This is a genomic window from Novipirellula caenicola (genome assembly GCF_039545035.1).
In the GTDB taxonomy this organism is placed as follows: domain Bacteria; phylum Planctomycetota; class Planctomycetia; order Pirellulales; family Pirellulaceae; genus Novipirellula; species Novipirellula caenicola.
In genome coordinates this window covers 403,700-461,370 of the sequence record NZ_BAABRO010000003.1, presented here as the reverse complement: position 1 = coordinate 461,370, position 57,671 = coordinate 403,700, and the positions used below count along the sequence as shown (strand labels likewise).

42 protein-coding genes and 1 pseudogene (2 of these 43 running past the window's edge) are annotated in these 57,671 nt (G+C 56.1%); 35 read left to right on the top strand and 8 right to left on the bottom strand.

Annotated features, from left to right (window positions below; all coding sequences use genetic code 11):
- Window positions 1-198: the 5' end (the start) of a phosphoribosylamine--glycine ligase gene (gene purD, locus ABEA92_RS09085; RefSeq protein WP_345683500.1), read on the bottom strand. The gene continues 1,101 nt to the left of window position 1, outside the view; 198 of the gene's 1,299 nt are visible here — the first part of the coding sequence; its start codon is at window positions 196-198; the stop codon falls past the left edge of the window.
- A 785-nt stretch (window positions 199-983) separates the two neighbouring features.
- On the opposite strand from purD, the gene ABEA92_RS09080 reads away from it, so the two are divergent.
- The 12 genes from ABEA92_RS09080 (at window position 984) to prmC (ending at window position 11,688) form a co-directional block, all read left to right on the top strand.
- A complete protein-coding gene (locus ABEA92_RS09080) occupies window positions 984-1,745 on the top strand; it encodes a methylamine utilization protein (RefSeq protein ID WP_425572417.1) in 762 nt (253 codons plus the stop codon).
- Between the two features lie 190 nt (window positions 1,746-1,935).
- Window positions 1,936-3,168 (top strand): cytochrome c, encoded by a 1,233-nt coding sequence (locus tag ABEA92_RS09075; RefSeq protein WP_345683498.1) that lies wholly within the window; start codon window positions 1,936-1,938, stop codon window positions 3,166-3,168.
- Between the two features lie 122 nt (window positions 3,169-3,290).
- A complete protein-coding gene (locus ABEA92_RS09070) occupies window positions 3,291-3,470 on the top strand; it encodes a hypothetical protein (protein ID WP_345683497.1) in 180 nt (59 codons plus the stop codon).
- A gap of 22 nt (window positions 3,471-3,492) precedes the next feature.
- A complete protein-coding gene (locus ABEA92_RS09065) occupies window positions 3,493-4,554 on the top strand; it encodes a COX15/CtaA family protein (RefSeq protein ID WP_345683496.1) in 1,062 nt (353 codons plus the stop codon).
- A gap of 17 nt (window positions 4,555-4,571) precedes the next feature.
- A complete protein-coding gene (gene cyoE / locus ABEA92_RS09060; protein ID WP_345683495.1) occupies window positions 4,572-5,666 on the top strand; it encodes a heme o synthase in 1,095 nt (364 codons plus the stop codon).
- Between the two features lie 8 nt (window positions 5,667-5,674).
- The gene (locus ABEA92_RS09055) at window positions 5,675-6,661 is read left to right on the top strand and encodes an ABC transporter ATP-binding protein (RefSeq protein WP_345683494.1); all 987 of its coding nucleotides are present in this window, start codon (window positions 5,675-5,677) and stop codon (window positions 6,659-6,661) included.
- A gap of 19 nt (window positions 6,662-6,680) precedes the next feature.
- Window positions 6,681-7,556: an ABC transporter permease gene (locus tag ABEA92_RS09050; RefSeq protein WP_425572409.1), complete on the top strand. Its 876-nt coding sequence runs from the start codon at window positions 6,681-6,683 to the stop codon at window positions 7,554-7,556.
- A gap of 142 nt (window positions 7,557-7,698) precedes the next feature.
- Complete coding sequence (locus ABEA92_RS09045) at window positions 7,699-8,382, top strand: SCO family protein (protein ID WP_345683493.1); 684 nt, start codon at window positions 7,699-7,701, stop codon at window positions 8,380-8,382.
- A gap of 3 nt (window positions 8,383-8,385) precedes the next feature.
- Window positions 8,386-8,850, top strand: a complete 465-nt coding sequence (locus ABEA92_RS09040) for a DUF420 domain-containing protein (RefSeq protein ID WP_345683492.1) — start codon at window positions 8,386-8,388, stop codon at window positions 8,848-8,850.
- Window positions 8,851-9,267: 417 nt separating this feature from the next.
- A complete protein-coding gene (gene rpmE, locus ABEA92_RS09035; protein ID WP_345683491.1) occupies window positions 9,268-9,516 on the top strand; it encodes a 50S ribosomal protein L31 in 249 nt (82 codons plus the stop codon).
- Between the two features lie 139 nt (window positions 9,517-9,655).
- On the top strand, window positions 9,656-10,735 hold the full coding sequence (prfA, locus tag ABEA92_RS09030) for a peptide chain release factor 1 (RefSeq protein ID WP_345683490.1): 1,080 nt from the start codon (window positions 9,656-9,658) through the stop codon (window positions 10,733-10,735).
- Between the two features lie 65 nt (window positions 10,736-10,800).
- Window positions 10,801-11,688, top strand: coding sequence for a peptide chain release factor N(5)-glutamine methyltransferase (gene prmC / locus ABEA92_RS09025; RefSeq protein ID WP_345683489.1), 888 nt, complete (start codon window positions 10,801-10,803; stop codon window positions 11,686-11,688).
- A 205-nt stretch (window positions 11,689-11,893) separates the two neighbouring features.
- Here prmC and ABEA92_RS09020 read toward each other — a convergent pair whose 3' ends face one another.
- From ABEA92_RS09020 to ABEA92_RS09010, 3 genes are read right to left on the bottom strand one after another with little or no spacing between them, the layout of a single operon-like run.
- Window positions 11,894-12,949, bottom strand: coding sequence for a hypothetical protein (locus tag ABEA92_RS09020; protein WP_345683488.1), 1,056 nt, complete (start codon window positions 12,947-12,949; stop codon window positions 11,894-11,896).
- A complete protein-coding gene (locus ABEA92_RS09015) occupies window positions 12,946-15,192 on the bottom strand; it encodes a hypothetical protein (RefSeq protein WP_345683487.1) in 2,247 nt (748 codons plus the stop codon). The genes ABEA92_RS09020 and ABEA92_RS09015 overlap by 4 nt, the downstream gene beginning before the upstream one ends.
- Window positions 15,189-16,703 (bottom strand): MotA/TolQ/ExbB proton channel family protein, encoded by a 1,515-nt coding sequence (locus tag ABEA92_RS09010; protein WP_345683486.1) that lies wholly within the window; start codon window positions 16,701-16,703, stop codon window positions 15,189-15,191. Before ABEA92_RS09010 ends, ABEA92_RS09015 begins: the two co-directional genes overlap by 4 nt.
- Window positions 16,704-17,222: 519 nt before the next feature.
- Here ABEA92_RS09010 and ABEA92_RS09005 point away from each other — a divergent pair.
- From ABEA92_RS09005 to ABEA92_RS08990, 4 genes are all read left to right on the top strand, one after another.
- Window positions 17,223-17,741 (top strand): hypothetical protein, encoded by a 519-nt coding sequence (locus ABEA92_RS09005; protein WP_345683485.1) that lies wholly within the window; start codon window positions 17,223-17,225, stop codon window positions 17,739-17,741.
- Window positions 17,742-17,894: 153 nt separating this feature from the next.
- Complete coding sequence (locus ABEA92_RS09000; protein ID WP_345683484.1) at window positions 17,895-19,706, top strand: helix-turn-helix domain-containing protein; 1,812 nt, start codon at window positions 17,895-17,897, stop codon at window positions 19,704-19,706.
- Between the two features lie 524 nt (window positions 19,707-20,230).
- Window positions 20,231-21,352 carry a hypothetical protein gene (locus ABEA92_RS08995; RefSeq protein ID WP_345683483.1) on the top strand — a complete coding sequence of 374 codons (1,122 nt, stop codon included), beginning with the start codon at window positions 20,231-20,233 and terminating at the stop codon, window positions 21,350-21,352.
- A 100-nt stretch (window positions 21,353-21,452) separates the two neighbouring features.
- A complete protein-coding gene (locus ABEA92_RS08990) occupies window positions 21,453-25,043 on the top strand; it encodes a cytochrome c biogenesis protein (protein ID WP_345683482.1) in 3,591 nt (1,196 codons plus the stop codon).
- Between the two features lie 537 nt (window positions 25,044-25,580).
- Here ABEA92_RS08990 and ABEA92_RS08985 read toward each other — a convergent pair.
- On the bottom strand, window positions 25,581-29,333 hold the full coding sequence (locus tag ABEA92_RS08985; RefSeq protein ID WP_345683481.1) for an HD domain-containing protein: 3,753 nt from the start codon (window positions 29,331-29,333) through the stop codon (window positions 25,581-25,583).
- Between the two features lie 167 nt (window positions 29,334-29,500).
- On the opposite strand from ABEA92_RS08985, the gene ABEA92_RS08980 reads away from it, so the two are divergent.
- On the top strand, window positions 29,501-30,820 hold the full coding sequence (locus ABEA92_RS08980; protein ID WP_345683480.1) for an SHD1 domain-containing protein: 1,320 nt from the start codon (window positions 29,501-29,503) through the stop codon (window positions 30,818-30,820).
- A gap of 232 nt (window positions 30,821-31,052) precedes the next feature.
- Here ABEA92_RS08980 and ABEA92_RS08975 read toward each other — a convergent pair whose 3' ends face one another.
- Window positions 31,053-32,405 (bottom strand): hypothetical protein, encoded by a 1,353-nt coding sequence (locus tag ABEA92_RS08975; RefSeq protein ID WP_345683479.1) that lies wholly within the window; start codon window positions 32,403-32,405, stop codon window positions 31,053-31,055.
- Window positions 32,406-32,608: 203 nt separating this feature from the next.
- Here ABEA92_RS08975 and ABEA92_RS08970 point away from each other — a divergent pair, with 203 nt between their 5' ends.
- The 7 genes from ABEA92_RS08970 to ABEA92_RS08940 all read left to right on the top strand — a co-directional run bounded on the left by ABEA92_RS08970 (window position 32,609) and on the right by ABEA92_RS08940 (window position 40,013).
- A complete protein-coding gene (locus ABEA92_RS08970; protein ID WP_345683478.1) occupies window positions 32,609-33,595 on the top strand; it encodes a bile acid:sodium symporter family protein in 987 nt (328 codons plus the stop codon).
- Window positions 33,595-34,563, top strand: coding sequence for a class I SAM-dependent methyltransferase (locus ABEA92_RS08965; RefSeq protein ID WP_345683477.1), 969 nt, complete (start codon window positions 33,595-33,597; stop codon window positions 34,561-34,563). Before ABEA92_RS08970 ends, ABEA92_RS08965 begins: the two co-directional genes overlap by 1 nt.
- Window positions 34,564-34,840: 277 nt before the next feature.
- Window positions 34,841-35,635 carry a flagellar type III secretion system pore protein FliP gene (gene fliP / locus ABEA92_RS08960; RefSeq protein WP_345683643.1) on the top strand — a complete coding sequence of 265 codons (795 nt, stop codon included), beginning with the start codon at window positions 34,841-34,843 and terminating at the stop codon, window positions 35,633-35,635.
- 14 nt (window positions 35,636-35,649) lie between these two features.
- Window positions 35,650-35,913, top strand: a complete 264-nt coding sequence (locus ABEA92_RS08955; protein WP_425572416.1) for a flagellar biosynthetic protein FliQ — start codon at window positions 35,650-35,652, stop codon at window positions 35,911-35,913.
- Window positions 35,913-36,707, top strand: coding sequence for a flagellar biosynthetic protein FliR (locus ABEA92_RS08950; RefSeq protein WP_345683475.1), 795 nt, complete (start codon window positions 35,913-35,915; stop codon window positions 36,705-36,707). The genes ABEA92_RS08955 and ABEA92_RS08950 overlap by 1 nt, the downstream gene beginning before the upstream one ends.
- A gap of 27 nt (window positions 36,708-36,734) precedes the next feature.
- Window positions 36,735-37,817 carry a flagellar biosynthesis protein FlhB gene (gene flhB, locus ABEA92_RS08945; protein ID WP_345683474.1) on the top strand — a complete coding sequence of 361 codons (1,083 nt, stop codon included), beginning with the start codon at window positions 36,735-36,737 and terminating at the stop codon, window positions 37,815-37,817.
- 624 nt (window positions 37,818-38,441) lie between these two features.
- Window positions 38,442-40,013, top strand: coding sequence for a 2-isopropylmalate synthase (locus ABEA92_RS08940; protein ID WP_345683473.1), 1,572 nt, complete (start codon window positions 38,442-38,444; stop codon window positions 40,011-40,013).
- Window positions 40,014-40,532: 519 nt separating this feature from the next.
- Here ABEA92_RS08940 and ABEA92_RS08935 read toward each other — a convergent pair.
- Complete coding sequence (locus tag ABEA92_RS08935) at window positions 40,533-42,641, bottom strand: glucuronate isomerase (protein ID WP_345683472.1); 2,109 nt, start codon at window positions 42,639-42,641, stop codon at window positions 40,533-40,535.
- A gap of 644 nt (window positions 42,642-43,285) precedes the next feature.
- Here ABEA92_RS08935 and ABEA92_RS08930 point away from each other — a divergent pair.
- From ABEA92_RS08930 to ABEA92_RS08880, 11 genes and pseudogenes are all read left to right on the top strand, one after another.
- Window positions 43,286-44,659 (top strand): S1C family serine protease, encoded by a 1,374-nt coding sequence (locus ABEA92_RS08930; protein ID WP_425572415.1) that lies wholly within the window; start codon window positions 43,286-43,288, stop codon window positions 44,657-44,659.
- A 391-nt stretch (window positions 44,660-45,050) separates the two neighbouring features.
- Window positions 45,051-46,277 carry a formylglycine-generating enzyme family protein gene (locus ABEA92_RS08925; RefSeq protein ID WP_345683470.1) on the top strand — a complete coding sequence of 409 codons (1,227 nt, stop codon included), beginning with the start codon at window positions 45,051-45,053 and terminating at the stop codon, window positions 46,275-46,277.
- A gap of 437 nt (window positions 46,278-46,714) precedes the next feature.
- Window positions 46,715-47,734, top strand: coding sequence for an aspartate-semialdehyde dehydrogenase (locus ABEA92_RS08920; protein WP_345683469.1), 1,020 nt, complete (start codon window positions 46,715-46,717; stop codon window positions 47,732-47,734).
- Window positions 47,734-48,516, top strand: coding sequence for a tRNA pseudouridine(38-40) synthase TruA (gene truA / locus ABEA92_RS08915; RefSeq protein ID WP_345683468.1), 783 nt, complete (start codon window positions 47,734-47,736; stop codon window positions 48,514-48,516). Before ABEA92_RS08920 ends, truA begins: the two co-directional genes overlap by 1 nt.
- A gap of 285 nt (window positions 48,517-48,801) precedes the next feature.
- Entirely contained in the window at window positions 48,802-50,292 is a 1,491-nt protein-coding gene (locus tag ABEA92_RS08910; RefSeq protein WP_345683467.1) for a serine/threonine-protein kinase, read from the top strand.
- 65 nt (window positions 50,293-50,357) lie between these two features.
- Entirely contained in the window at window positions 50,358-51,278 is a 921-nt protein-coding gene (locus tag ABEA92_RS08905) for an FHA domain-containing protein (protein WP_345683466.1), read from the top strand.
- 91 nt (window positions 51,279-51,369) lie between these two features.
- Window positions 51,370-51,927: an NYN domain-containing protein gene (locus ABEA92_RS08900; protein ID WP_345683465.1), complete on the top strand. Its 558-nt coding sequence runs from the start codon at window positions 51,370-51,372 to the stop codon at window positions 51,925-51,927.
- Between the two features lie 9 nt (window positions 51,928-51,936).
- Window positions 51,937-52,156: pseudogene (locus ABEA92_RS08895) on the top strand (hypothetical protein); the annotation flags it as partial.
- Between the two features lie 646 nt (window positions 52,157-52,802).
- Window positions 52,803-54,242, top strand: a complete 1,440-nt coding sequence (locus ABEA92_RS08890) for a hypothetical protein (RefSeq protein WP_345683464.1) — start codon at window positions 52,803-52,805, stop codon at window positions 54,240-54,242.
- A gap of 20 nt (window positions 54,243-54,262) precedes the next feature.
- A complete protein-coding gene (locus ABEA92_RS08885; RefSeq protein WP_345683463.1) occupies window positions 54,263-54,484 on the top strand; it encodes a hypothetical protein in 222 nt (73 codons plus the stop codon).
- Window positions 54,485-54,798: 314 nt separating this feature from the next.
- Window positions 54,799-56,337, top strand: coding sequence for a cytochrome P450 (locus ABEA92_RS08880; RefSeq protein ID WP_345683462.1), 1,539 nt, complete (start codon window positions 54,799-54,801; stop codon window positions 56,335-56,337).
- Window positions 56,338-56,680: 343 nt separating this feature from the next.
- Here the strand turns inward: ABEA92_RS08880 and ABEA92_RS08875 are convergent, their stop codons facing one another.
- Window positions 56,681-57,671, bottom strand: partial view of a proline dehydrogenase family protein gene (locus tag ABEA92_RS08875; RefSeq protein ID WP_345683461.1) — the final stretch only. It continues 2,588 nt past the right edge of the window; only the last 991 of its 3,579 coding nucleotides appear in the window; its start codon lies off the right edge, out of view; the stop codon is at window positions 56,681-56,683.

Here is a 57,671-nt window from a genome sequence, read left to right as displayed (position 1 = left end):
GGTGATGTCGATTGCATTGTCTTTGGCGAATTTGACCAATTTCTCGGTCTCGGTGACCTCGATCGGGACATTGATCGCATCGATTGCGGTCCCGGCGTTGCCCGGAGCCACATAGACGGATTCCACACGCGGGCTTTGAGCAATCTTCCAAGCGAGCGCATGTTCACGTCCGCCGTTACCAACTATTAAAAACTTCATCGCGGAACCACACTGTCGCAGAGATTCAAGAAAGGAAAATTCAAAACCCAACCGGTAAATTAGCAAACCCAACAAAAACCGCCACGGTGGGAAGCCCAATCTCGCTTCGGACGGACAAGATATTTTTGCGGCAATCGACCACCGGATCCACCAAGTGTCGCCGTCTCCCCCCGGCGGTCGCCATCGTGAGAATCACGCAGCTTAAGCAGGCCTAAGCGGTAGACAATTTTCCAATAACAGCTAAAATGGGTAGTGTCCTGCCGAAGAATGAAATTCTGCTGTCCACCTAACCCCCACCCCAAGGACGGCACATTCTTCGCAAAAAACTAGTTTGGTTAGAAGCGGCGACTGAGCGAACGTCCACCGTAGCTCAGTCGCCGCGATAACCTCGCCCGTGTAATGCCCCCGCCCCATCGATCGCGCCGCTAGCGATGTTTGCAATTGGCCACAGAAAATCGCTGAAACTGCGTGTATTCTGCTGACTTGCAACTAGAATTCGCTGTTTGCCGCACGCGTACCCTGTCACGCACGACCATCACCTGCTGATTTTCGGTGCGGACACCGAGCCCACCGCCACTGAAGAGGCTGAACGGACCCCACCGACAAAATTTCTAGCTGCTTCATGGGGCGGCACTAAAATCAAAAATCGTTACGCTTTGATAACTGAAACCACGCTGATGATCCTTCGGCTGAATTGACTGTTTAGGATTTGAACCCTTTAACCCTGCTTGGGAGAATTAACGTTGAAGACTCGACGACAAGCTTTGAAATCTCGATTAACTCACATGATTTGCGGTGTCGCCGCAGCGTCGCTGCTGGCCTCGACTCCTGTCGTTTCCCAGGCTGGCGATCTGAAACTGCGTTTTGAATACGCAGGTGCCGCAGAAGAACCGTCCGCTTTGGTTGTCAACAAAGACGTTGAATTTTGTGGAAAACACCAAATTTTCAATGAACGATTGTTGGTCAACAAAGAAAACAAGGGCATCAAAGATGTCGTTGTCTACGTCTACACCGGCCGCGGTGGATCGAAATTGGATGACGTCCCTGCCAAGAACAACACGCACGAGCTGGAAAACAACGCCTGTCGCTTTGAACCCCACATCGTGATCTGCCAAACCGGCGACACGCTGAAGGTGACCAACCCAGATGCCGTCGGCCACAATGCGAACCTGCCGTTCTTCAAGAACCCTGCCCAAAACTTCTTGATCCCGCCTGGGCAAGAAAAATCAGTCGTTCTCGAAGACACCGAGCCTGCGCCAATTCCGGTTGAGTGCAACATTCACCCTTGGATGCGTGCCTACGTCGTGGTGCTCGAGCACCCGTATGTCGCCAAGAGCGACGAAAACGGCGACCTAGTCATCAAGGACCTGCCCGAAGGCGAGGAATTGACGTTCCGCGTCTTCCACGAAGCAGGCAAAATTGACGATGTCACCATCGACGGCAAGGCAGAAAAATGGTCGCGAAGCCGTTTTGAAGTCACCATCGAACCGGGCGTGAACGACCTCGGAACCGTGGTCGTGCCCGCCGATGCATTGAGCGCCGAGTAAGCCCAATGGCGTCGTGGTTGAACGCGATTCGGATCGCGATCGACCCTCACTTCACAATCGATGGCCGGCACATCTTGGATGTGCCGGCCATTTTTTTTGCCTGTGCGACAATCCGTGGAGTTTACGGCAAACGGGTAAACGCGGTTCAATAGGAACGAATCCTTCCCCAAAACCTTTGACCGTCTTCGTTATGCCCCCTCTCGTCCGCTCTTTCCTGCCGATCGTCTGTTCGCTGCCGCTGGTGCTGCTGTTGACCGGATGTGATGCCAAGATTGATCAATTTTCCCCCAACACGCTGTATTCGCTGACGTTGGCCGAGTCGCAATCGGCGCTGATGGATGCGGCTCAAACCGACACCTCGGCAGTGCTGGAACAGGCATTTGGGACGCCGAATCAGCCCAAATGGCCCGCTAACTTGCTGAGCGGTCGGGACCGCACGCTGTTGGAGGTCGAGCGACTCGAGCGGGCGGCAGGTCCGATTTCAAGCCTGCAAGACGGCAGCCATCTGGGACTGTACCGAGAGCACTGTGTCCATTGTCACGGGTTAGCCGGCGACGGATTCGGGCCAACATCGCTGGCGTTGAATCCTTACCCTCGCGATTTTCGCCGCGGGGTTTTCAAGTGGAAATCGACCCGGCGGAATGCCAAACCGACGCGAGAGGATCTTCGCCGCACGCTGATTCATGGCGAAGCAGGTACGGCGATGCCGTCGTTTTCGGTTTTGCCCGACGACGAACTGGATGCCCTGGTCGATTACGTGATCTATCTGTCGATTCGTGGCGAAGTCGAGCGTGAATTGCTGGCCGCTGCAGTGGAATTGGGCTACGACGAGACGCCTCCCGAAGAAAACCTGCGACTTCGCATGCCGAGCGTCAGCGATGCGGCATCCGCCGGCGACGCTCAAGCCGCAAGCGAAGGCGCCGAAGCGACTCGCGAAATCATCCAGGAAGTGATCCGCAGTTGGGTCAGCGCCGAAGATGCCGTGGTCGAAGTGCCCGCCGCCCCCCCAGCAAATGACACCGACTCGATTGAGCGAGGCCGCGAGCTGTTCCATGGCCAAATTGCAAACTGCGTGGGCTGTCACGGGCCGCAAGGCAACGGCGCCGCGGTGACGCTTGATTACGACGATTGGACCAAAGAGTATTCAACGCGATTGGGATTAACGCCCACCGACCGCGATGCGATGAAACCGTTCCGCAAAGCGGGTGCTCCCAAACCGCGACCGATCATCCCGCGACGATTACAAGGCGGCGTGTTCCGTGGCGGCGGTGATGGCGAGACACTCTATCGCCGGATCACCCAAGGAGTCGCGGGAACCCCGATGCCAAGCTTGGAGGTGACCGAGACCGAGAGCGGCAAAGGATTGACGCCGGATCAAGTCTGGGACTTGGTCCACTATGTTCAATCGCTCGGAAAACCTTAGGCTTGCTAAATGCTCGCTGCTCGATTCGGTTCGCGATGGATGGGAACGTTTCGATCTCGCCCGCTCGTTCCCTATTCGTCCTGTTGCCAAACCCCATTCTTTTTGCTGAAACGAACCTTCCTATGACTCAAGAAACGTATCGATCGATTGGCGCGATCGCCGGGGTGATCACCGGAGTGGTTTCCATGGCGCTGCTCGGCTTTTCAGGATTGATTGCCGGCTTCTGCTTTGGTGCCGGCGGCGCAGTGCTGGGTGGCATCTTGGGGGAACGCGTTCATTCGATGCGACACAAAAATCATTAAGCTGTTGATCAACAAACACACAATGCAATCACCAAGTACCCCCTATCACCGCATCGTTCACCGATTGGCCCTGCTGACCGTCTGTTTGACGTGGCCGCTGATCTGGGTCGGCGGCATGGTCACGACGTATGACGCGGGCATGGCGGTTCCGGATTGGCCGAACACGTACGGTTACAACCTGTTTTTGTATCCCTACAAAACGTGGCTGCTGGGGCCGTTCGATTTGTTTATCGAACACGGACACCGCTTGCTTGGCGCGTTACTCGGCTTCACCGCGATTGGTTTGGTCGTGGCGGCTTGGCGGACCGAGCATCGAGGTTGGGTCAAAGGGTTTACCGCGATGATCTTAGTCGCGGTGATCATCCAAGGGGGGCTCGGTGGCATCCGAGTGGTGCTTGGCGACCGTACGTTTGCGATGATCCATGGCACGACCGCCCCGATCGTGTTTGCCTTGACCGTCACAGGGATGGTGATCACCAGCCGATGGTGGTTCCGATATTCACGTCCCGATGTGATTCAGCCCGCCCCCGCAGCGGCACCCCAATCGGAGCAAACCGATCCCGAATCCGAAAAATCTGTCGCCTTGCCTTCGCTTGCCAAAGGGACGTTTGGAATCGTCACTCTGTTGGTACTGACCTGTTACGTGCAGCTCGTCTTAGGGGCGAGATTACGGCATTTGCAGCCCACTGGGTCCCCCACAGGCTTTTTACACACAACCGCAACACACGTCGTATTGGCGTTCGTGTTGTGGTTGATGGTGGCCGTTGCTTGGGCCCGATTACGCAAGTGCGGCGATTTGACGCTGTCGCGTCCAGGGGTTGCCTTGATAGGATTAGTGGGCATTCAAATTTTGCTGGGTATTGGGACTTGGGTAGTTCACTATGGCTGGCCTGCGTTTCTGGGATGGTTTCCCGGAGCGGAGGGTTATGTCATCGAGTCAAAGAATTACACCAATGCGTTACTTGTCACTTCGCATGTTGCGACCGGATCTTTGATTCTTGCGGTTTCCACGTTTGCATGGGTCCGTATACTGCGTGTTCGCAACCTGAACATGGCTTCCGTCACGAGCGAAACGGCGACTTAACTAGGAACGAATAAAAAGTGTCGACAGAGATATTAATCGCCGACCCACTGACGCCCTCGTCGGCGAGGGTTCGTTACGTGAGCGAAGGAAAACGAGTGGACAGCCAGCGGGAATCCCACCCTCGAAATGCTGCCCACGACGCAGCCAACGCAACCGAGGTTGCCGTCGGGGCAGGGCAGGGCAGGGGCGAAGACACTTCGTCTGCAGCCGCCAACCCCGCTACGGTTGTGGCAACGCGTCCGAGTCTTTTTTCGGACTACATCCAACTGACCAAGCCGCGAATTGTGACGATGATCCTGGTCACCACCGTGGCTTCGGCGATGATTGCCGCAGGCGGATGGATTGCCACGGTTGATATGTTTTGGTTGTTGCTGGGAACCGCGATGGTCGCCGGCAGCGCCGGAGCGGCGAACCAGGTTTGGGAACGACGTATCGATTGCAACATGACGCGAACCGCAACACGTCCATTGCCGGCCGAGCGAATCAAGTTGACCCCGGCGATCCTTTACACCGCAGCGCTCGTCGTCGTGGGCACCGCGATTTTGTATTGGCAATTTGGTTATGCCCCCGCTGCCGCCGGAGTCGCCACTTGGTTGCTTTACGTGCTGATCTACACTCCGATGAAAACACGCACGGCATGGAACACCACCGTCGGCGCTGTGGCCGGAGCCTTGCCCGTATTGATGGGCTATACCGCCGCGGGCGGTGGGATTGGTGATTGGACCGGTTGGTTGTTGGTAGCGGTTTTGGCCGCCTGGCAATATCCCCACTTCATGGCCATTGCTTGGTTGTACCGCCGCCAATACGCGGAAGCCGGATTCTGCATGTCCACCACGGTGGACCCCAGCGGCCGCTCGGCCGCAGCTCAAAGCATTGCCGGTTCGATCGCGATCTTGGGCTGCAGCGTCGCCTTGTGTGTGATCCCCGGCGGGTCGATCGCAGGAATGCTGATCGCATCGGCGGCTGCCATTGTTGCTTGCTATCCAATGCTGCGGGCGTCGATTCGCTTCTCGGCGACCCCCGACGACGCGATGGCTCGCAAACTGTTGCGATCCTCGTTGTTGGTGTTGCCTGCGGTGTTGGCCATTGTGACCGTACGAACGGTGTTGTGAGACAAAGCGTGAATCAATCTACGATCCTGCCGGCGGAAGCACCGTCGGCGCCGAGCGAAGCAAAACCAACGGCAATCTGCGTGGCGACAGGCGTTCGCCATGCCTATGACACCAAATCAGGCGACCGCACCTGGGCGTTGCAAGGCATTGACTTGACCACGCACGCTGGTGAGATTTTTGCGCTGCTGGGCCCCAATGGCAGCGGTAAAACGACGCTGTTTCGTTTGCTGTGCACGCTGTTGCCGATCCAACACGGGACGATCCGAATCGGCGGCATCGACAGCCGCACCAATCCATTAGCGGTTCGCCGTCAAATCGGGATCGTGTTTCAGTCACCAAGCTTGGACAACAAGCTAACGGTTGATGAAAACATCGCTTGCCAAGGCGCGCTGTACGGAATCACCGGACGTGAGTTGAATGTCCGCCGCGACGCGTTGCTCGAACAATTGAATCTGACCGATCGTCGTCGCGATTACTGCGAAACGCTTTCGGGCGGTCTGAAGCGACGCGTCGAACTTGTCAAAGGCATGCTGCACCAACCGAGGCTGCTGCTGTTGGACGAACCGAGTACGGGATTGGACCCCGGTGCCCGGCTTGATCTGTGGAAAGCGATTCGCACGATGAGCGATCAAGGCACATCGGTGTTGATGACGACGCACTTGTTGGAAGAAGCAGACAAAGCCGACCGTGTGGCGATCATGCACGAGGGACAGAAGATTGTCGAAGGAGCGCCTTACCAGCTTCGCCGTGACCTCGGCGACGGCGTGATCACGATCGAAACGAGCAACCCCGACGCGGCCGCGGCTCGGCTGAGCAAGCAACTGCAACTGGACTCGCAATCGATCGGCAATCAACTGCGGTTGCAAAGCGATACTCCTGCACAACTCGTCCCTTTGATCTCCGAACAACTTGGCGACTTGGCCGAATCCATCTCGATTGGCCGTCCTAGCTTGGAAGACGTTTTCATCGCCAAAACCGGTCACCAGTTTCAGTAATCCCCCCTCTTAGACCTTTATGAGTGCCATCACGACATCCCCTTCGTTGAGTTCCGATTCCGTCGGCTCTCCCAACCCAACTTCGGCGCGGGCGGGCATGTCGGCGGCTTGGATGCTGGCTCGACGCGAATGGACGCGTTTCTTTCGTCAACGCAACCGCGTTTCGGCGGCGATCGTCCAACCGCTGCTGTTTTGGATGCTGTTCGGCACCGGACTTCGTGGCGCGTTCACCGTGGCGGGGGACCAGAATTTCATGGAGTTCTTTCTGCCCGGCACGGTCGGGTTGATTGTCTTGTTTACCGCCATCTTTGCCACGATCTCGGTGATCGAAGATCGTCGCGAAGGGTTCATGCAATCGGTGTTGGTTTCACCGGTGGGGCGTTGGCCCGTGTTGATGGGCAAAGTCATCGGCGGCAGCGCGATTGCGTGGGTCCAAGCAATGTTCTTTCTGATGCTGGTCTACCTGTTTGGTACCGCATCGATCAGCAGCAGTATTTTTCTGCTGATGCCGCTGTTGGCGTTGATCGCCATCGGCATGTGCTCGCTGGGTATGATCGTGGCATGGCCGATGGACAGCACGCAAGGTTTCCATGCAATCATGATGCTCGGCTTGATGCCGATGTGGTTACTGAGCGGTTCGTTCTTTCCAATCCCCGCCTGGAACGATTCCACGATCGGCCAAATGATCCTTGGCGGCATGATGCGAATCAATCCACTTAGCTACTCGATGTTGGAAATGCGGCGGTTGATCTACCCCGAAGTCGATTTTAGTAGTGCCGGCTTCGCCCCCTCGAGTGCGACCTGCTGGAGCGTCACGATCATCGCGACGATCGTGGTCACCCTGATCGCATGGCGACTCGTACGCGGCAGCCGCAAAGTGGACGTGATTGTCTAGCCTGCGGATTGCTTGGCCCCACCACCGTTCCTATCACGCCACCGTCCGTATCACGCCACCATCGCCCACCGCGTCATTGCCCACTGCGGGCTCCCACCTAAATTAAAAAGACTCTCCGCGACTCGTTTTTTAGAAATCGATCATGCGAACAACGATCCATATTATCTTGATTCTGCTTATCGGCATTGTCCTCGGACTGGGCATGCGTCAGATCCGCAATTCCGATCACGCCAACGGACCAGGCCCCGGCGAAGAGGTCTTTACCGATGCAGGCGTTGATGTCGACGCGGTCGATCCGAGCAATGTTGAAAACACGACACCTAGCCATCCGCCCGAAGACGAAGCGTGGCTAAGCAAGTTTGAATTGACCGAGCGAAGCGGAGAGACGGTTGCAAGCGAAGACCTAAAAGGGCAACCCTACGTGGTCAGCTTTTTCTTCAGTACCTGTCCAAGTATCTGTGTCACGCAAAATCAAAAACTAAAGGAACTGCAGGACGAATTCGAAGGCCAAGGCGTTCGCTTTGTTGCCATCTCGGTCGATCCCGAAACCGACACCCCCGAGATCCTGCGTGAGTACGCGGCGCGTTTCGGCGCCGACCGTGATCAGTGGTTATTCATGACCGGCGACCTCAGCTACATTCGCCGCGTCGGTGCGGAAGTATTCCGGATGCCGGTGGACAAACAATTTCATACCGAGCGCTTTGTGCTGGTCGATCCCGAGGGTGAAATCGAAGGGTTTTACAATTGGCCCGAGAAAGCTCAGTTCCAGAAACTGAAAGAGAAGATCCAAGAAATGATTTCGTCCTCTGAGAAAAAGGCATCCTGAGCGATGTGGCAATTTTTGGCAGACAACCTGCCTCACGCAACGGCAACGCTGAACGCAACGGCAACTGTTTTGCTAGCACTCGGATTGATCCGCATTCGCCAGGGCAATCCACGGGCTCATAAGAAGATGATGTTGGCGGCACTGTGCGTCAGCGGAGTCTTTCTAGGGTTGTACTTGCTGCACAAAGTCGCCCTCTATCAAACCACGGGTGAACCGAATAAACGATTTCCCACCGATCCCTCGATCGCTTCGGACGCGGCGCGATACACGTTCTTCAGCATCCTGGGGACACACCTGATTTTGGCGATCGCGGTTCCATTTCTGGCGTTACGTGCGGTTTATTTGGCGATGAAAGGCCGGATCGTCGCTCATAAGAAACTGGTCCGGTTCGCTTACCCGATTTGGATGTACGTCTCGGTGACCGGAGTCCTGGTTTACCTGATGCTTTACCAAATTTACGCGGTTTGACCGGTTGCCGTCGTGTTTTCGCTGCACGTCGGCGACTTGAAGTGCCGATCACGTATGGATCCTGCCAACGTTTGCTGGCGGAATCGTTGGCGGATTTCCTAGCGAGTTCGCCATCATAGGATACACCTCTACACTACCGCCCCCCTGACGGAAAAACTTCACCGTGATGGTGAGTTTGGCGAACGGCTGCTTTCGAACGGGTCCTCCATTAAAGCGGGCTCCTTCAAACAGGCCCGTGCAACTCGAATGCCTCCGTGCAACCGGCAATCCTGGATAAAACGAGCATTGCCGGGCGAACCGCGGTTTTCTGGGCCACAAAGGCCCTTGAACAAAGCGGGGCGGATAGCGTAGGATTCCTCGCTCGCGATACTGTACCAAGCCAGTGCGCTCAACCCCACACGACGAGAGAAATCTGCCATGAAAGACGGCATTCACCCTAAATACCAAGAAACAACCGTATCCTGCGGTTGCGGCAACACCTTTACCACCCGCAGCGTGCGACCTGAATTGAAGGTCGACATTTGCAGCGAATGCCATCCTTTCTACACCGGAAAGCTGAAATTCGTTGACACCGCGGGCCGTATCGACAAATTCCAGAAGAAATTTGCGGCGGGAACCTATGGCAGCTTGGCCTCGAAGAAGCCAGCGAAGAAAGCCAAAAAATAGCTTTGCCACGACTGAACACGACATCCAGCCGCACCGTCCTCGATTGGGACGCGTGCGGCTGTTTTTTATGATACGTGTAACAGACCGTTTCTTCCTTTGGTTTTACCCTGCTTTCCGCCTCGTTCCTGAATGACTCCCCATGAGTACGATCCGCGACACCCTCGAAGAAAAGCTTGCTCGATTTAAGCAGCTCGAACTCGATATGTCCGACCCTGAGGTGCTTGCCGATGGCGCCCGCATGAGTGCGGCGGCACGCGAACACGGCGGGCTGGCCAAGGTGGCAGGGAAGTACCGCGAGTTCAAAAAGCTGACCGACGAAATTCACGGCTGCGAAGAGATGGCCGAAGCGGCCGACGATCCGGAAGAGCGTGAAATGGCCGAAGCCGAGATGGAAGGGCTTCGCAAACGTCGCGAGGAATTGTGGGAAGACCTGCTCTCGCTAACGGTCGGGGGCGAGGACTCGCACCGAACTCGATGTGTGATGGAAATTCGCGCGGGCACCGGTGGCGATGAAGCCGCCTTGTTCGCTCGCGACCTGTTCGAAATGTACCGGCACTATGCCGAAACGAAGGGTTGGAAGACCGAGATTTTGGACCATAGCGCCACGGAAATGGGTGGGTTCAAAGACATCACGCTGACGCTCGAAGGCGAGAACGTCTATCGCGACTTGGCGTACGAATCCGGAGGACATCGCGTCCAACGGGTTCCGGAAACCGAGACCCAAGGCCGAATTCACACCTCCGCCGCGACCGTGGCGGTGATGCCGGAACCCGAAGACGTCGAAGTCAACATCAAGCCCGACGATTACCGAGTCGACAAGTTTTGTGCGTCCGGCCCCGGCGGCCAGCACGTTAACAAGACGGAATCGGCGATTCGTTTGACACACCATGAAACCGGCATCGTCGTGCAGTGCCAAGATGAAAAGAGCCAACACAAAAACTTGGCTCGCGCGCTACGAGTGCTCAAGGCACGCGTGTACGAAAAGAAACGCGAAGAGGAAGACGCGAAGTTGGCCGAAAAGCGGAAAGGGCTGATTGGTTCTGGCGACCGCAGCCAGCGCATCCGCACCTACAATTTTCCTCAGAACCGTTTGACCGACCACCGCATCAACTTGACGCTCTATAAACTCGATCAAATCATTGCAGGGGACTTAAGCCCTGTCACCGAAGCGATGATCGAATACGATCGCGATCAACTTCGCGGCGATATGATTGACTAATCGCAGCATCGTTTCGTTTTTGCTTCTCACGCGGCGTTGACTCGCCCTATCGAAAAGGAAACCCCATGTCGGACACCAAGGAAGAGCCGTGGACGGTGCTACGACTGTTGGAGTGGACCACCAATTTTTTCAAAAGCCGGGGAAGCGAATCACCTCGGCTTGATGCCGAAGTCTTGCTCGCTCACGCCCGCGATTGCGCGCGGATTGAACTGTACACCGCGTTCAGCGAAGTCCCGACCGAAGAGCAACGCGTGGCGTTTCGCGAGATGATTCGCCGGCGTGGCGAAGGCACCCCGGTGGCTCAATTGGTCGGCTATCGCGAATTCTATTCGCTCCGTTTTCGCGTGGATGAAAACGTGTTGATCCCACGTCCGGAAACGGAACATCTGGTGATCGAGGCACTCGATGTCGCCAAGGCGATGAAGATCAGCGACCGACCGATCCGCATTGCCGATGTTGGCACCGGCAGCGGCGCGATCGCGATCACGTTGGCCAAAAACATCAAAAACGCCGAGATCACCGCGATCGATCTGAGCGAGCCAGCGTTAAAAATCGCGACTTGGAATGCGGAACAGCTCGACGTCACCGATACCGTTCGCTTTGTGCACAGCGATCTGTTTGAATCCGTTGGCGAACCATCCACGTTTGACATCATCTGCAGCAATCCGCCGTACGTCAGCGAGTCCGAATACGAGCAGCTTGATCCGACGGTACGTGATCACGAACCTCGCGAAGCGCTGGTCGCCGGGATCGATGGGATGGACGTCATCAAACGGTTGCTTGAAACCGCACCTGAGCGGTTGGAAGTCGGCGGCCGATTGATCATTGAAATCAGCCCGATGATCGCCGAACTGTGCGAAGAACTCGTCGAAGTAACACCCGCCCTCGGCGACCTGCGATTCATCAAAGATCTCAGCGGCCAGCGGCGAATCATCTCGATGGCCCGCGTGTAGCGCAGGTCGCGTGTGAGCTTCGTCAGGGGTCCCAGGGCGAACGAAAGTCTTGACGGCTTGTTGATTTAATGAAGGTTCCTGCGGCAAGGGGTGCAGGATGGACTTCCTAGTCCGTCAATGGTGGATTCGACGGACTAGGAAGTCCATCGTACGACTAAAACAACAAGCCGTTGACGGCTTTCGCTACTGGGTAACGCGGTCGATGCTACTGCGCGATCGTGTCGGGCATGCCTTCGGCAAACGTGATGCCGCCATCCATTTGCATTGGCTTTCCGTCGGTGGCAAAGCCACGCGAATAGAAATACTCTTTCAACCGACGAAACTCTGCAAAGCTGTCGGGATAGACATACACGACCACGGTGGTGGTCGCGGGATCACGGCCGGCCAATTCCACATGCAAATCGCTGCCCTCGAGCATCATTTCGTCTAGCGGTTGACCAATCGGTTCTTCGAGCGGCTCGATGCTTAATCGCACTGGTTCAATCGTCGCACGAATCCCGACTTGCCCATTGATGCGAATCATCTCCTGTTCTTTGTTCATCACAAAGCGACAAACATAGCCGCGAATCGGCCCGACCGCTGACTTGATCAACCCAGTTCGCGATGTTCGCAGATCGGGCACACAGGCATCTCGCACTGATTTGAACAATGCGACTTGCGGAACGACCGACAACAGATTGCCCTTGAGCCGAAAATAGACTTCATCGCCGAACGCTTTCTTCGCCATCGGCGTGGGCAAATGCTGGACGGCAACCACCGGTGCTTCCTGTCCTTCGATTCGCTCGCGTTCGCCTTGCAATTCGTTCATCCGCTTGATCATTTCATCGTATTCGCGGTTCCGCTTTGCAAGTTGAGTCGCCTGCTTGTCGAATTTGACTTGCTCGGCTTCCCAAGCCGCTTTGGCTTCGGTCAACAGGTCCAGCATCGCGTCACGCTGCTGTTGGCGAGTTTCGATTTGGCGATCAAAACGTTTCACCGTGGCTTCGAGACGATCCGAATCGGATTGTGCCGAGGCCGCTCGCATGGAGTAGCTTGCCAAGGTTTCGAGTTGATGCTCGCTGGCAGGCGACTCGGAAGGGTCGACCTGAACGAACTCGTTTTCGAGATTCGATTGCTCTTTGATCTCTTCAATCACCTTCGAGGATTGCGTGCCTAGCACCACCACCAAGATGATCAAGACACCGACCAAGTTCGCGATGATGTCCAGAAACGCATCATGCCCGAGTTCAAAGGCGGTTCGGTTACGTTTGGATCCGCTCATTGTGCCACCTTCCCAACGACTTCGACGCCGCTACCTTGCATCAATTCGCGAAGCTGCTCGAAGCGAGCTTCTCCGCCTGGCATGACTTCGACATCGAGCACCGGTGACCAACGTCCTCCGGGTAACGCGGGCCCCCACTGATCAATGCGATCGCGGACGGCCGTTGCCAATTCAAACGTCGCGGTGGAGACCGGTTTGTCGGTGAATCCGAACACTTCGGTGCCCCCCGTGAATGCCGATCCGAGCAGCACAAATTGGCCTTCATCGCAAACAACCCGGATGGTTCGCACGATTGAATTGCCTCGCGATTGCGCCACCGACTCAGGCAATGCCCAGTCGCGTTTATTGGGTTTGACCAGGTTAGGATTCTGAGGCGGTGCACTTCCGGCGATTTGCCCTTCGGCCGGCGGTTGCGATGAACCACCCGCTCCCGCACTACCACTGGACGCGCCGGCCTGGGATGATCCCGACGCCGACGCTTGTCCCGCAGCCTGTGAACCGGAGGTACCGCCACTGGCTCGCGGTGACTGCGTGCTACCGTCAAACGCCGCATCACCGGACGCGGCATCTTGTGATGCGGCATCTCCTTTGGAGACGCCGTCGGGACCGTTGGCCGCATAGCTAGGCATGGTCAAACCCGATCCGGAACCTGAGGAACGGGCCGATTCTCCCGCACTCGGATTGGCGTCGGAATGAGCCATGTTTTCCCCAGCGGTTGACGATCCACTTGCACCGGAGGGAAGTGTCAGTGACATCCCACCCGCGTTTGATTTCGCGCCGCTGCCCGATTCGGGCCGTCCGTGGGTTTGATTCAACAGATCGCTCATTCGCGCGTCACCCGTCGGCGATGCCAGCAAGCTCGGTGGATCGCTCGAAGCGGAACCTTGGGTCCCCAATCCGCTCGTGTCGCTGCCGGACGAAGACATGCTTGACGTGCCGTTCTTCGCAGGGGCATTGCCACTGGGGTTCCCTAGCAACAACGCTGCGGTACCGGCATCACCGCCGACGCCACTGGAATTTCGCATTTCAGCCGCACTTCGCCGCATCTCGTCTTCGAGTTGTGCAAGCTCTCGCGCACTGATCGCTGCGGATTGATTCGCATCGCTTGGCACGTTGGTCGTCGTCGAGCCACGTCGCTGGGATGATCCCGATTGATTGACGTTGTACGGTGTCCCCTTGCTCAGATCCCACCCGCTTGTCGGCACGCCACGCACCGTTTCATAGCCGCTGGATTGAGCTTGCATATCAAGATCTTTGGCCGAGAGCGGACGAGGTTTCCCGGTTCGCTTTTCGCCAAACGCAATCGCTTCGCGTGTTGCCACCGTTCGCTGGCGAGCGATCGCCGATTGAATTGCCTCGTCCATTCGGTTCTTCAAATTGGGGTCCGCATTGGGGATCGCTAATTCGACTTCGTCTGGAATCAGTTCAACGCCGAATTGATCATCCCAATCGCCGAGCGCCATCCGCGACAAGTGGTAGGACGCATAGCCCTCGGGGCGAACGACAAGTAACGGGTAGGGCGGAACGGTATCGCCATAGTTTTGCATCACATGATGGCGAGCGACACGAAGCGCCTCGTCGATCGGGTTGGCACCGGTTTGGGAATCACGCAGCCCCTTCATCGGAATCAGCACTCCCTCGGGCCAAATCACGAGTCCCTTCGCCGTACATTCGAGATAGATGGGGCGGCGATCGGTGCCATTGGGGCCTTTGTGTGGAACGATGACAATACGCGGTGATTGGTTTTGAACTTGTTCTTTTAGTTCAACCAACGATTGCTCTTCGGCTTGCAACCGTTCGCGCAGCGCCGCAACGCTAGCCTCGTCGATCGGATTGGCCTCGGCTTCCCCAGTCGCCTGTTTGACTTCCTCGCTGAGCCGTTTCAGCTCGTCGCGAATACGACGCAAATGGTCCTCGAGATGAGTCAATTGATCACGCCGCTGTTCGACGTCCGCGGCCTGGGCATCACGGAACGCGACCAACTGCGAAACGCGAAACTCTTCTTCGGCGATCATCGCGTCGACCGCAGCAGACGTTAATCCGCTGGCGACCGGCGATTCTGATTCCGCTTGTGCCACGTTCGCCTGGGCCTTGGCCTCTTCCTCGACTTGCCGCTTTACCTTTTGTGTTGAATCTTGAGCGACCAAAGCCAGAAAAAGAATCAACGTTCCAAGGGTGCAAACAAGAACGGCGAGAAAGGGGAACAAGGTCGGCGAAAGTTGTTGGCGACCTCGCCCACTCATGCTGCACGCCTTACTTTATGCGAATCACGAAGCGTTTTTCCGTCACGATGTGCCTGATCAATCCGCTGCTCAATGCTTCCGTTTGGATCGATGCTTCCGTTGCCATCGACATTGGCGTTGGCGTTGGCATCAAAGGCTGGCTTGGTAGCGGGCAACGATCCACTCGCAGCCGCCGGCAACCGTGTGGTCAACACGTCCACGGCGCGAGCAAGGACTCGCATCGCGTCGGCCATTCCATCCCCCGCCGAAGCTTGGATGCTGCGATCGATCGCAACGTTGGTTTCGCTCAATTGATGCAGTGTCGCGTCAATCGATTTCTGCATTGTGGCCACCGCGGCGGCTCGTTCGTTTAGTTCAGCGAGCGATTCGTATTGGTTCTGCAGCGATTCCTGGTGAACCGACATCAACTTGGTTTGGTGCGACGTGGCGTCCAACCACATTTGCCATTGTTGTTCCCAGCGATCGCTAGCCAAACGAGCCGAATCATCCAGCACGCTGGCGTGTTCTTTCAGCGCCGGACGAAGGGTGTTTTCAAAGGCTTCGGCAATCTTGTTGGAATCGCTTTCATGCACGCTCTTCCAATGATCTTTGGCCTCATCGATCGTTTGTCGCCACAGATTCGATTGACACTCGATGGAGGTCGCGATGGCGATGCGAATGCCTTCGCAAAGATCGGTAATCATCGCGATCTGGTCATCGGCCGCATCATCGCTGGGGAGCGAATCCGAGACCAAATGTCCAACGCGAGCATCGATCGCCGACAACAATCGCTGTTCGCTGCGTTCAATGGGAAATTGCAAAAAGATCGAAACGACCGACAACACCAAACCGAGTGCGGTGGTATCAAACGCCACGTACAACCCGCTTTTGAGTCGATCGACGGCGGCGGTCCCATCAGAAAAATCGAGTCCGCCGAGCGTTTGCGTGATGCCAATGACCGTGCCCAAGAAGCCCAGCATCGGAATCGCCCAAACGATGATTCGCACCAAACCAAACGAGTCGTATGCGGCATCCGCATCGCGACCGGACAGTTCACGCAAATCATCGGAAAGATTCTTGGTGCTACCGCGTTGGCTTTGACGGGTTAGCAATTCTTCCAATCGCCGCAGCAGCAAACTGGATCGTGTGCGAGCGGGCAATTCACGCAGCTGCGTCAACCACTCACTGGCGACGTGCCCGGCGTCATGTTTTTTCCGCCATCGCTGCGCCAACGTCTTGTCATGGCCTGTGGGCAACAAATCTTCATCGCGGATCGCCGAGAGCGTATTCCACTGAACCGAGGTCTGGCAGAACTTGCCCAGCAGCACCGCCACCGCGACACAGAACAACACGGTTGCAGCCACGGCAACCGGATGCCCAAGAAAATAACGTTCCAGCGGTGCCCAGCCACTGGCATAGACGCCGGCGTATAGCACTCCAGAAAACACGATTCCGAGTGCCCCCCAGGACATGCCGTGGGTGGACACCGGTTTAGGTGAATGCTGGGATACGTCGTTTTGCTTGCGGTTCACGACTCGAGCCTCGGTGGTTGAGTTCAACTTGCCAGTAGCGATTCAGCGGCATCGACGAGCCCCAAATAGGCTCGGCGACACGAGTGCGCGCACATCTGCGGTACTCATTACAAAAGGATCGACCGTTTCGACCATGCCACTTCACCCAATCGATAGATTTTGCCACCGGCGGTCAGCCAAAGTGACCGCGAGGGTTGGAAAGCCGCGTAATTTACGAGGTCGCCGAGCCATCGCCGCCCTAAACCCGACGCGTGAGCGAGGGACCGAGAAAATAACGAGATTCCCTCGCTGACGCTTCGGGTTGTGAAAAACGTGCAACATCAAATTGTGAAAAACGTGCAACATCAAAACTGACACGTCGGGTTGCGATTTGCCGAAGCCGGACGCTCTGCCTGCGGCCGCAGGCCATGGTCGGACTACAATCTGCCGCAGCAAAGCACTAGGATGTCCGCGGGGGCGGAACTTTTCGGAAATCCCCCCCACGCAATGAATCCCTCATCAAAACATCAGGCGAGGAAGATGCCAAACCGCCCTAAAACTGCCTCGATCGCTTCGCAGACCCCATTTCTGCCACGTTTGCAAGCAAATCTACCGCTGCGAATTCTCTTGTTCGGCAGCGTGGTGTTTGCCGCGACGTCGTACGTCTTCAGCCAACCGCCATCAACATCCCCCCCGACAGATGCATTTCCTGCTTCGCCAGAACCTGGTTCACCAGAAACGCCGGGTTTCACCGAGCCCGGTCTTTCGGGTGGCCAAGCCGAGAAGGTGCTGGGGGTGGTCAACCAGGCCAATGCTCGCCCCTATCAAGTGGGTGCGGCAGGCGACATGATCGGTTTTTCCCATTCTGACGGCTCGGGAAGTCAGACAATTACGCTAATCGATACCGGAAAATCTTGGATGGCTGTGTATCATATTGATAGATCGGGAACGATTCGGCTGATGAGTAGCCGGCCGATCGACGCGGACTTTTCGCTTCAGCTCAATGCCACTTCGCCCCTACCCGAAGAAATTCGTCAAATGAATAAGGGTAAAAAGTAGCAAAATAGGTAATTTGAGGCACAATAGGCGTCTAGTCGTAACCCACAATTCAACAGTTTCTGATTTTGACCGGTCTGCGACGATCCAGACCGCTTGTCCCTATTCGCCCATCCTGAATTTCGCACTGCGATTTACCGGAGCCAAAGAACACCCATGGCCGATTATCTCTCCCTCGAAGACGCTGCGAAAAAGCTAGGCATTCCGACCGACCGTTTGGTCGAGCTTCGCAGCCAAGGTGAAATCCGAGGATTCCGCGACGGAGCGAGCTGGAAATTTCCTGAAAACGAAATCGCTCGGCTCGCCGATGAGCTGGCGGATCGGGATTCAGGCGATTTGCTTGGCGGATCGGGTGATCTTGTCAGCGAGATGGATTTTGGATCGGGTCTTTCGCTTGGCAGCGGATCGAACATCATTGGCGGTGACGACGCCGATGCAGGCGACGGCAGCGGTAGCGATGTCGAACTTGGCATCGAGCCATCGACCAGCGGTTCGGGTAGCGATGTGAACTTGATCACCGGCGGCAGTGATGTGGGCAGCGACGTCGCGCTGGTCGCTAGCGACAGCGACGATCTGCTCGGCGACCTTGCTGATATCAACACAGACGACGGGGACCTCGAAGTCAAGAAAGAACCACTCGAGATTGATTCGGGCGAACTGAGCCTTGCCGAACCTGCGATCAGTCACGACTCGGCACAAATCGATCTGTCGATCGAACCCAATGCGGGCAGCACCGGTCCAGTCACCGATGCCGAACTAAAAGAACTTTTGGATTCCGAACCCACCAACGTGTTGGCGTCCGAATCAGGCATCAACCTAGGCAGTGACATTGTCGGCAGCGGAATCGACGAGGGCAGCGACCTCAGTTTTGCTCCGATCAGCGAAGAAGACAGTGATGACATTGTCATCGGCGCCGACGACAGCGAGTTGGACATCCTCGAGGACGACGTGCCGACGAAGTCCAAGGGCGGCTCCGAGCTTAAGTCGTCGGGGATGAGCAGCTTGGAATTGATGGACGAACTTGATTCGCCCGCGACCGGCAACAAGCCATCGTCGATGGGACTCAGCGGCGACGTTTTAAGTGAGCTTGATCTGCTGGGTGCAGAGCAGGGCGGCAGCGGATTGATCTCGGGCGACAGCGAAAATCTGCTTGCGTCCTCGGGATTGGGAAGCAGCCTCGGGCTTGGTGCGCTTAGCTCGGGTGCCGTGATCCCTGGTGGCGATGACGCCCTTTCGCTTGACGATGACGACGATTTGCTGATTGCCGACGACGATGACGATCTGGTGATCGACAGTGCCGAACATGATTTGTCGGTTGCCGGGGACAGCGGCATCAATTTGATGAGCCCATCGGATAGCGGATTGTCACTTGAAAGCGAACCGCTCGATTTGGCTGGTAGCAGCGTTTCCGCACTCGACCTTGGTGGCGAAATCTCGCACGGCAGCGGGATCGGCAGCAGTGCGTCGGGAGTCGGCGGGGACGGATCGATGGTCGATTTCCAAGCCGACGAAGAGTTCCAATTGTCGCCTTCGGGCATCGGATTAGAATCCGAAATCGACAGCGATTCCCAGGTTATCGAAGTCGAAGATTCCGAATTGATCGGCGAGCCCGTCGATTTAGGTGGCGATGCGTTTGGCGACGCCGATGCATTCGGCGGTGACGCCTTTGATGCCGAAGCCGCGCCGGTCGAAGAAGGGTTTGTCGAAGGCGAGGAAGTGGCTGCCGAAGGGGTCGGAATCACCTCGACCGCGACACGCACCAAAACCGCCAGCGGGCCAACTGCGGTTAGCACTTACGAAGTGCCATTCACATTGCTGCAATGCTTGACACTTGTGATGATCATCGGCGTTCTCAGCTTGGGCGGGATGTTGATGACCGATTTGCTTCGCAACATGTGGACTTACACCGAACCATCGGCCCCGGTCAGCTCGTTGACCGATTCGCTGATCAGCTTGATGGGTTGGTAGCCGCCCGATCGGCTGCGGATCGCGGGCGTTCGTGAACTTTTGCCGCCGTGACATGCTGTCGCAGGCTGGCAGCGGCGTTGACGGCTTGGGTGACGCGGAATTGCCGCTGGCGGAACTCATGCGTGGCTTAGCATTGGCTCGGGAAAACGCGAGGAAAGTCGTCACATTTTTCGTTTTCCGGCGGCTTCGTCTGCGGTTTCGACGTCGCGGGATCGCTGGGGCGATGGCCGCTTCACAGCATCGCCGAGTTTCAGAATTTCGCTGCCGCTTGGAACCGCGACACGTTAGAATCGTGGGTACGAAACAAATGCCTGCGGGGTTTCTAATTCAGTGGGGGCACCTTACCTTCATGGGTTCGTACCAAACCGCACCTTCATCGGTTCGTACCTAACCAGGCAGGAACTGCAAAATGCAATGTTCCTTGTTTCGCCCCACCCTCAATAGCCAGCTCCAGGATTCTGATGGCCGATATGCTGCGGACCTTCCGCTTTTTTGCTTCCCGAACCCTCGCGATCTCCTGCGTCATGCTACTGCTAGCGGCCGCATCCGGTTGTCAGGAAACCGATCCGATCGTGACCTACTCGATTCCCACCGAGGTGCCCGAGCAACTTCGTACGGGTAACGACCGCATGTTGGCAGTGATGGTCCCCAAAGGCGATCAAACGTGGTTCTTTAAAATCACAGCGGCTCCTGAGAAAGCGGTTGCCGTGGTCGAGGATGATTTTCGCAAGTTTGTCGAATCGATCCAATTCGAAGATGACAAACCAGTGCTCGACGAATTGCCCGAGGGCTGGCAGCTCGGTGGGTCCAAACCGATGCGATTCGCCTCAATCGACGTCAACACGCCCGACAAACAGCTCGACATCAGCGTGTCGTCGCTGCCGAAACAACCCGACTGGGACGCCGAAGTCGCAATGAACGTCAACCGTTGGCGAGGCCAAGTCGGTTTAGCCCCCTCGAACGAAAAATGGGCAAGTGCGGAAGCCTTGGAAATCGAATCCGCGGATGGGACTGCGGTCTGGGTCGATCTCGTGGGTAAATCCAGTGGCGGTTCACCGCCGATGATGAGCGGTATGAGTGGCGGCCCCATGAGTGGCGGGCCAATGGCTCGGGGCGAAATGCCCAACGACGACATCCATAGCGGCGTCGCGGGCGGGTCGATGGCATCGGGTTCCTCAACCACCGAAACGACAACATCGGACGGTCCTGATTCGTCCAAAAATCCTGATTCGAGTTTCAAGTACGATCGCCCCGAAGGTTGGCGTGATGGGCGAATGTCCAGCATGCGGATGGCAGCGTTCAACGTCGGTCCGGAAGACGCCGAAGCCGAAATCACGGTCATCCCAGCTGGTGGCGATTTGCGTGGCAACGTCGCACGCTGGCTCGGCCAAATCCGCCCCGAAGGTGTTGCAGACGAAGTCGTCGATAAAGCACTCGAGGACGCGGAAAAGATCAAAGTTGATGGTCGAGATGCTCAGCGGTTCTTACTATTAGGAACAGACCCCGAAGCGGGCACCGCAATCGACGCTACGATCGTCCCGCTGGACGAAGGGTTCAGTTTATTCATCAAAATGACAGGCCCTGCCAAAACGGTGACCGCCGAATCCGAGGCAATCAAGTCGTTCCTCGAATCGATCCAACTTTAGCAGTGTAAAATCAATGGATGAGCACTGACGCCCAGAAGTTGTTCCTCGGACAACCAGCAAACGCTCGGCTCGCCTCCCCACCTCACTCATCATCAAAACCATGGCCACAACCACTTCGCATTCCGAATACATCGATCATCAAACCGAAGATTCATTCGGCGAGTTCAGTCATGTCGCATTGCGTTGGCTTGGGTCGCTAAAGTTGACCGTGACGCTATTCGCGTTGTCGTTGATCATCGTCCTGGTCGGCACGCTTGCGCAGGACGAGATGAATATGTTGGAAGTGAAGCAGCGATACTTCCTGTCGTGGGTCGCGATGCTGCACTTTGATGATTTCGTCCCGCAAGCCTTCTATCGTCACAGCGAGCCATTGCCTGGCAAGATCCCGTTTCCCGGCGGAGCGTTGATCGGTTTTCTATTGATGGTGAATTTGGTTGCCGCGAAAATCACGCGGTTCCGAATTCACGCCAGCGGATCGAAACTGATGCTGGGCATCGGATTTTTGGTCGCCGGTTTACTCGCCACAGGCTTGGTCGTGATGGCCGGACACAACGATGACGGGCTGCAAGGCACCCCGCCAATTTCTTACGACGCACTGTGGGGTTGCGTGTTAGCCGGTCTTGGGTTGCTGGCGGCCGGCGCGGTGGCATGGGGAACTCAGGTTCGCAATGCGAAGATCGCGATGCTGCTGTACCAATTGGGCGGGCTGTTTGCGTTACTTCTGCTGGCATCCTTGTTCACCGGATTCCGCATTGGCGACCCCGGACTGCGGATTGTTTGGCAATTGACCAAAGGACTCGGTGTTGGCGGAATCCTGTTAGTGGGATGCCTTTTGGTGTTCAACAAGCAAGGCGGCAACGTCCTGTTGCACCTGGGCGTGGGACTATTGATGGTAGGCCAATTCACATTCGGCGACCGTCAACTGGAACAACGACTCAGTCTGGTCGAAGGTGAATCGACCAACACGCTGGTCAATCTGGATGTTGCTGAACTGACCATCATCGAGCGACTCGATGGCATCGACAACATCATCGCGATTCCTGCAAGCCGTTTGCAACAAGCCGCAGAATCAGGCTCGCTGATCGAAGACGAGACGCTTCCAGTCAACGTCAAAGTGATCCAGTACTTTCCTAACTCGACACTCAAAGAAGCCGACGAAAAAGACAACATCGCCACCACCGGGATCGGATTGGATGTCAAAGCCATCCCGGTGACCAAGGCCGGCGGAACCGATGGAGCGATCAATGTTCCGTCGGCTTACGTCGAACTGATTGACAAGTCATCGGGTGAATCGCTCGGTACACACCTTGTCAGCCAAGTCATCTCGGATCGCGAAATGTTAGTGCCCGGTGAACCGGTCAAAGATGACTTCGATTCGTTTACGGTGCATGAGAAGAGTTATGACATCGGGCTGCGTTTTCATCGCGAAGTCAAACCGTATTGGGTACAACTCGAAGACGTGCGTCGTGTGAACTACAGCGGCAGTGACACACCGCGTGACTACTCGTCGTTCATTCGCATCATCGATACCGAGACCGGCGAAGACCGCAAGGACCGCGTCTGGATGAACAACCCGCTGCGTTATCGCGGCGAAACGTTCTATCAATCCAACTACACGCCGCTTCCAGGCGGCAAAGAGATGACCGGGATCCAGGTTGTCCGCAACTCGGGCTGGCTGATCCCCTATGTCGCCTGCAGCATCACGGCGCTCGGCATGCTGGTTCACTTCCTCGGCACGCTAACGCGATTCCTGGATCGCCGCGAACGTGAAACCCGCAAAGAGCTTGCCGCGATGGCGGAATTCAATCAGTCACCACCCTCGAAGTGGCCTGTGTATGCCACCGTCGGTGCGTTTGCGGGGATCGCGCTGATGATGTTGATTCCTTGGCCTGCAGTGATGAACTCGATGCGTCCAAGCGAACGGATGAAACAGTTCGACTTCTATACCGCTGGCAAAATCCCGACTCAATTTGGCGGTCGCGTGATGCCGCTGGACGCTTACGCTCGGCAAACGCTGAAAGCGATCAGCAACCGTGAATCGCTGCCACTGGATACCGCACCAAAGGAAATCCAAGACCACACTTCGGGTCGCTCGGTTTCGGCGATGCAGTGGTTGATGGAAGTGGCGACCGACGATCCTGCGCTGCATGATTTGCCGATGTTCCGTATCGATGCCGAAGAGGTTCGTAGCGAACTGGGGCTCGAGCGACGCAAAAGCAAACTGTACTCGTTGAACGAAATTCGTGAGCAATGGGACGAAGCGTCAAAGCTGATTGAAGCCGCAGGCAAAAAAGAGGCACTCCATCAATCGTTTAAAGAGAAGAAGTTAATTGAACTGGATCGCCGGACGCGTCACTACACGTTGACCGCGGCGGCGTTCCGGATTCCGGTTCCGACGCAGTTCCCAGCGAGCTTCTTTCCCGAAGGAACGGATGAACAAACGCGTCAAATGTTCGCGTTGCGTGAACTGCAGATGCGAATGGAAAGTCTGGCCAAGATGCCGGCCCCCGCCGTGATTCCGCCTACCGAAGACGATGCCAAGGAATCGATCGACAATCCCAAATGGTCGGCCTACGCCCCGGCGTTTTTCGACATGGCCAAAAATTCACTCGGAAGCGGTGCAACGCCTCAGGCGTCGATTGAAACGTTTGGTGAAATGATCAAAGCGTACAGCGACATGGATACGGTCGGCTTTAACACCGCTGTCGATGAACATCTTGCCGCAGTGCAAAGTTATGACATTCCCGGTTACGACAAGGGGATGGTTTCGCTGGAACGATGGATGCAATCGAATTGGCCCACCGGCGTGACGATGTTTTTGTACCTTGTTTCGACCGTCCTTGCGCTCGTTTACTTCTTGTTCCACTTGCCTCGGATGCGACAAGCGGTTTGGGGAACGCTTGCGATTGCTTTGGCGATTCACACGTTTACGATTTTGTGCCGTGTTGCGATTACCGGTCGCGCTCCAGTCATCAACCTGTACTCGTCCGCCGTCTTCATCGGCTGGGGTGCCGTCTTGTTTGGCTTGGTCGTCGAGCGAATCTTCAAATACGGTACCGGCAACTTGTTGTCCGCGTTCGCAGGCATGATGTCGCTGTTGGTGGCCTATGGGCTGAATACCGGGGATACGATGCCGGTACTGCAAGCGGTTCTTGATACGCAGTTTTGGTTGGCCACCCACGTGATCAGTGTCACGCTTGGCTACGTTGCTACGTTGGTCGCCGGCACGATCGGGATCGGCTATTTGATTGCCGGATGGGTTGGCAAAGATGCCAAAGCGTTGAAGGATTTGTACCGCATGTGTTACGGTGCGGCTTGTTTCGGAATCCTGTTTAGCTTCGTCGGTACGGTCCTAGGCGGCCTTTGGGCTGACGATAGCTGGGGTCGTTTCTGGGGCTGGGACCCGAAAGAAAACGGGGCGTTGTTGATCGTGATCTGGAACGCACTGATGTTGCACGCTCGCTGGGACGGCATGGTCAAAGCACGCGGTTTCTGCGTATTGGCGATCGGCGGCAACATCGTCACCACCTGGAGCTGGTTTGGTACGAACGAGCTGGGCATTGGACTGCACAGCTACGGCTTCACCTCCGGCGTCTTGATGTGGTTGAGCCTGTACATCGCAAGCCAACTCGCCTTTATCGTGACCGGAGTCGCATTCGGCCGCAAACCCAGCGACCTCGAAGCCGCGTAATCAAATTCCCCAGGAATTGCGGCGTATCAACGTAGCGGAAGTCGCGGGCGGCTGGTTGTTTTAGTCGTACGATGGACTTCCTAGTCCGTCGAATCCACTTGACGGCATTTTGTCTGCATTGCGTCCCCGCTTGGCGGCAGCATGTAGGCGTGGCGTGTGAGCCGTAAGGCACCGGGTAGCATGTGGGCCCCGGCCGCTGACACGTTACGGCTCCCGAAGACGATCCCGCCGGACTCGGCGGGTTGGGACCGCAACGATCCTCCGCTACATGAATCGGATTCAACGCCGCGTCGACCTCGGCAACCGATCGCCAGCTCAAAAATCCCGCGACCATTACCAAGACGGCAATGACGGCGATCGAGACTATGACGAACGGTTTTAAGCGATGTTTCATCCTGCGCGTTCCGTGCTGCAGGCACTGGCATGGCCGATGAAATCAATGCTAATACAAAAGAGCCTGGAATCATTAGTTCAGCGCACAAACGAATTAGCGTCTGTTCCGTTTGACTGCTTCACAACGCGGTTTCTAGCTAGGGGCTATTGCTGTAACCAGTCTCGCAGTGGTTTGCCGACGCCCTTTCTACGGATGGAGGTGGCCGTGTGGATACCGTCGGCGTATAGGACTTTTCCTGTCTTCAGATCCCATAGGGCCGATGCAGATCCATCGGCCCACTCTTCTCGCGAATGATCCACGAACATCCATTCCCAGTGATCGGGATTCGGCAAAAACAGCATCAGCGATTCAACGGGGGAATTCATTTTCAGACTCTCACGCAAACTCCCAAATGGTTCTTGACCGCATAGGAATGGAAGCATGTAAATCAGACGAGGTTTGAGTGTCGCCGTCCATTCGGGAAACCGCGACCGTAACGCATCGAGGGGAAACGCTGTATAAGGAAGCACTAGGTCATAAGCTCGGAGCCAGTCAGGCTGTGCGACGACATTCTGCGAGTTTGTTACACGAACTGGACCTACGAGTCGCAAGTCAGTCCGTGAGCCGACGCCGATGAGTCCCGTTACAGGGAGACTTTCATCTCGGTCGGTCCCGATCGCCTCAGATGCTAGATGAGACTCTACGCCGGTGCGGACGACAACGCCTCGCCATTCCAACTGACTTCGGAAAAAATCCTGGGCGCGGTCGGGATTGAGGGGAAAGCCGGGATCGAAGCGGAGGACGGAGTCGAGAGCAAGGGTGAGACCAAGGGAGTGAGCAAATCCGAGGGTTTGAGCGTGGGTGGGGGCACGCGTGAGGTTGCGGTCGAGGGCGAAGTCGAGAGCGGCGTCGTGGCCGCGGACGAAGGCGCGGGCGACAGCGCTATCGCGGGCCCTGGCGAGGGCGTGGGCGACGGCACGCTGGAACTTGAGGGCGACGTACTGTGACGGATCGCCAACCATGAAGTGATTGACGCTTCTTAAAATGGCAGACCTACTTAGCAGTAACCGTGCAATGAGAAAGGGGCTGATTTTTCTAAGCCCCACTCGAATTGGGCGTGACGCAGTGGTCCGCTGTGGGCATTCGCATTGAATCCAGAGCAATTGATTCATCAGCCAGTTAGGGGTGCTACCCGAGTGTGAGGCGTTCCAACGCTGCATCAGCCCACGCCAGTCGGGCGGTTCGGATTGGGTGGTAATCGGAGCGGATCGGTCTGCCCGCAGTCGCGGCATCGCCGCCCCGCGCAGGTCAATCCACACCCAGCCGCCTTCACCCGGGAGCACCGGTAATTGCTCGATAACCTGAGGCAGTTTGCAGTCACGCTCGGAACGACTTGGCACGAAACCGGGAACGATACGAACACCGTTCACGAGGCATTGATAGCGTGTCAGAGGTTCCGGTAACTGAGGTTCCGCAAAACTCCCCAACAAGAGTCGCGGCTGACCCGATGGCAAGTACTCCGACAAAGACGTCCACTCCGCCGGCTTGAGCGAATCAGATCTCGATTCAGGATGCGGACCAATCAGTCGAATGCGGCTCCCTGTGCCTTCCACCCCGTCATGTGCGACGGACTCATCAGTCCAGTCGCAGACACGCCAGTCGGTATCCTCGATCTCCGGAATCTCATGTTCCCATTCCTCGGCCTTTGCCTTCAATGCCTCGCGATCCAATGGGACCAACTCACGATAATGAAAAGAGTCGTCAATGATCAGCGGGTCCGACTGAGCGTCCGCCGATAACTTGACTGGATACAGCGGCCAGACAATGAAGCGGCTGATCTCGAACCCAGGGTCAAGCACCTGCTGCGGAGCAGAAATCACTTGGTTCTGTTTTTCAAGCACGCCCTTAACTTCTCTGGGAAGTTCGCGATTGTAGAACTCCTGTCGCAGGCGCGCTATCAGAACATCGCGGTTCCAGTCGGGCAGTACAAAGTTGTCCTTCAACCAGATCGTCACCGTTGTCCCAGGCAAAGTTGCGGTTTTATCTGGATAAAAAGCCAGCAGACCGTGGGGACCGTGGATTTCGGCACGGAATGGAAAGCGGGCGGTCTCCTGCAATGCTCCGTCCGCAGGAGGTTTCTCAACGGCAACACCCACGGGTCGGGTGTAAATCGTGACCTCATCAGCCAGCATGAAGACTGACAGAAAACCAATGCCGAACTGTGAGATTGCGGTGCAGAGAATGCCGTTGCGACGCATCAACTCCTGCTCGGCACGGAAGTCGTCGGACTTGTAATAGCTCTTGCCGATCTGAGTCAAAAATCGGCGCATCGTCCCGACGGTCATACCAACCCCCGAGTCCTGAACGCGAACATAACGGCGTCCGCCTTCTTCGCCCCACGACACAATAACCTCCGCCGGCTGCCCATCCCACGATTGATGCGGATGGCGTGGCTTTTCCGCACCTCCCGCGGCGTTCAATGCCATGGCGAGACGATTGCGTTGATCACGTAGATGTACCGCATCTAGCGCGTTTTGAACCAGTTCACGCAACGCCAGTTCCGGGCCACCGTACAGACTTTCACCCATCAGCAGCTCGACCACGGCATCACGGTCCAGGCGAAATTCCATGTCGTGATACAGATACCCGCCTTCGCGCCGCTTGATGTCCACGCGTGCCTGTGACGGCAGGCGAAGTTCGGGCTGTGATGCATGATCTGAAATTGCGTAGCTGGCCGCCTGGACCTTCTCAATTTCGTCGTTCATCCAGCCAATGATCTGGTGGATTGCCTTTTCAACAATCGGGTTTGGGCACGTGTGGCAGGTGTATAGCAGCGTCTGACCGTCCGCACCCGCTTCCCAGAGCGGGGCCTCGCGAATCGCCAAGTGCTTTTGCCACTCAGCCTTGCTACGCGCATCGGTGATCCCGCCGTGGTCAAACAGAACCTTTGGTGTTCGCGACTTGTCGCAGTCAAACACATCCGCAAGACGCAACAACCAGCTAATCCATGTCCAGTGAACCGTTCCCAGCCCCGCACCCAGAGCTTCAGCGTGTGGCTTGTCGATGTCCATCTGCGTGAGCTGCCGCGGAAGCCAGCCGATGTCCTGATTGTGGCTGACCGCCACCCGGACGATTCGATCGGAGATCGCGTAGTCCTCCAAAGCCTGAGCCAGCAAACGATCGCCATCTGCCAAAAAGTTCAGCCAGTCATCAATCCGGCATTGCCCCGAGTGCGCATCGTCTCTGGCGTGGGAGTCGCGGATGAAGGCGGCCCGAATGATCCCCAGTCGCATGCGATTGCGTTTGTCATTGGGAGCCTGCCGAATCGTGGCCCAGTGTTCGTGACCGTCCCGATACGCACGCCAAGCTTCCGCCTTTTCGCTGGGAGATTTCTTGCTAGGTTCGACGCTGGCGTCATACTCGTCGACCGCATCCAGAGCGGCGAGCTCCTCGGCTTCCAACACCATGCCGAGGTCATGAATGAACGCTGCCCAGATTGCCATGGCACAGTCACCCGCTTCAAGCCCCTGGATTGCGTCATTGCCTCCAGCCAGTTCCTCCATAAAGCTGAGGACATTCCAAAGATGCGTATTGTCGTGCAGCGTGAATTGAGGCAGAAAGCGTACAATCTGTTTGCTGATTGCGTCGGCGGATTCCAGCAGGCGTTTCGTTGCATTGAGCAAGTTTGCCAGCGACGTGCTGTCGGATTCAGAAGCGAGAGTACGAAGCCGTTGGTAAAACTGCGATTCGCTGCAGTCCTTTGCATGAGGTGCCTGATGTTCTGGCATTGGGTTGGATTGCCCATTACTGGCTGTCGTTACAGATTGAATCCGGACAGAATAACAGGCGTAAGGGACTGTGACAAACTTACGTCCTGAATTTTCAAACTCAATGCCTGCTTCAAAAACGAGCTTCAAGTGCTTGCACTCGCATTCTCGGCTGTTCTAGAATCGATCAGAAGCTCCCACTACTGGGCGCACGATCTATCGGACTACACAGACATCCCATAGACCGCGATTCGTCGATTATTCGGATGTGTCGTTTTGAATTCTAGCTGTGATCAAATTTTGGATTCGATGGTTCGATGATTTGGAAAGCAAGAAACAATCAGATTGGCAAAGCGTGCGTCCTGATACTAATCGTGGCTGGAACCGGTTTGCCAGGATATTCATACGGTCAGAACAACTCCGAATTGCCAAAGCATTACGTGCTTGACACCGTACGTGTGTTCTATGCGACGGAAGGCAATTCCGCAGTGCCACTTGAGGACACGAACGCTTCGGGCACTCCCGATCATGTGGAAGACATCGCGAAGCAGATTTGGGCAGCAAAGAAGCTATTCTGTGATGTACTAGAGTTCCCCGATCCGTTGGCCAGCAAGCGATACACGGGAGTGGCGTGTATTGAGGTATATCTTCGCGATCGTGACGAATTCGGTGGTGGAAACGGTGCGGCCTTCGACGAATCGCAACGAGCTAGGAAAACCCCCGAAGGCAAGCCAGGCGAACGAGCAGTCGTTATGAAGATTGGACGTCACGTTGTTGCCTCAAAGAATGGCACCCCAGCACACGAATTCTTTCATCTGATCCAATACGGTGCAACCTACTTCAAGAGGCGTTGGTTCCTGGAAGGGCAGACGCGGTGGTCAGAGCATGCCCTCGGTGAAGACGGCATCGGCGACGTTAAATATTTCCCACGAGGACCTTGGCCGCAGCCAGCGATAAATCTACCCGCTCTCTTCTCGATGACTTACGACGCCGAATTTATCTTGTGGAATCCAATCGCAGTGGCAACGGATCCCAAAGGGACACTGCCCATTACGCCGGAACTTAAAGAGATCGCAGGTTTGCGTTATTCGGACGGTTCGCCTGTTCTCAAAGACATAAGGTTGACAGGCGCTGATGTCATGCGCGAGATTTTGGTCGAACTTGGAAAGATCGATGACGTCGCGTTCAATGAATTGGAGTACGCAGACTGGAGCGAAACCAATCAAAAAGCTCCTGAAACCGACACCTACATCTACCAGGCAATCATGGACACGCTGCGCCGTCGTCATCGGATGGTCGGACCTTTCCAGGGAACCAAGTCAGTCACAGCGGATCCGTCACAACTAACCAACGAGAATAAAAACTCAAAACAAGCAGATGCAAAACCCCAATCGTCCGCACATACCAATTCAGAAGCGAAATCGACATTAGGCAACGATGCTTACAAATGGAGGATATGGACGACCCGCGATGGAAAGTACAAAGTGGATGCGAAGTTTGTGAAGTACATATCCGGAACGCTTACACTGGAAAAGAGAGACGGCACCGCTATTGACGTAAAGCTTGATTTGCTTTGCCATGATGACAAAGAGTTTGTAATGCAGAGGAAATGGACTAAAGCTGGTGAATCCCGTTGACGGGATTTTGATTTATTCGAAATGTAAATCACAACAGTGAGCCGTAGGGCACCGGGTAATGCGCGGTACCCGGCCGCTCACGCGTCGCGGCTCACTAAATCAACAGCCTGTCAAGGTACTAAAATCGAAGCTGTGACGATGGTTGCAAGCGACTAAGAATGACACGTTGCACCTATTTAACATTCAGTGGACCTAATGAACGCTGACAGCTCGGAGAGCTGAGCGACATGGGTTAGGGCTCGTTGATCGTGGGGCCGCCGCTGAATTCTTGCGCGGTTTGGATTCGTGGTGCGGGCGAATGACTGGTGCCATTTGGAATCGCTCGGCTCGGAGGCAACAACCACTGCATCAACGGCGTGGTCTGCTCGGACATCGGCACCAACACGCTGTGGGACGGTGCGACCGCTTTGGCCAACTCGATCGCGGGCATCTCCAATTCACGAGCTTGTACCATCGAGTAGCCGTCGGCAATCAACACGACGCCCGCAGGCAAGCCTTCATAACCTTGCTCGGTGCGACAGATCCCGTCGAGCGTCATCTTGGCGCCGAAGATCTGAAACTGCATCGCCAAGTGGTCGTAGGGAATCGGTCGCGGGCTGGTGATGTCGGTCTGAATCGTCATGCCAAGGTCACGCTGCATCGACGCCAGTAGCGACGTCCCCACAAAGCCTTCCTTTGCACGCAACTCGGCAATCATGTCGACCGTTTTACCCGGACGAATCATCCCGCGTCGAAATCGCAAACTGGCGTCGCCCGTCAATTGATGGGGCAACCGCTGGAACACTCGCGCCAAATCGACGTGATCAAATCGAGAGGTGCTTAAATCGACCCACCAACCATCCGGCTCGATACTCCATCGCATCATGCCCGAGAACGTCGCCTCGTTGCCGAGCATCGCCATCGCGTCGCTGTACGGAGCCAGGGCAGAGCAGGGCAGGGCGGTGTCGCCGGTTTCCAGTGTCCACGTCGTCACCGGAGTCACCCCGCTGCGATCGCGAACCACTTCGATGCGAAACCCGCGATCGGTGGGTTGGCCGGTAGGCAAACATTCGATCGTCGCGCGGGTAGAACTGCCGATCATCGATGGGTTGCCCGGTTCGATCCAAGCATCGACGTCACGCAGTGTTAGCGGCCCGGTGTCGCTGTGCAGGGTCAAGTCATTGGCGGCAAACCGGACCGGCGTGGAAACGCAAATCGATTGGCATAAAAACCGGTCGTGCACCAATCGCCAAGTATTGCCCAGTTCCGACGATTGCAGCTCGGGTTGATGCAGCACAATCGAAACGCCGCCATTCACCTCGGTCCAACTGAGCTTGTAGACCTTGGCCACTTCGCGTTTCGTCTCGGGATCCAACAATCGAACGTTTCGCAGTTCCAATCGCGAGGGACTGGGGCGATCGAAATCTTCGATCTCGACGTCGAACCCCGTGTCTTTGGCAATCGACGCGGTGATCGTTCGCAAACAGTGACGATGGTACCAAGGGGTCCATGTCACCAAAATCGTCATCAACACAATCGAAGTCGGCAGCGCGCAGCAGACAACGAACACCAAGCGAGCAAAGGCTCGTTGTGTCCGTTCATGCATTGGGAATCCTTTCCCTGCGAGGGCGACCAAACCGTGGACGAAAAATACGTGTTTTGCGGACCCGCTAGCAGATCCGTTCTCGGTGTGCCGTCGGAAGCATCCCGTGCTTCTGGTACCCTGCACACTAGCGTACAGCGATAGACACGTTTGAATCTTATGTTCATTCCCCTGCTTGCCGATAGGTCGTTTGGAAAAATTACAACATGAGGGCAAGACTAAAATCTCATTGGTTTCTGATCTCGCTCGTCTTGGTCTTTCTCATCGGCTTCTTTGCTAGCGAATCACTGACTCCGCTCTTAGAAATGACCACCCTGCGGAGTGCGATTGTGTTTGTGGTGATGGGGTCGATGGGAATCACGTTGCCCGCCGAATCGGTTCGCCAAAGTCTTCGCAAACCGCTGCCGACACTGCTAGCAATCGTGATCAACATCCTCGTCGTGCCGCTGATGTGTTGGCCGATGAGGGCGTATTTGCCAGCTCCGATCTTTGGCGGTTTGTTCGTCGCCGCGTTGGTTCCATGCACGTTGGCATCGGCTGCCGTGTGGACACGCAAAGCGGGTGGCAACGAATCGATCGCGTTGATGACCACGGTCGTTACCAATTTGGCCTGCATCGCCGTCGTCCCGACCGGTGTTGCATTGGTGCTAGCAAAAACCACGCAGCTGTCGGTGGTCGATCAGGTTTGGAATTTGACATGGGTCGTCGTGATTCCGATCGTGCTTGCGCAAACGTTGCGGATAGCAGGGCTTGCGAATTGGGCGGATCAGCAAAAGCTCCGCTTATCGTTTCTCGCGCAGCTCGGTATTCTGTCGATGGTCGGGTTTGGTTCGATCGCCAGTGCCATGGTGGTACGCGACGCGATGCAGCAGAATGCCTCGTTGTTTGGGATCCAAATCGGCCAACTTTTGGTCTCGGTTGCGATGCTTCACGTTGCCGCATTTGCCCTTGGCGTGTTCGCGGCACGGGCAGTCCGGGCGGACCGATCTTGCCAGATCGCAGTCGGGATCGCTGGCAGCCAGAAAACGTTGACCATTGGGCTTCAGATCGCAATCGATTGCGGTGTCAGCGTGATCCCGATGCTGATGTACCATTTCACCCAATTGGTCATCGACACCGTGATCGCAAGTCGCTGGTCGGATGCCAGCAAATTCAAAACGAAATCGAACGTAGTAACCTCAAACCGATCTTGATGAACAGCTCCTCCTATTCCGAAAAAACGATCGAACAAGCCAAATTGTTTGCGACTCGGCTGAGCAAACGAGCTCGCCATCTGCGACGTTACCCCACGCGTCGTGGGATCACTTGCTATCGACTGTACGAACGCGATATCCCAGAAATCCCGCTGGTGGTCGATCGTTACGAGGACAATCTGCACATCACCGAATACGAACGGCCGCATGACCGCGAGCCGGCCGAGCATTCCGATTGGCTCGATTTGATGGCAAAAACCGCTGGCGAGACGCTCGATATCCCGCTCGAAAACGTCTACCTGAAAAAACGTGAACGGCAGCGGGGAACCAAACAGCATGAAAAGGTCGCCGACACCGATTCGCGAATCGAAGTCCAAGAGGGTGGACTGAAATTCCTGGTCAACTTGGCCGACTATGTCGACACCGGGTTATTCCTGGATCACCGCGTCACTCGGCAAATGGTTCGCGATGTGGCCGCGGGCAAGAACTTCCTAAATCTGTTTTGCTACACCGGCTCGTTTAGCGTGTATGCCGCCGCCGGTGGAGCGGCAAAGACGACCAGCGTCGATCTGTCGAAACGCTACATTGAGTGGTCGAAAGTGAACATGCGACGCAACGGCTTCGATGGGCCCGAGCACCAGTATTTCGCAATCGACGCCGTGCAATTCATCCACGAACACAAACCGGACGAACTGTACGATTTGGTCGTTTTCGATCCGCCGACGTTTTCGAACAGCAAGAGCACCCAAAACGACTGGGACGTGCAGACCTGTGCCGTGCCGTTTCTGAATCAATTGCTATCGATCGTCAGCCCAGGCGGCGTGATTTATTTCTCGAACAATTTCCGCGGATTCAAGTTTGATCCGGCCGAGGTCCCAGCGACATCGATCCACGAGATCAGCAACCAAACGGTCCCCGAAGAGTACCGAAATCGGCGGATTCACCGCTGTTGGCGAATTGTGAAGTAATCGCCTTGCAGAAATTCCCCGTGGCCCATCGACCCGGCAAGACGGGGATCGCCACGAGAGGAAGAGCGTTGGGCTTCAGGCCGTATCAACGACGCAGATCAGCCGGATCGACGAAAAAAACGCAAATGCGAAGGGGCTTTGATACGACGGAGGCTGAATCGCCCTTTCGCTTTCTTGGCAATTTTTCCTAAAGTCCGGGGGTCTCTTTGCCGAAGGCGTCTCGCGTTGATGGAGCGACGTTGGTTTGACCCGACTGCTTGCAATACAACTGATCCTGCTGATCACTGCGTTGGTGCATGCGCCGATGGCAAACGCCGAACCGCCGACGATTGTCCAGCAGGAACCGGTCAAGATCGCCGCAGAATCGCTGAACGTCTTAGGTGGCGGCCCCGAACAATGGACCAGCCCCGAGGGGTTGGCCAGCAGTTTGCAAGTCTTGCTGCTATTGACCGTACTGAGCCTAGCGCCGGCGATTCTTTTGATGACGACGTGTTATGTCCGCATCATCATCGTGCTGGGATTGCTGCGACAAGCGATTGGGTTGCAATCGTTACCGCCAAGCCAGGTGATGACCAGCATCGCGATGTTCATGACGTTATTTGTGATGACTCCGGTGTGGACGCGTGTTTACGAAGACGCGGTAAAGCCGTACACCGACCCAGACGTCAAGATGTCGATGGAAGAGGCTTACGAGGCCGGGTCGATTCCGATTCGCGAGTTCATGTCCAATCAAATTGACGTCGCTGGCAATCATGAAGACGTGCATTTGTTTTACGGGTACATGGATCCTGACGCGCCGCTGCCGAGCACGTTCGCCGATGTACCGATGCGGGTGCTTTTGCCTGCGTTCATCTTGAGCGAATTGAAGACCGCATTTTTGATGGGCTTCCAGATTTACCTGCCGTTTTTGATCGTCGATCTTGTCGTCGCTAGCGTGACGATTTCGATGGGGATGCTGATGCTTCCACCCGCGGTGATCTCGCTGCCATTCAAATTGCTGCTGTTCGTTTTGGTGGACGGATGGCGTTTGGTCGTGCAGATGTTAATGGACAGTTTTGGAACTCTCTTTTAAGGCTTACGCTTGTGATTGATGCACCTTCCGCGATCGACCTTTGCCGAACCACCTTGATGACTGCGGTCGTGATTGCGGCTCCGATTTTGATCGTCGGTATGGGAGCCGGATTGCTGATCGGTTTGCTGCAAGCACTGACCCAGATCCAAGACCAAACGGTGGCGTTTGTCCCCAAGGTGCTTGCCATGGCGGCGGTGATGATCGCTTGCATGCCATGGTTGATGAGCCGGATGGTCGAATTCACACGAAATGTGTTTGAGAACGCAGGATCACCGTAATGGAGCCGACCGATTTTCCGTCGCTGGTCCAATGGGCGATCGACCATCTGGTGCTCGGCGTATTGGTTTTGACGCGGCTCAGCACGCTGTTGATCTCGATGCCCGCGATCGGTGTCGGAGTCCCCAAACGGGTGCGAGCGTTATTGGCGATCGCGATCACGATGCTGTTACTTCCGCCGGTCGCCGCCCATGTCGACAACGACTCGTTGCCTCGCATCGACAATTTGATTGAATTAACGATCGCCGTGGCTCGCGAAGGGTTGATCGGTTTGTTGATCGGATCGACCATTCAATTGATCGTTACCGGTTTGCAACTCGCGGGTGAAACGATCACTGGCACCGGCGGGATGCAATTGGGTGACGCAGTGGACCCGACGACGTCAAGCAGCATGCCAACGTTGGCTCGTTTGATCGGATTGTTGGTGACCGCAGTGATGTTGGGGGTGGGGGGACACCGGATGTTGCTAGGGATTTTGGTAGACAGTTTCGAAGCGATGCCTGCAGGCAAAGTCACGTTCGACGATTCGATGATGACGTTGGTGGTCGACCAAATGACCGCTGGAATGACCGCAGGCATCCGAGTCTCGGCCCCGGTGGTCGCGGCACTACTACTGAGCAACGTGTTGACCGGTTTGATCAGCCGAACGCTACCACAGATCAACGTGTTGGCGATCGGGCTTAGCATCAATGCGTTGGCGCTGCTGGTGGTGACCACGCTGACGATCGGTTCAGTAGGATTGATCTTTGAGCAGGAACTCGTGGCCGCAGCGGCCAAATTCAGCAAACTTTGGTAATGTAAAAAGAGGTAATCGCGACCGAACATGGCTGACAGCAGTGGTGACAAGAAGCATTCAGCAACTGAGAAGCGGCGAAGGCAGGCACGCGAACAAGGCCAAGTGGTTCGCAGCCAAGACCTGACCTCCGCCGCCTTGCTGCTGGCTGCACTTGGTGCCCTGTGGATGCTGGGCGGACCTGCGGCAGAAACCCTTGCCACAGCGCTTGCCGAATCACTGTCGACGCCTCGGATCACGCCGTTTGGAACCGAAGATGCCTCCCATTGGCTATTGACGACCGGAGGCCGTTTGGCGATCGCCGCGACGCCGATGATGTTAGCCATGCTAGTCGCCGGCGTCCTTGCCAACGTGATGCAGACGGGGCTATTGCTTGCACCGGAAAAGATCACCCCGAAACTGAGCAACATCAGCCCGCTGTCCGGGGCCAAACGCATTCTATCGATGCAGGGCGTCGCCAAAATCGGATTTGGCACATTCAAAGTCCTGATCATCAGCGTGGTCGCTTACTACGCCGTCCGCAAATATCAAGACTCGATCCTCGGACTCGCCGCGCTGACGGTTCCACAGATTGCCACCGTGCTATTTGATGCCTTGATTGGAACCTGCGTGTGGGTTGGCGGCGCGTTATTCGTGCTCGCGATTCTCGAGTACGCCTTTCAGAAATGGAAGAACGAACAAGAGTTGATGATGACCGACCAAGAGATGCGTGACGAGATGAAAGAAACCGAGGGCGACCCGCAAGTCGCCGCGCGGCGACGGCAAGTCCAGCGTCAGATGATGATGCAGCGGGTGGGCAGCGAAGTCCCCAAGGCCGACGTCGTCGTCACCAACCCAACCGAATTGGCGATCGCGATCCAGTACGATCCGACCACGATGCCGGCGCCGATCGTGTTGGCCAAGGGAGCCGGGGTGATCGCGCAGCGGATCCGCCGGTTGGCGTTGGAAAACAGCATCCCGGTGGTCGAGCGAAAACCGCTCGCCCAAGTGCTGTACAAGACGGTCGATGTCGGCGAATCGATTCCGGCCGATCAATACCAAGCGGTCGCCGAAGTGCTTCGCTACGTCTACCAATTGCAAGGCAAGAAGATTCCGAAGGCGACCGCGGCCTAGTGCCTCATCACCGCTTCATTTTAGGGTAGCGGAACTCGCCAACGGCTTGTTGATCTACTGAGCCGCGACGCGTCAGCGGCCGGGTCCCGCGCGCTACCCGGTGCCTTACGGCCCACGGCTCACTGTTGCGATTTGCATTTCGATTAAATCAACAAGTCGCCAAGAATTTCGGCTCGTTTGGCAAATGCAACGAAAGCCGTTGACGGGCTGTTGATCTGTCGTACGACGGACTTCCTAGTCCGTCGAAAACACCATTGACGGACTCGGAAGTCCATCATACACCCCCTTGCCGCAGGAAACTTCACTTAATCAACAAGCCGTTAACGGCTTCCGCTAATTGACTTCTAAAGGTGAGTTCCAAGTCCCCATTTTTCGAATTATCCGGGCAAAAAACGCGAACCGTTGACGCGGGTCGGCATCTGTAAGTATGATACTGCCATGAACAACAATCTGATTCTCCTATCGCTGCTACTGCTGCGACGCTCCGGCGGCGGGTGATGAGGATTTGTTTAGCCACTTTTTGAGTGGCAAATTCAAAAACACATGAGACCCGAGTCGCCAAGCGACCCGGGTTTTTTTATTGTTTTCACTAGCTGACCACTTATTCCAATAGGAACCACTGCGATGTCACAGTCCCCTGAGGGCAATGAAGCGGCCGAGACCCCCTCGAATTCGTCCGATTCACGCATGATCCGTATTTTCGATACGACGCTGCGTGATGGCGAACAATCACCAGGGGCCAGTATGAATCTGGTCGAAAAACTCGAAGTCGCTCAGGCGCTGGCCGATCTGGGCGTGGACATCATCGAAGCTGGCTTTCCGATCGCATCGCCAGGCGATTTCGAAGCGGTCAAACAGATCGCGCAAACCGTTCGCGGTTCCACCATCTGTGGCTTGGCTCGTTGTAACGACAAGGACATCGATGCGGCCTGGGAAGCGGTCAAGTACGCTCCGCAAGCACGGATCCACGTGTTCCTTGCCACCAGTGCGATTCACCGCGAATTCAAACTGCGAATGACCACCGACGAAATCGTCGAGCGTGCCGTTGCCGGCGTGCGTCGCGCCGCAAACTACTGTGATGACGTCGAATTTTCGCCCGAAGACGCCTGTCGCACCGAGCATGACTTTCTGTGCCGAGTCGTCGAAGCGGCGATCGATGCGGGTGCGACCACCATCAACGTGCCCGACACGGTTGGCTACACCAACCCCAAAGAAATCTTTAACGTCTTTCGCATGTTGCGTGAACGTGTGCCCAACATGGACAAAGCGGTGTTGAGCACGCATTGCCATGATGACCTTGGGATGGCCGTCGCCAACAGTTTGGCAGCAGTCGAAGCCGGGGCAGGGCAGATCGAATGTACGATCAACGGGATTGGCGAACGCGCCGGCAACGCGGCACTCGAAGAAGTCGTGATGGCGCTGAAAACGCGGCGTGACTTCTATCAATGTGATACCCGCATCGATACCAAGCGATTAGTGCCCGTCAGCCGATTGGTCAGCAAGATGACCGGAATCCAAGTGCAACGCAACAAGGCCATCGTCGGTCGCAATGCGTTCGCTCACGAATCGGGAATCCATCAAGACGGGATGCTCAAAGAACGCAGCACCTACGAGATCATGTCGCCTGATGACGTCGGAGTGGCCAAAACCGATTTGGTGCTGGGCAAACACAGCGGGCGTGCGGCATTGGCCGACCGCGCCAAAACGCTCGGTTACACGTTGACCAGCGAACAACTGCAAACGGTGTTTGATCAGTTCAAACGACTTGCCGACAAAAAGAAGGACATTTACGACGGCGATATTGTCGCGTTGATCCAACAACAGATCAGCGGCAGCGTGGAACAAGAATGGACACTGGTCGATTACGAAGTCACCAGCGGGACAGGCCGAACGCCCCTTGTCCGTGTCACCTTGCAACATGGCGACCGCGAGATTACCGAGGAAGTCGAACAGGGCGACGGTCCAATCGACGCGGCGTTTTGGGCGGTGGAAAAGATCACCGGCATCGAATTGGTGTGCAAAGATTTCCGAGTTCGCAGTGCCACACTGGGCCGCGACGCGATCGGCGAAGTCAACCTCGAAGTCGAGCACAAAGGCAAGAGCTATCGTGGTGTCGGGGCCAGCACCGATAGTGTGGAAAGCACGATCCTGGCGATGCTGAACGCGATCAACCGGATCATCGCCAAACAGAAATAAGATTGGCGAAACGACCGATGTAGCGGACGACCTCGCGGCTTGACGTCTTGTCAACCGCGAGTGCGATTCACTGCCTCATTGCAAAGATAGCTGCGGCCTGAATCCCAATCAGTGCAAGCGTAAAAGCAAGGCACAGTCGCCGAGAGTCACCGCGCCAGGTTCGGACGAAGGCGGACCAAACAATCAGTGACATCAAGACGGATCCTTGCACTGCACTAGCGTAGAAGGGTGGGGCAAGCGAAGCGCCGGTATCCTGAAAGACCTTGATTGCGTAGCAGATGGCAGTTAACCATGCCAATCCAGCGACCATCGACGTCAAGTGATAGATCGTCCGCGGACGTGTTCTATCCGCAGACAATCCGGCCTCGGTCGCGGGCGATTTATATGGGTTGTTCATTGGTTACTACCTGCGTCGTGCAACCCACGAACTGAGTCCGATTACGGTTTACCGAAACCTTGGACGGACGCGAAGCGGAACTCATTGCCGAAGAGGTGCCGTTCTTAGTCGAACGGCGGGGCTTATCGTTTTGGTTCTTCGGGATCTTCGATCTCTGAAGTTGCCTCAAACCGCACTTGTTCCTCGTCATCCTCTTCGACGAACCCAATCCCAAGCTGATCGAGGGTGTCGTCATCGGCGACGGTTTGCTCGGACGATGTGTCTTCGCCTTCGGCGCCCGTGGGCGCCGGAAAGGTCAATTCCCCTGTCAACGGATCTGGCTGCACGCGTAACGAGTCCTCGTCGAGCGAAAACGACTCTTCACCTCGCAACGGGTTGATCACAGCCGACTCGTCCGGCGAATCGATGCTGAAATCATCACCCCCCAACAACGAATCGTCGGCGACCGTGGCGTAGGGGTCCGCGGAATCGCCCGCCGCCGCTGCCTGGCTCGCGTCGGCATCATCGTCGGCGAATAAATCACCGACGTCCAGCGGCTCGGGATCGGCTTCGGTATCAATCGCCTCGGAATCAACCGCTTGTCGCTCCGAAGATCGATCGACCAATTCGACATCCTCGATGTCAACCGCCCCGAGTTCATCTTCGCTGGGCAGAGGATCTAGCTCGTCAGCCTCCTCACTCAAATCGTCCAATTCGATCGTGTCTAATTCGTCCATGCCGCTGGTGTCAGAAGCATCGAGTTCGGCTTGCGGCGAATCGGATTCGTCGTCCAAGGAGATCGGTTCCGAATCGACCTGGACCAATCCGATCGCTTCGCCGGCCAAGGCGGCTGACGACGCGGCAACCGCAGCATCGGCGACTCCGATCGCCCCCAGATCGTCGCCAGGCTGCGGCGTCGATTCGGGGGTGACTTCGGACGATGCTTCGGCGGCGGCATCCCCGGTTCGACTTGGGAAAATTTCCTCGACGTTGCCCCGCAGCACTTTGTACCCCAACTCGATCGCTTGCTCTTCGCTCCAGCCATTAAAGCCAACAAAGTGTTCGGCAAGGATATTGGCCAAAATGTTGCGATACATATCAAACTTGGGCCATACGAATTCCAACTTGTACGCATCGCTGTAGTAGCCGATTTGTTTGGTTTGCGGCACCGCTTCGAGGCGGCCCGCAGCATCGCGGTGGATGAACGATGGCGTGTTGCTGTACCACCAATGTCCGTTGGTGATCACGTTAGGAAAGATCCATGCATAGCTGACCAATTCCTGGTTGGTCACACTGGCAAGCACCGAAACAGGAAACTTGACCTCCGGGAACGTGTTGAACAGTTCACGGTACTGGATCAACGAGACACGCGAATCGTAAAGGTCTTGGCCCTGGAAAACACCTTCGGCATAGACGCCGCGATTGACTCCGATCATCAAATCAAAGGGCAATTTGAATTCGTCACACAGTTCGGCGAGCATCCAAAACACCGCTCGCGACAACGCGGCAAGATGGGCGGCATCGACCGATTCACCATGACGCAGCACCGCGCCCAACGCGTTGGTCGCGCGGCCTTCGTTGACCATCGTCGGTTCGAACCAAGGCGGCAGCGAAATCGCACATGCGCGCGCTCCGTTTTGCGTGAAGTGTTCGAACCGCTGGCGAATCGCACTTCGCAGACTGCCAAGTGAACCATTCAGCGTCACGCCGCTGCAGCGTTCAAGTCGCTCGCGGACTTCACGTTGATGCAATTTGAACACCAAGTCATCGGTTCGCAGACATGGGATGTAGGTGTTCGTGTCAAACCCGCTGAGCGCGTCGTCGAAATCATTGGTCAAGAAAACCGCTTCGACATTGCTTTGATCCAGCACCGATTGCGACCACTGCGCCGAAGCCATCGAGCGTTCGGCGGTGTCGTAAACCGATTCCCAGTTCGAGGTGTCGATGCGATCAGACTCGAATCCAAAAAACTTTTTACAAATCTCGACCAACCATCGGTACTGGGACGTGTTTTCGATCGGACCGAGGTTGTGAACCAAGCGGCGGACCAGTTCGTGGGGCGAAATCCCTGGCTCTTCGATTTCATGCTTGGGCATCCCCGAAGAATGCGCAAGTTCGGTGTAGTAGTGGTAGCCCAGCAGATCGGCGAGTGTTCGCGAGGCGGGGGCATGGGGGTTGATGTGGGTATGCGGATCGATCAACCGGATCGAGGCGATGGCTTGATAAATCGAGTCTCGGGCTGGATGCGACATAACTCTGGGGCGCCGGCGGGAATGCGAATGAACAGGGGGTCAATGATGTGCCCTAGCATACATTGTTTCGAGGCATTTCGTCTTGACCCTTATTGCACAATCCGGCAGATCACCCCCCGCCCACAAATTGCCTCCGACTCGACAGCGAACTGCTCGCTTGTTCAAGCCATATTCGGCAGCGATTCGGCAATCGCTGTTCGCATCGCCGCGGCGATCTGGCCGACTTTGCCCCCCGTCGGACTAAACCCGCAAATTCCGACAAAGCGGAACGATCCGCAATACCGCCCAGATTAGGGAGGCGAATCTGCGTTTGTTCTGCAAAATCACCCTCGCCGCACCAAAAAATCATTTCGCGATTGGCTGGACACTGCTTTACAATAGGACCGCAATCCAAGCCGTCCATCTGCATGAGCGATGAACGGCACGTTCTCGGTGCAATCGGAGTCCGTTCACTCATGCTTCCTATTGATCCAGTGCCATCGCGGCCTCCGAATTCCTCCAGCGAAACTTCCTCCAACACCTCGCCGCAACGCTGTTCTTCGCTGACGGAGCGGTCGGGTACCGAGGCCGCGACGCCTGCGGCGCCTCCGTTACCAAGCGGAAATCCGCGTTTCGATGGGGCGCATCCTCCGGTCGAAGTGACGATGCTGAGAATGAAAGTGCCGTCGACGCTAAAGACCGCAGACGACAACGAAGCCGCGAACGAGACAGCGATTTGCCCGATTGATTCCGAAGCAACCAGTACCCTCAATCAAACTGCCACCCTCAATCAAACTGGCCCCCTGAACCAAACCGGCACGCTGAAGCCGACTGAATCTACGAAGCTGGCCGACACCGCAAAGCCGGCCGATGCGAAGCAAGCCGATCGCAAATCGCTACGGCATCCCGATCCGATCCTGCAGAGCTTGATGCTGTTGGCGACGATGGCGTTGATGTTGGCGGCCGCGCGTTTCGCTGTCCCGCAAATTGTCGAAGAGATCCGTTACTCATGGCACCGAGGGGCATTGCGAGCCGAGTATGACCAAGGCACCGAGGGGCTGAAAAACGTGTCGCTGGACACGCTCAGCGAGGCGTATCAGATGGTGACCGCCGCGGTCGGCCCCAGCGTGGTGCACATCGAAGTCAAACGTCGGCCGGTCGAAGCGATTGCGTCGGCGGCAAGTTTCCGCCGTTCCGATGCCTTGACGACGTCCGACCAAGGCAGCGGCGTGATCGTGGACAAGGAAGGCTACATTGTCACCAATCGTCACGTGATCGCCGATGGCGAGGATGTGATGGTGACGCTCAGCGATGGCCGACGCACCGCAGCGGTGGTGGTCGGGGCTGATCCGCTTACCGACTTGGCCGTCTTGAAAGTCAACGCCGACAAACTGATGCCGATCCAGTGGGGAGACAGCGACCGCTGCCGCGTGGGTTCACCGGTGTGGGCCGTCGGCAGCCCCTTCGGACTCGACCGCACGGTCACCTTCGGCATCCTCAGTGGCAAACATCGCTTGGTCCGTGCTAGCACCCAGTATCAAGACTTCATGCAAAGCGATGTCGCGGTCAATCCTGGCAACAGCGGTGGCCCGCTGGTGGACGCCCGCGGAACGCTGATCGGGATCAACACGGCGATTGTCGGTGACACCTATCAAGGAGTCAGCTTCTCGATCCCCAGCAATGTGGTCCATCAGATTTACGAGCGACTGAAGGCATCCGGCCGCGTCGAACGAGGCTGGCTGGGGGTCGGTTTGGCCGATGTAGCCGACCATGAATTGATCGGTGACGACGCTCGAGTCCGCGGCGCGATGATTTCGGGGTTGGCCGACGAAGAATCGCCGGCAGCGGTAGCAGGTTTACGCAAAGGCGATTTGATCCTCCGCGTGAACAACAAACCGGTCACCGACCGCGGACATTTGATGCGAATCATTGGCGATTCGATGGCTGACACCGTCGTCAACGTGGAAATCTATCGCGAGAATAAAAAACAAATCGTCCCCGTCCGACTGGGCAGTCGCCCTGATTTCGAACCGTTTTAACGCGAAAGCCCCGCGATTTAGCGTCGAGTCAACGCGATTTTGGCCGCCTTGGGTGGCATTAGCAGCGAGCGGCTCACAGGCGTGAGCGGCTGAACCGTGGGCATTACCCGCTGCGTTACAAGCCATCGCTGGCCATTGCAATTCACCCAGCGATGAAACCATCCCCCGGCCCCCCTGACCGATTTGATTGCAATGCGGGAATGGCCCCCTCAGGTCGTGCGATACCGTCGCCCTGCGGCTATGGTCCTTTCCGCCCCATTGGTGATGCCCATTACCGCGAATTCTCGTGCATTCCCGTGATTGCACTATTGAGTTCGATGGCTAGTATGGGCTTAGTCAAACTGTTGACAAGAAAAACCCGTCGTTTTCGCCACACCCATCACACTTCTGTATGAAATACCTACCGACTCAATTCGTCAAAACCAGCTCGCTTTGCTTGGCTTTTTCGCTCACGTTTCTCGGGGCCGCCGCCTTGGCAGACGCTCCGGATAACGAGAAAAACGCCTCGGTCGTTGGAATCGCAAAAGAAAAGCCAAGTGAAGGCCCTGCGGTCAAAGTGGATGAGGGATACATGGTCCCCTACACCATGACGATCCCGGGTACGGATCTGACGATCGACATGATCCCCGTCCCCGGTGGATCGTTCCTGTTGGGCAGCCCCGAGGACGAAGAGGATCGTGGCGAAGCCGAGGGTCCTCAGATCAAAGTCAACGTCGACCCGATGTGGGTGGCCAAAACCGAGATCAATTGGGCTCAGTACAAAGAATTCATGTCGCTGTACAACGTGTTCAAGGAATTCGAGCGTGAAGGGATTCGCCCGGTCGACGAATCGAACAAAGCCGATGCGATCACCGCACCGACGCAGCTTTACGAACCGAGCTTTACCTACGAATATGGCGAGCGTCCTGAGCAAGCGGCCGTCACGATGACCCAGTACGCGGCTCAGCAGTTCACCAAATGGCTCAGCCGCATTACCGGCGAGCAATACCGATTGCCCACCGAAGCCGAATGGGAATACGCCGCTCGCGGTGGCAAAGCGACCGCGTTCAGCTGGGGTGATTCCGCCGACGACATCGACGATTACGCGTGGTATTACGACAACGCCGACGAGGGCCAAGAGGCCGTCGGAACCAAGAAACCGAATCCCTTCGGACTGCACGACATGCACGGCAATGTGGCCGAGTGGACCGTCAATCAGTACACCGAGGACGGCTACGAATCGTTTGCCGACAAAGCACCGATCAACGCCACCGAAGTGGTGAAATGGCCCGAAACCTCGTCGCCATGTGTTGTCCGTGGTGGCAGCTGGGAAATGGACCCCGAAGAACTTCGCAGCGCCGCTCGTTTGGCGTCGGATGACGTCGAATGGAAGGATTCGGATCCCAATTTCCCGAAGAGCCCATGGTGGTTGACCGACTATCCGTCGCGAGGCATCGGTTTCCGTCTGTTCCGATCCTACAAACCGCTGGACAAAGAAACGATTGCCAAGTTCTGGGATTCCACCTCGGGCGAAGTCCAATTGGACGTCGAATCGCGAGTGATGGAAGGTCGCGGCGGCTACGGTTTGGTCGACGAAAAGCTTCCCGAAGTCATCAAAGCGATGAAAGAGAATCAATAAACCGGGCGATTGCGTGTCGTATCGCTGTGGCAGCTGCGGCTGACAAAACGTGTGGATAAAAGTCGCTCAGGTCATACCCAAAATCCTGTCGACCGATCACAATACGACGAATCACCCGGTCTAAACGCCATTGCAGCACACGAGCCTTGGGTGCTTGTGTGCTGCGGTCGTTAGCGGGCGACGGTGCCATGTTCGCCAGAATCGCTGTGTGGATAGGGACGCTGTGTTCGCTGGGTCGGCTGGGATGCTGTACCGCGTTGAGCTGTATGGCATTGAGCCGTAGGGCGTCGATTGGGGCAGGGCGGAACCGCGTATCGCAGCGTTTCCTTTCTCGCTCTTGTCGCCTGCGGGCTTTGTCATCGGCGGATCACGTGATTCGTCCCACCCTCATGTTCCTAACCCTCTCTCCTATCACCCTCTACTGAGAACTGATTTCCGTGTACGAAACACTTGCTCTCGTTGGCGCCACCGGTGCGGTTGGCCGGATTGTCCTTGAACAACTTGCCGAGCGTGAACTGCCATTCAAGCGGCTAAAACTGCTTGCGTCGGAGCGATCCGTTGGCAAGGAAGTGCGTTTCCGCGGAGAAACACTGAAGGTGGAATTGCTGGAACCTTCGGCGTTCAACAACATTGATCTTGTCATCGCCAGCACTCCCGATGAAGTCTCGGCCGAATTTGCGCCATGGGCAGTCAAAGCGGGAGCCGTCGTGGTGGACGAAAGCGGTTATTGGCGAATGGACCCCAAGGTTCCTTTGGTGGTTCCCGAGGTCAATCCCGAAGCGGTCGACAATCATCAAGGCATCATCGCTAGCCCCAACTGCAGCACCACGCAGATGGTGGTGGCACTGGCGCCGCTGCATCGGGCGGCTCGCGTTCGCCGCGTCGTTGTTAGCACGTACCAAGCGACCAGCGGAGCGGGGTTGGCAGGCAACGAAGAACTCAACGACAGCGTCCGCAGTGCGTTGGTGGGTCAAACGCATCCACCGAAAACGTTCCAGCACCCGATTGGTTTTAACCTGATTCCACAGATTGGCTCGGAGAAGCACGAAGGCTATACGAGCGAAGAGATGAAGATGGTTTACGAGACACGCAAGATTCTCGGCGACGAGGGCATCCAGGTTTGCCCCACATGTGTGCGTGTCCCCGTTTCCACCGGGCACAGCGAATCGATCCTTGTCGAAACCGAATCTCCTTTGACGCTCGAAGAAGCCAAAGAATTGTTCCGTCAAGCCGAAGGGATCACGATCGTCGACGATCTGCAGAGCAGCAAGTATCCAATGCCTCGCGATTGCAATGGCAAAGACGACGTGTTCATTGGCCGGATCCGCAAAGACATCAGCGGTGGCAACGGCATCACGTTTTGGTGTGTCAGCGACAACCTTCGCAAAGGTGCTGCAACCAACGCGGTCCAGATTGCCGAATTGATGATCAAACGATCGGCCACGAAAACGGCGTAGTGGCTGCCTTGGTCGATCGCACGTTCAAATTGACCATTGCCTACGATGGAACCGACTATTCCGGTTGGCAAATTCAACCGCAAAAGCCGACGATCCAAGGCATGCTTGAACGTGCGCTCGTCAAATTGACACGCCAACGCGTCCATGTCACCGGCAGCGGACGCACCGATGCCGGAGTGCATGCGTTGGCTCAGGTCGCCAGCTTGCGAACCGCGAATTGGCGTGCCAGCGCGACCGATTTGCTCAACGCGATGAACGTCAACCTGCCACCGACCATCGTGGTCACCGACGCCGTCGACGCGCCCGATGACTTCCACGCAATTCGCGATGCGATTGGCAAACGATACCGCTATCAATTGCAAATCGGAGGCCAGCGGAACGTGTTCGACTATCGCTATCGCTGGCATCTGTATCACGGCATCGATCTGGATGCCGTCACCGAAGCCGCCGCTCGGTTTGTGGGCAAACATGACTTCGCCAGTTTTCAAGCGGTCGGCAGCCCACGCAAAACCACCACCCGGCATGTAAAGGTTTGCGAAATTATCCGTGAACCTTCCATGAATCCTGGCGGCACGTTGTTTTCGATTGAAATCGAAGCCGATGGCTTTCTGTACAACATGGTTCGCAACATCGTGGGCACGTTGATCGAGGTGGGCAAGGGCAAGTATCCCCCCCAGCACATCGACAATGTGATCGAAGCGGCCAATCGCGATGCCGCCGGCCCCACCGCTCCGCCGCAAGCGTTGTTTCTAAAACGCGTCGACTACTTGCCGTTCGCTTGAACGCATTCACTAAACGCACATTCGCCATTCACACGATCTTCACACTCAGGTCGTATTGAACTGGTACTCTGGCGTCTGCCAGAACGATTCACCTGTGCCTCGTGTCTTGTCGATGGCTAGACTACGTCCATGTCGTCTCGAGTCTACCGGAGACCTATTCACTGGTTGTCACAATCTGGCAACCCTCAATGGATTCCCAAAGCCATGAATTCCCAAAGCGCACCGGCGTGCCCCGTACTAGAACAAGTGAACGTAGAAAACGTTGAGTTGAACAGGAACCAGCCCATGACTGCTCCGTCTCAGCCCATTCTCGACGAGCCCACACGCTCTTTCGTTCAACGCTGTTTGTCGGCCGGACTGGTGGACATCAACGACATCAAAAAAGTGGTCGTATCGCTCCAAGCCGACGATCCTGCGATCACCGCAAAACGTCTTGCCGAAGGACTGATTGGCGCGGGACTGCTGACGCATTGGCAAGCCAACAAGTTATTGGCAGGCAAGAGCAAAGGATTCTATCTAGGTAGCTATCGGTTACTGCGTCCGCTTGGAAAAGGCGGCATGGGCGTGGTTTATCTTGGCGAACATCACGTGATGAAGCGATTGATGGCGCTGAAGATCATGCCGCCCGAATCGGTCGCCGACAAACGTCGCGCGGACCGATTTCGCGAGGAAGCTCGCGCGTCGGCACAACTGGATCACCCGAACATTGTCCGCGCCTATGATTTTGCCGAAGCGGGCGGCAAGCTTTACATCGTAATGGAATACATCGACGGCATCGACTTGCAACATGCCGTCCGCCGTGACGGCGTGATGTCGGTACCGCTGGCGCTTGACGCGATCCGTCAAGCGACTTGCGGATTGGCGCACGCACACGACCGCGGCGTTATCCACCGCGACATCAAACCATCGAACCTGATGCTCCGCAGCGATGGCGTGGTCAAAGTCAGCGACATGGGGCTTGCCCGCGTCAGTTGGATGGGAATTGATGAACAATCCACTAACAATCGTTTGCTGGGGACCGCCGACTTTGTGGCTCCCGAACAAGCGATCAACAGCAAGAGCGTCGATGCTCGCGCCGACATCTACTCGCTCGGCTGCACGCTGTATTACTTGTTGACGGGGCAAGCTCCGTTTTCAGGCAGCACCATTGCGCAGCGGTTGGCAAAACATCAAACCGCCGCACCACCGGATGTTCGCTTGATTCAGCCGGATTGCCCCACCGCGGTCGCAGAGCTAGTGATGCGAATGATGGCCAAACGTCCAGAGGACCGCCCAAAGTCGGCTGCGGAATTGCTGGTTCAGTTCGAACGGCTCAGCGGCATCTTGGGAAGCGAAACCGCAGCAGCGAAGAAATTGGGCCAGATCGCGCCGGCAGGCGAAAAGGTAATGGATGAATCGTTTTATCAAGCCACCATCGACGATTCGTCATTGTCTTCCGACGGCGCGGTGCCGATTGCAACCGAAGTCACCGAAATCGACTTTGACAGCTTGCCGCCGGTCGATCTCGGCATCTCTGGCAGCTCGCCCAAGCCCGCAGCGGTGTCGACCGCCAATCCATCAAACTTGACAAAGCCCAAGTCGAACGACACCAATCCACGATCGGGCGATTCGAACCAAATGCTGCTGCTCGGCATCGGGCTAACCGTGGCCATCGCCGCGCTGATTCTTGTCATGGGGATGACCGCCTACACGATCATGCGGCCTCAAGACACACCGCCGCCTCGAATCAAAAGTCTGGAAGATGGAAAAGGCGGTCACGTCATTGTCGTTAACTAAATCAGAGAACGAGACGAAGTCATAGCATTATGCCCCTTCTAGTACCAAAAGAGACATCGCCGTCGATGATCGCTCAACTGATTCTCGCAACGGGAAGTCATGCTGGCATCACCGCCTCGATCCAACTCGGATACTACATGATCGGACGACATGGCGAATGTCAAATTCGCCCCAAGAGCCGGTCGGTCAGCCGACGCCACTGCATCCTTCACCATACCGAGACACAGCTATTGGCGCTGGACCTCGATAGCAGCAGCGGCACCTGCATCAACGGGGAAAAGATTGTCCCAAACCGCTGGATCGAATTGAACGACGGGGACCAACTGCGATGCGGTAAAGTCGTATTTGATGTCTGCATCAAAACCAGAACCCACGCCAACGTGGAATCAGTGGAACAAGACGAATTTGTCCCAGCGATCGCCGACGCCGCTGATGCCGAACCAGACTCATCCCAGCCATGGCCCGCCGAATCGATGTTGCAAGGCGAGGCATGGCAGGAATGCGATGTTGCCGACATGCTCTATTCGGCTGACGACTCGGATCGCGAACAACGCTACAAAGCAATCCGAGCGATCTCGGAATTGAAGTCGGATGACTCGTCCCTCAACGCCGGTAACGTGACTGAACTCGGCAATTTGAGCGAAGGCGACACGTTGACGGACGAACCATCGACAACCGCCGACACGCTCGATCACGCCGACGACGAGTCTACGTCCGAACCCAGTTCGAGCGAATCGACGTCCGCTGCACCCAAATTAGAGAAAACGAAAAAGGTCAAAGCAGATTCATCGCGATCGCACAATCGGAAACCCAAGAAATCACGACCACCGCTGCGGTTGCCATCGATTTCGCTGCCCAGTGACTTCGAGTCATTAAAATTGGTTGGGGCGATCCTGATTTCGATCGCGGTGATCGGGCTGTTTTCCTATTCGGTTTATCGCTTCCAATCCGGCCCGCCGGTGAAAATTGTCAAAGGGATTGAATAGCGACTCGAACGTGCGACAATGCGGTGTTACCGCTTGCTGCGAGCGGACCGTGCTCTAGATGAAGGAGCTTCTTCGCGACAAAGTTCGATCGATGTCACTTTTACTGCTGGTGGATGGTTACAACGTCATTGGGCCCGTTGCGGCGCCGGGACGTGTTGGCTTTACGCGCGGCAGCTCGCATCAACACCGCTGGCTCGAAGCCGAACGCAAACGGCTCATCGCTCGACTGTGCGATCATTTGCCCGAATTTGTCCGCAATCGCACCTGCGTCGTATTTGACGCTCGCTGTCCACCGGAAAATGCCATCAGCCGGTATGAGGTCTCTGGCATCGACATCCGCTTTGCCGTCGATGACCCCGAAGCCGACGATTTGATCGAGCGGCTGATCAGCGAACATTCCGCTCCCAAACAACTTGCGGTGGTGTCGTCAGACCATCGGCTGCAAGACGCAGCCAAGCGCCGCGGGGCGACGCCATTTGATGCCGACGCCTGGCTGGACGATCTGCTCGAGGATCACCCACACTTGGCGATCGAGATTTCCGATGGGGCAGGGCAGGGCGGCAGTCATAGCCGCAGTGGCAAACCCAAAGGCAAAGTATCAAGCGACGAAGTCGAGCACTGGATGCGCGAATTCGGCTTCGAGGAGTAAATTGCAGCGATGACGAAATTCACTCCAGTGGTAGGCGGCTGCCGTACAGCGTTCCGGCGAATCGCTCGACTGCCAAAGCAGTTGTTCGCCATCAATCCCTTTGACGGCGATTGCCTGCCATCTCGGGTGCGTCTATTTCATCCTGGATCCGATCGACCATCGCTGGAATTTCCATGATCCCATCCGCATCCTGGAAACCTACTTTCATGCCGCCGATGACGAACAAGGCACTGTGGAAGCAGTTTAAATCCGCCCTCTGCTCCAACACAGGTGAGACAACTTGCCCCACAAGTTGATGGCACGGAGAATTTGTATAACAGCGAGTTACAGATGTGGTGCACGCGAGAGCTTTTGAAAAGCCAAAGCAAAAACACCTTGACATGCGAAAACAAACTGGCACACTTTTTATCCTCAACTGCTCTAGGGAAATTCGCCGCAAATCAATTACGAAGGTCTGTCAATGAGCTTAGCAAGAACTTGGCAAATGCGTCTCGCCGAATGCTTAATGCAACGGCACACCCACCCGACGTGTCCTGAGACGACTTAGCATTCAGAGTCTTCGGCCGCGAACGATGCTGGCGGCGGACCTGCATGATGCGGACGCGGTCCCGTCGGAATTGTTGGAATGGAACGACACGCCTCCGTCGCTAGTCGTTTACGGCGATGTCATTCTCGTTCAAGAACATCGATAACAGTAAGCTAGGACGCACTCAATTGTGATTACAATAACAAATGCTCGTCGGGCTCTGCATAGCCTGTTATCCACCGTCATTCTCACGTGTTCACTTGCGAGTGCGCAAGACACGTCTCCGTTTCATTCGATTCCGACACTGTCACCCGACAGCAACCGAAGTGGTGGATATACACTTTCGACATTGAGCGTTGCCGACGGTAAAGTCGACCTACACACCACGTTTGTCGACTGGATCAACGACGACGCATTTGTATTGTCTGTTGACAAGAATCAAAATCCAAAAAGCTGCGTTGCATTCGGACATGCAACCGACATGAACAACCCAGCGATGGCAGCAATTCCTGTGGCCTTCGAATTTAAACGACAAGACGTCATCGTGGGACATTGGTATTGGGCAAAAAAGGGCCGTCCTGAAGAAATTACCGATTACAGCCTACCACTGCCGAAAGTCATCACGGGCAGCACCAACGCACAGTCGAAATTAGATCGCTCTTTGATGCGGGAGCTAATTATCTGCGATGCTGGCGGATTGGTTATTACCAATCGCATGCCAGCAGAATCGAATTTTTTCGGATATCCCGTGCGTTCATGTCTCGCTCTTAAAAACCACGTTGCATTTCAGTGGTACACAAACATCAATGGCTCGGGGGTTCAGTATGCTCGGGTGCAGCATCCCGACAAGGACTTTGATCCTGATCAGGAAAACGCAAAGAGCTTGACAAAAGAAACCTGTCGCCAGCTTTTCTTGGACAATCAATTCAAAGCTTGGGCTGATACTTATAGCGAACTGGTGTATCGCACCGTGGCAAGCACCAACGAAACAAGTGCAAAAACGCTTTCGGCAGAACAGGCGCATGAACGAGAAAAAGCACTCTTTCAGTTCATGCAATTAATCCGCAACAAGTTTGATCTTGTCCTAACCGACGAAACCTCTTTGTTTTTAGACCCGTTTGTTCGAGGCACAATGCTTGAACAAGCCTTATGGCGACCCGATCGCCATCCCGCCACCATAACCGACTTATTGTCTCTCGTGATGGGCGACCTAGAATCGAGTAGTGGCGAGTTGTCCTTGTCGCATTCTTTGTTCTGTGCCTACGCGGATCTAGGTTTGGCTCCGAACGACAAGAGCTTTGCGTTTTTAGGGGAAACGCAAGTGGGCGGAAAGCTCAGTGATCTCGATTCCGCCGCGATCCTCGCGCGGTGGCGAATGGAGACCGCGCCACGGCACGTCGAGGCAGTCGCAAAGCACATCAAGACTTCCAAGCACATGACTGACCGGATGAACTGTGTCGAGACCTTGATCTTGATGGAACAGTTCGACCACATCCCGTCCGATTTGATGCAGCGTTGGTTTGCGGGAATCAAGGGAGATGCGGACCAAATTCGCCGCCCGCTGAATCTCCTGATGCAAAACGCCACGGGCCGGCGATACTTGGCGGACAAATACAAGGAGATGTCCGTTGACGCGCCGCTACGCGAACCGATCAAGGCGTTGTTTGAGAACGAACTGTCAGCCGTCCACGAATTCGGCGACTACCGGTTCTGGACCCGCGAAGAATGCAAACAACTCGAATCCGACCTGCAGCTTGAGTTTGCAAGCGCCGGCGACGAGAAACAATAACGTGATCGGCCCCCACCCCCATGCCAAAAGGACGCTATCCTGACGAATACTTCCGCTCGGCAACCAACCACAAACCGATCGAGCAAATCTATCAGGACATCGATGACTTCAGCATGGAGTATTTCGCGGATGATCCAGCGTTTCATTCGCAAATCGATTTGGTAGTCCTGCTGCCGCCACACTGCGCTGAGGTGCTCCGACATCTTAAAAGCGGGTTTTATCTGGCGGAAATGAAAAGCTAGGGGTGAGCACCGACGATCCTGATGGCGACAGGTTTTGAGCAAGTCCGATTAGTCGTCGCAAAGCTTGCGGGCGATTATGAATCGGCTCGCAACTTCGAACTGGACTTACCAACGACAGGCGTCTGTTCTGAAGATCCGGCATTTGAAGAAGCTTCAGCCGCAAAGCGATGGAATCGGGACGGATCTTGATTTGTGCCAGAGAGTGAAGTCTGTTGATAAAGCAAGCCATTCGGACCTTCGCCCCTTCTTTTTCCATCGTCGTCAAACCAACGGCATCGAGCATGGGCAGTTTGCCCCGATAGGAATTTCTGAATATGCCGAAACTCACTCGATTCCTATCCGATGCACTCCCAGTTTTCTGGCATGCGGCTCGACTGCCAAAGCAGTTGTTCGCCATCAATCCTTTTGACGGCGATTGCCTGCCATCTCGGGTGCGTCTATTTCATCCTGGATCCGATCGACCATCGCTGCCGTTTCCGCATCGCTGGAATTTCCATGATCCCATCCGCATCCTGGAAACCTACTTTCATGCCGCCGATGACGAACCAGGCCCAGGACGACACAACCGCTACTTAGACGTTCCCGGCTTCGCTCCGGTGTTGGTCACCCGTGACCCCGGAATCATTCGGGCGATCGCGACGGCGACGGGGGATCGCCCTGGGCAATTCGATCGCGATACGATGCCATCGATCGGAATCGCGCGAGCGACCGGCAAAGATACGCTGCTGTTTGCCAATGGCGCCGAGTGGAAAAAGCAACGCAAGATTGCCGCGTGCCCATTTGGCAAGACCACCTTGTATCAACCCGAACAATTTGGCGAGTTTGCCGAGACGTTTCGGACGACAGTCCAGCAGCGAATCGAGGTGCTGCGAGAGCACCTCGCCAGCCATGATCAGGAATCAATCGACATCCGGTTGGAACCCGAGATCAAGGTCGTGATGTTGGAGATGTTGACCAATAACTTTTTTGGCGCCGAAATCTCCTATGACGAGCTATGCAATCGCTACGTGCCGGCGCTGGAACGGGTGATCGACCATATCGTCAGCGACACGGTTCGCAACAAATTGGGAATCCCGTGGCGGAAGTTGCCGGGGGTGACAAAGCGAATCGCCCAGGCGAAGCAGGATGACGCGGCGTTTGAAGAGTTGACCCAATGCGTTCTAGCCCCACGCTCCGAGAACAAGGCCTTGTGGAAACAATTCAAGTCCGATGCCCCCGACGCCAAGCTCATCAGCAACTTGAAAGTCTTTTTAGCCGGGGCTCTCGAAGCGACCACGTCGTATGCAACGTGGGCGATCTCACATCTGGCCCGCAACCCAGCGGCACAAGAGAAAGTGTTCCAGGAAGTGAAGGAGATTGATGTCTATACGCCTGAGACGTTGGCCAGTGCCACCTACCTTCGCGACGTGCTGAATGAGACGTTGCGACTGACTCCCTCGCTGTACTTCTTGCCTCGCCGCGCCACCGCTGACACCTGGGTGAACACCGCCGATGGACGAACCCTCTTTATTCCCAACGGCACGCACATCCTGTTAGATGTGTGGCATGCGAATCGACACGAAGACCACTGGGGTGTTCAAGCGAGCGGATATCGAGCGAACGAATTCGCCCCTGAACGGTGGCAGCACCTAGCCGCATCGGGCTGTGCGACCAAAGACATCCTGCACTTTGGTTTCGGCCACGGCCCAAGAGTCTGTCCAGGAAAACATCTCGGCGAACTGGAAGTTTCTCTCGTCGTCGGTGCGTTTGTGAAAACGTTTCAGTTCCAGGCGAACAACGACGTGACCCCCGTCCGTGCCGGCGTCTCGACCAAACCCGCCGACGGAACGCGGGTGCAAATGTCGCTGCGGTGATGCCGTAACGCAAAAACTGGGCATCTATCATTTGACGTTGCCGTCGGATTGATTGACTGACTCTTATTCCGACTATTTCCGTAGTCACCTCGCCCCAGACGAAGTCGGGGGAGAGGTCGAGCACGCCCCCAAGGCGTTGCTCGGGTGAGGGGGTGACCGCGCAACTGGCGAACATCTCAGGTGGACGCGACGGTAACGCCGCTAGCGACTTGCTCGGTCGCCCCCTCACCCGAACGTCGCTGAAGGCTCCGTTCGACCTCTCCCCCAACTTCGTTGGTGGAGAGGTGACAGACCGCGAGTGCAATCGCATGCCACAACACGCCCAAACATCTAGCATCCAGACCTAAAGCACCTCGGCTCGTTTTTCGCCGGCGCGGCGGCCGGGGTTGCCGTAGCGGTGGTAGTCGTGCGAGATCGATTGCTCGTCGAGGTATCGCAAACATTCCACTGCGGCTTCGACAACCACCGGCTCGCGAATCACGGTTACGAAAGACTCTGCACACGCCGCATCGACTTCACTTGCCTTCGTCGAACCGAGCAGCCGCAGCCGACCGACTTCGCCCGCCGTAATCCGCTCGACCAACTCGGATTCCGATTCTTCGATCGGATGCACCAAGCCAGGGAATTCGTCGGCGACCTTCTCTAATAGATCTTTGACCGCATCGGACAACGCGGGATCGATCGATAAGGTCACTTGCGTTCTAACCGCAATCGCCGCCGACAACGAAATCCAAATATCTGAAATCGAATCGGCCGGAGCGAAGCGAAGATTCATTGCTTGCGTCGATCGGTAGCGGCGAATATTGTCTTGTCCGATCAAACGAAACGTGTCGTGCTCGCCGGAAAACTCATTTTCGACCGCCACTCGCTGCGTGGCGGTCGCCGCTTGAATTCGAGCTGCTGCCCGTTCGTCGATCACCGCTTCATCTTCGGCCCATTCCAACAACGAACTCAAGCGGTCCAGTTCATCCGAATCGAACGTCTCGCGAGGTTCCCGCGTCTCCGCTGGCTTTCCGTCGGTCACTCGCATCAGCGGCAACACGTAGTGCGGACCGCCTGCTTTGACGCCCGGCCCATAGGCACTCAAGCCGACACCGCCAAAGGGTTGCCGCAACACGATCGCTCCGGTTGTCGGACGGTTGATGTACAGGTTGCCAGCGTGAACCGAATCACGCCACAACGCGATCTCGCGATCATCCAAGCTTTCCAATCCGCTGGTCAATCCGTAGCCCGTCGAACGCACGATCTCGATCGCCTCTTCCAACCGCGAGAACCGCATCACGCCGAGCACTGGTCCGAACAGCTCGGTCAGATGCGTAAAGCTTCCTGGACGA

Excerpts from the sequence above, each read along its gene's own strand:
- ABEA92_RS08930 (WP_425572415.1), top strand. The coding sequence starts at position 43,286 with ATGCTGAGAATGAAAGTGCCGTCGACGCTAAAGACCGCAGACGACAAC.
- ABEA92_RS08905 (WP_345683466.1), top strand. The coding sequence starts at position 50,358 with ATGATCGCTCAACTGATTCTCGCAACGGGAAGTCATGCTGGCATCACC.
- ABEA92_RS09075 (WP_345683498.1), top strand. The coding sequence starts at position 1,936 with ATGCCCCCTCTCGTCCGCTCTTTCCTGCCGATCGTCTGTTCGCTGCCG.
- ABEA92_RS09045 (WP_345683493.1), top strand. The coding sequence starts at position 7,699 with ATGCGAACAACGATCCATATTATCTTGATTCTGCTTATCGGCATTGTC.
- ABEA92_RS08950 (WP_345683475.1), top strand. The coding sequence starts at position 35,913 with ATGGAGCCGACCGATTTTCCGTCGCTGGTCCAATGGGCGATCGACCAT.
- ABEA92_RS08900 (WP_345683465.1), top strand. The coding sequence starts at position 51,370 with ATGTCACTTTTACTGCTGGTGGATGGTTACAACGTCATTGGGCCCGTT.
- ABEA92_RS08990 (WP_345683482.1), top strand. The coding sequence starts at position 21,453 with ATGGCCACAACCACTTCGCATTCCGAATACATCGATCATCAAACCGAA.
- ABEA92_RS09005 (WP_345683485.1), top strand. The coding sequence starts at position 17,223 with ATGCCAAACCGCCCTAAAACTGCCTCGATCGCTTCGCAGACCCCATTT.
- ABEA92_RS09065 (WP_345683496.1), top strand. The coding sequence starts at position 3,493 with ATGCAATCACCAAGTACCCCCTATCACCGCATCGTTCACCGATTGGCC.
- ABEA92_RS08935 (WP_345683472.1), bottom strand. The coding sequence starts at position 42,641 with ATGTCGCATCCAGCCCGAGACTCGATTTATCAAGCCATCGCCTCGATC.
- ABEA92_RS09040 (WP_345683492.1), top strand. The coding sequence starts at position 8,386 with ATGTGGCAATTTTTGGCAGACAACCTGCCTCACGCAACGGCAACGCTG.
- ABEA92_RS08940 (WP_345683473.1), top strand. The coding sequence starts at position 38,442 with ATGTCACAGTCCCCTGAGGGCAATGAAGCGGCCGAGACCCCCTCGAAT.
- ABEA92_RS08995 (WP_345683483.1), top strand. The coding sequence starts at position 20,231 with ATGCTACTGCTAGCGGCCGCATCCGGTTGTCAGGAAACCGATCCGATC.
- ABEA92_RS08880 (WP_345683462.1), top strand. The coding sequence starts at position 54,799 with ATGCCGAAACTCACTCGATTCCTATCCGATGCACTCCCAGTTTTCTGG.
- ABEA92_RS08885 (WP_345683463.1), top strand. The coding sequence starts at position 54,263 with ATGCCAAAAGGACGCTATCCTGACGAATACTTCCGCTCGGCAACCAAC.
- ABEA92_RS08980 (WP_345683480.1), top strand. The coding sequence starts at position 29,501 with ATGATTTGGAAAGCAAGAAACAATCAGATTGGCAAAGCGTGCGTCCTG.
- ABEA92_RS09050 (WP_425572409.1), top strand. The coding sequence starts at position 6,681 with ATGAGTGCCATCACGACATCCCCTTCGTTGAGTTCCGATTCCGTCGGC.
- prfA (WP_345683490.1), top strand. The coding sequence starts at position 9,656 with ATGAGTACGATCCGCGACACCCTCGAAGAAAAGCTTGCTCGATTTAAG.
- flhB (WP_345683474.1), top strand. The coding sequence starts at position 36,735 with ATGGCTGACAGCAGTGGTGACAAGAAGCATTCAGCAACTGAGAAGCGG.
- ABEA92_RS08910 (WP_345683467.1), top strand. The coding sequence starts at position 48,802 with ATGACTGCTCCGTCTCAGCCCATTCTCGACGAGCCCACACGCTCTTTC.
- rpmE (WP_345683491.1), top strand. The coding sequence starts at position 9,268 with ATGAAAGACGGCATTCACCCTAAATACCAAGAAACAACCGTATCCTGC.
- ABEA92_RS08965 (WP_345683477.1), top strand. The coding sequence starts at position 33,595 with ATGAACAGCTCCTCCTATTCCGAAAAAACGATCGAACAAGCCAAATTG.
- ABEA92_RS08925 (WP_345683470.1), top strand. The coding sequence starts at position 45,051 with ATGAAATACCTACCGACTCAATTCGTCAAAACCAGCTCGCTTTGCTTG.
- ABEA92_RS09070 (WP_345683497.1), top strand. The coding sequence starts at position 3,291 with ATGACTCAAGAAACGTATCGATCGATTGGCGCGATCGCCGGGGTGATC.
- ABEA92_RS09015 (WP_345683487.1), bottom strand. The coding sequence starts at position 15,192 with ATGAGTGGGCGAGGTCGCCAACAACTTTCGCCGACCTTGTTCCCCTTT.
- prmC (WP_345683489.1), top strand. The coding sequence starts at position 10,801 with ATGTCGGACACCAAGGAAGAGCCGTGGACGGTGCTACGACTGTTGGAG.
- ABEA92_RS09020 (WP_345683488.1), bottom strand. The coding sequence starts at position 12,949 with ATGAGCGGATCCAAACGTAACCGAACCGCCTTTGAACTCGGGCATGAT.
- ABEA92_RS09000 (WP_345683484.1), top strand. The coding sequence starts at position 17,895 with ATGGCCGATTATCTCTCCCTCGAAGACGCTGCGAAAAAGCTAGGCATT.
- ABEA92_RS08975 (WP_345683479.1), bottom strand. The coding sequence starts at position 32,405 with ATGCATGAACGGACACAACGAGCCTTTGCTCGCTTGGTGTTCGTTGTC.
- ABEA92_RS09080 (WP_425572417.1), top strand. The coding sequence starts at position 984 with ATGATTTGCGGTGTCGCCGCAGCGTCGCTGCTGGCCTCGACTCCTGTC.
- ABEA92_RS08970 (WP_345683478.1), top strand. The coding sequence starts at position 32,609 with ATGAGGGCAAGACTAAAATCTCATTGGTTTCTGATCTCGCTCGTCTTG.